Below are 55,717 nucleotides of genomic sequence, written 5' to 3' on the forward strand. Positions count from 1 at the left end.
GCTGCCGCGCGAAACCTGAAGGTAGACCAGGCCCTCTTCTATGCCGTTCAGATCAACCAGCTTGCGGTGGATTTCCAGCAGCTCTTCCTTGGTGCAGGGCTCGGCCATCTCCAGCTCGTCCAGAGACCGCTTCAGGCGCACCGCGTGGCCCTCGAAATCGATCAGCTTGCCATCCAGTACACTGGTCACTTCGTAAACCGCGTCTGCAAACAGGAAGCCACGGTCAAAGATGGATACCTTGGCCTCGGTCTCGGGCAGGTATTCGCCATTCACATAAACGGTTCGGGTCATGTTTGTCTCCTCAGCCCCAGAGCGCCGCTTCGGGCGGGTGAACTCCGGCGTCGTCAAAAATCAGCGGGGTGTCGCGGTCTTCGGCCAACAGAAGCGGTCCGTCAAGGTCCGTCACCATCGCACCCTGCGCCAACAGTGTCGCGGGCGCCATGGCAAGCGAACTGCCGACCATGCAGCCGACCATGATGCCATACCCTTCCGCGATTGCGGCTTTTCGCAGTTCAAGCGCCTCGGTCAGGCCACCGGTCTTGTCGAGTTTGATGTTGATGACATCGTATTTCCCCTTCAGCCCGGGCAGGCTGGCGCGATCATGGCAGGACTCGTCGGCGCAAACGGGCACCGGGCGGTCCATTCCGATCAAAGCGTCGTCGTCACCAGCCGGCAATGGCTGCTCGACCAGTGTTACGCCCAAACGCACCAGATGCGGGGCGAGGTCGGCGTAAACCTCGGCCGACCAGCCTTCGTTCGCATCCACGATGATCCTGGCGTTCGGCGCACCGGCGCGGACGGCCTCGAGCCGGGGCATGTCATCTGGCGTGCCCAGCTTGATCTTCAGAAGCGGGCGGTGCGCGTTCTCGGTCGCCTGAGCCTGCATTGCCTCCGGAGTATCCAGCGACAGAGTATAAGCCGTGATCTCGGGTCCGGGCACCGGCAGGCCCGCCAAATCCCAGGCGCGCTTTCCGGCGCGTTTGCTTTCCAGATCCCACAAAGCACAATCCACGGCGTTTCGGGCGGCACCGGCAGGCAGCAGATCCATCAGCGACCGGCGGCTGAACTCAGCAGGCAGGCCGGCGATCTCGGCCTCGACCGACTCGAGCGTTTCGTCATACCGCGCATAAGGAACGCATTCGCCCCAGCCCTGATGCGTTCCGTCCGACACCCGCACCGTCAGCACCTTTGCTTCGGTCCGTGACCCGCGCGAAATGGTAAACACCTGCGCCAACTGAAACACATCGCGAGAGACCTCTATCTGCACGCACCTGCTCCTTCATCTTTTCCCAAATACTCCCGCCAGAGGCGGAACCGGCCCGCCACCGGCGGGCTGGTTGGATCACATCGCGGCCAGCGCGTCCACCAACTTGCCCGAGCCGAACCGGAACGGATCGGTCGCCGGCAGCCCCATATCTGCTTCGATCTTGGCCAGATATGCTGTCGCGTCCTCTTCGGACATGTGCTGCGTGTTGACCGAAACGCCGACGACCTGACAATCCGGGTTCGCCACTTTGGCCAGCGCCAGCGCAGTGTCGCGCAGGGTTTCGAGCGTCGGCAGCTGATAGGTCGGCAGACCGCGCATGTGCGCGCGGGTCGGTTCATGGCTCAGGATCAGCGCGTCGGGCTGGCCGCCGTGAATCAGCGCCATAGTCACGCCGGAATAGGACACATGGAACAGCGATCCCTGACCTTCGATCAGATCCCAGTGGTCGTCATCGTTGTCCGGTGTCAGCCATTCGATCGAGCCAGCCATGAAATCCGCAACAACGGCGTCCAGCGGCACGCCATCGCCGGTGATCAGAATGCCCGTCTGGCCGGTCGCGCGGAAGGTCGACTTCATACCACGCTTGCGCATTTCGGCATCCATCGCCATTGCAGTGTACATCTTGCCCACAGAGCAGTCGGTGCCGACGGCCAGACAACGTTTGCCCCTGCGCTTGATCCCGTTGGCGATCGGGTAATCAACCTCGGGTACACGCACGTCATGCAGCTTTCGCCCCGTTGCTTCGGCCACCGCCACCAGATCGGGCTCGTCGCGCAACAGGTTGTGCAGCCCAGAGGCCAGGTCAAACCCTTCCTCAAGCGCCATGACCAGAACCTTTTTCCATTCCTGACTGATGACGCCGCCACGGTTGGCGACACCGATAACCAGCGTTTTGGCGCCGGCCGCTTTGGCCTCGGTCAGGGTCATATCCTTCAGGCCCAGATCAGCCTTGCAGCCGTCCATACGATATTGGCCGACGGCGTTTTCCGGGCGCCAATCCTTGATGCCCACAGCCACTTTGGCCGCCAATTGGTCGGGCGCATCGCCCAAAAACAGCAGGTACGGTGTCTCGATCATTGCGGTCACTCCTTTGATTCCGGCCCAAGCTAGAGAAGCGTTTAAACGAGCGTTTCGCGTTTTGATCCGCCCAACACGGCGGGTACGCGAGTTTCTTGCACCATTGACACAAAAGGCGCAAAATTATTCGAAGTTTCCAAAGTGATTAAACTTTAATCACCACTTCCCAGCCGCTGGCACGCAGCATTCTGCAACCGCATTGCCGCAGATGCACAATCTCCCTTGCGCCAGGTTGCGCAATTTAATACCTCATTGGGCGAGAAAATCGCAATTTCATTACCCACACGAGGTCCAGATGAGCTTTCGCATCCAACCCGCCGCGCCTGCACGACCCAATCGCTGCCAACTGTTTGGTCCGGGATCGAATACCAAACTGTTCCCGAAAATGGCAGCTTCTGCTGCGGATGTGATCAACCTTGACCTCGAGGATTCGGTTGCGCCTTCGGACAAGGACATCGCCCGCGCCAATGTCATCGAAGCCCTGAACACTGTTGATTGGGGCAGCAAATACATGTCCGTTCGCATAAACGGATTGGATACCCCCTATTGGTATCGTGACGTTGTCGACGTGTTGGAGCAGGCAGGCGACCGTCTGGACCAGATCATGATTCCCAAAGTCGGCTGCGCATCGGATGTCTATGCCGTGGATGCCCTTGTCACCGCCATTGAACGCGCCAAGGGCCGGACCAAACCTATCAGCTTCGAGGTCATTATCGAATCCGCTGCCGGTATCGCGCATGTGGAAGAGATCGCAGCCTCCTCTCCCCGTTTGCAGGCCATGAGCCTTGGGGCTGCAGATTTTGCGGCCTCGATGGGGATGCAGACTACAGGCATCGGCGGCACACAGGAAAACTACTATATGCTGCGTGACGGCGAAAAACACTGGTCCGACCCGTGGCACTGGGCCCAAGCCGCCATCGTTGCAGCGTGCCGCACCCATGGGGTGCTGCCAGTGGATGGGCCATTCGGGGATTTCAGCGATGATGAAGGGTACATCGCTCAGGCGAAACGCTCGGCCACGCTGGGTATGGTCGGCAAATGGGCGATCCATCCCAAGCAGATTGCACTGGCCAATCAGGTCTTTACCCCGTCGGATGAGGCCGTTTCCGAGGCCCGCGAAATCCTGGCCGCAATGGAACAGGCCAAAGCCAACGGTGAGGGCGCAACCGTCTATAAAGGCCGCCTTGTCGACATCGCCTCAATCAAGCAGGCCGAAGTCATCGTGGCGCAGGCCGAACTGATTGCGGCGGGCAGCTAAGCCCCCAAAAAAGGGCGCTCGATCGAGCGCCCTTTCATGAATTCTTCAACGGCCAAAAACGTCATTGGGCGTCCATGTGAAGCGTTCCCCCTTCTTTCCTGACTTCATCATCAGGCAAGAGGTTCCCAGTTTCTGGAAATAGACGATCTTCAGTGGATACCAACCCGCCTTGGGCACTTCCACTTCGGTGCGTTGATTGGCTTCACAGCCCTGAATGCCATTTACCCGGCCAATCTGCTGACCGCCAACCCAAGCCTCTATCCCGTCATTCGACCACGTTTCCAGCTCGTAAACGCCAGGTGAGTCAAAGCGCATATAGCCTGTGACCTCGGCGGCAACGTTGTAGGCCTGGTCGAAGGTCAAGACATCCTCACCCTTGCTGGTGTCCCTGTAATCCAACCCGCGCAACGGTTTTCCGGGCTTCGCCTTAGACAGCATGCTTTTTGCCTGGCTCAGATCCCGGATCTTCTTGTGTTGATTGCCTGTACCTAAGTATTTGACATTCAAACCCGCCTTCGGAGACGGCTGTGGATTGGCAGGTTGCAGTTTCAGCGGGGCAGACAAAGCGGCCCCGGCAATGACCGACATGGCAACTGCGGTCGCCACTGTTCGAACGAGTTTCATCGTAATCTCCCTGTTTGCGTGCCGTTTTAGCTGGGCGTATCCCCTGGCAGCGTCATTACAAAGACACTAGGCCCTGAAAATTTGCGCTGCAAGAGAGTGTGGCTTCACATTTCCAGTGGCTACGCACGCAGATCCTTGGGTGACCCCATGACCACATAGGATGTGATCGACGTGACATGAGGCAACGTTCCCAGCACCTCGGTATGGAAGGTCTTGTAGGACGGCAGATCGGCGCATTCGACGCGCAGCAGGTATTCGATCGTACCGGTGATGTTGTGGCATTCGACCACTTCGGGGGCTTGTTGCAGGGCACGCTCAAACCCCTCTTGCGCCGCTTTCGTGTGTTCACCAAGACCGACCCCGATATAGGCGACAAAGCCGACACCCATCGCGGCCGGGTTCAGAACCGCACGATAACCGGTGATCACGCCGGCCTTTTCCAACTCTTGAACGCGACGCAGGCAGGCGGACGGAGACAGCCCGACCCGTTCGGCCAATTCCAGATTGCTGATGCGCCCATCACGGGTCAGTTCGTGCAATATCTGGCGATTTATCCGATCATTCTTCACCATAAGTTGCAGAAATAGCGGAAACACGCACGAAAAAGCAATTTCATTTGCTGCCGGTCAGACGATACTTCGCAGCATGACTTACGACATCCTTCTGGCGCTCATCGCTTTTGCCTTCGTGACATCCATTACGCCCGGGCCGAACAATCTGATGCTGATGGCATCGGGTGCGAATTTCGGCTTTCGGCGTTCGATCCCGCATATGCTGGGCATTGGCCTTGGCTTCACGCTCATGGTGCTGCTGGTCGGTGCAGGGCTGGTTCAGGTCTTTGACCGGTACCCGGTCAGCTATTCAGTGCTGAAGGTCGTGTCGGTGATCTATCTGCTCTATCTGGCATGGAAGATCGCGCATGCCGCGCCAGCCACAGGCGATTTGGCAGCGGGGACACCCATGACGTTTCTGCAAGCCGCTGCCTTTCAGTGGGTGAATCCCAAAGCCTGGGCCATGGCCCTGACCGCCACAACCGCTTACACGCCCAGTCAGACCCTGCATGCGATTGCGCTTGTGGCGTTGGTTTTCGGGGCGGTCAATCTGCCATCGGTGAGCACATGGACCTTTCTGGGGCAGCAGATGTCGCGGGTGCTAACGAACCCGCGCAGGCTGGGTGCGTTCAACTGGACAATGGCGGTGCTGCTTGTGGCTTCGCTCTATCCCGTTCTCTGGCCCAGTTGACCCAGACAGGTTTCGGCCAACACATTCTCGGGCGCGGTTTCGGGTGGGTACAGGGTCAGACGCCGCGTTAGATTGTCGTGGGTGCAGGTCAGAACGCGCGGCGCGGGGTCTTTCTTGGCGGCGGCCATCAGTATCCGTTTTTCCATTCGCCCATCTGAAATCGAACATCTTCACCACTCGGATCTTGCCGAGTTGCATCCGGAGCACCGTCAGGCCATATAGCAGGGAACTTTCGCGTTGAGAGGCGTCATGACCCAGTATCTGGATTTCGAAAAACCGCTGGCTGAAATTGAAGGCAAGGCTGAAGAGCTGCGTGCGTTGGCCCGAACCAACGAAGAGATGGACGTAACCGAAGAAGCCGCCGCGTTGGACGCCAAAGCCGCCAAGCTTCTGGATGAGCTTTACGCCGACCTGACCCCATGGCGGAAATGCCAGGTCGCCCGCCACCCGGAACGCCCGCATTGCAGCGATTACGTCGATGCCCTGTTCACCGAATTCACCCCTTTGGCCGGAGATCGCAATTTTGCCGATGATCTGGCCGTGATCGGCGGGCTTGCACGTTTCAACGATCAACCCGTCATGGTGATCGGCCATGAAAAAGGCAGCGACACCAAATCGCGGATCGAACGCAATTTCGGCATGGCCCGCCCCGAAGGCTATCGCAAGGCGGTCCGCCTGATGGAGATGGCCGGTCGGTTTGGCCTGCCGGTGATCACCCTGATCGATACCGCCGGCGCCTATCCCGGCAAAGGCGCCGAGGAACGCGGTCAATCCGAAGCGATTGCCCGCTCGACCCAGATGTGTCTGAAGATCGGCGTGCCCCTGGTGTCGGTCATCATCGGCGAAGGCGGCTCGGGCGGGGCCGTGGCCTTTGCCACCGCCAACCGCGTGGCAATGCTGGAACACTCGGTCTATTCGGTGATCTCGCCGGAAGGTTGCGCATCGATCCTTTGGAAAGATGCAGAAAAGATGCGTGAAGCGGCCGAAGCGCTGCGTCTGACCGCTCAGGATCTTCACAAGCTTGGCGTTTGCGACCGGATCATCTCTGAACCCAAGGGCGGCGCGCATCGCGATCGTCCGGCCGCTGTCGAGGCTGTTCGCGCGGCTCTTACCGATATGCTGGCGGAACTGGACGGCAAAGACGCGGCGACCCTGATACAGGACCGCCGTCAAAAATTCCTCGACATCGGCTCGAAAGGGTTGGCGGCGTAACCGTCAGCCGCCCAACCTGCGCAACAACGCAACCGAGGGTTCTCCGGTGACCGCCAGGCCATTGGCGCTTTGATACGCGCTGATGGCAGACGTCGTGTTTTTGCCGATCACCCCATCCGCGCCTTTCGTATCATACCCTTGGGATGTCAGCCGCCGTTGCAATTCCTTGCGGTCGTCCAATGTCAGACCGTTTGCATCTGGCCCGAACGAGGCCTGAAACGGCGCGCCACCGGCGATTCTGTCCGCCAGATGACCGACCCCGATCGCGTAACTGTCCGAATTGTTATAGCGCTTGATGACCTGAAAATTGCGGAAGACGGCAATGCGCGGCCCGGGTTTCTGTGGTTGCAGCACGGCGACCGGTGTACCGGAAACGGTCCCGACCTCGCCCCCCCAGGGCTGCCCCCGCACCCAGCCTGCGCGTGACAGGTAAGCAGCGGTCGAAGCCAGCGAATCCGTCGGATCGTCCGACCAGATATCGCGCCGCCCGTCGCCGGTGAAATCCACGGCATAGGCAAGGTAGGAGGTTGGAATGAATTGCGTGTGCCCCATCGCACCGGCCCAGCTGCCGGTCATCTTGTCAGGCGTGGTGTCACCATTCTGAAGAATCTTGAGCGCCGCGATCAACTGGCTTTCAAAGAACTGACCACGCCGCCCGTCATAGGCCAGCGTCGACAGAGCTGATACAACGGGCACATCGCCGCGACGCGCGCCATAGCGGCTTTCCAGCCCCCACACTGCAACGACGATTTCCTTGTCCACCCCGTACTGCGCCTCGATCTGCGACAGCGTCCCGTTGTATTGCCGCAGCATCTTCTGGCCGGTGCTGATCCGCTCGTCCGAGGCGGCAATGGCCAGGTAGTCTTCGAGCGAACGCTTGAACTCTACCTGATTGCGGTCACGCTCGATCACATCGGGCAGGTACCCTGCCCCCTGAAAAGCGCGATCAATCGTGGATTGTGAAATACCTTGCGATGCCGCCCTGCCCTTAAACCCGGCAACCCAGGCATCCCAACCCGCGTTGGGAACAGCTCGCATACGCGATGCAGGCGCGCTGGATGGCGCACCGCCACGCGTGCAGGCGGCCAACAATGTTGATCCAAGGCAAATGGAAAAAGTCCGTCGAGTGATCATGGCTGTGGTCTGCTCTTGTTTGTGATTTGCCTCAAGAGTAACCCAGTCGGGTTGAACAGGCCAGAACGGTGAAACCTTGCGCAGTGGGCGCGGGAATGTCGGCGGGATGCCGCTCAGCTCACCAGCAAGCGCAATCCCTGCGTCACGTCCGAACGGACCGCCAGGCGCAAACCCGGTTCGTCCCCGGCCTTGAGGGCCGCAATGATCAGCTTGTGATAATGCGGTGGCTCAGTGCGCCTGAGACGCCCGTAAAGCGCCCTCATCGTCGGCCCGAGTTGCAGCCAGACCGTTTCGGCAATGGCCAGCATCGCGGGCGCCTGAGCCCGCAGGTACAGGGTGCGATGAAATTCCAGATTTGAACGGATGTACCCAACCGCGTCCCGCTTGGTCACCATCTCGGCAACGGTCATGTTGATGGTCTGCAACCGGTCGATCAGCGCAATATGCGCCCGGGGCAAAGCCCGGCTGGCCAGCTCGACTTCCAGCAACGCGCGCAACGCCGCCAATTCCTCAATCCGGTCGTTGGTCAATTCAGGTGTCGAGACCCGGCCGGAATTGGAAAGGAACAATGCCCCCTCGGCGGCCAGACGGCGCACGGCCTCTCGCGCCGGGGTCATCGAGACGCCGAATTCCTTGCCGATGCCACGCAAGGTCAGCGCCTGTCCCGGCGCCATCTCACCATGCATGATTCGAGACCTCAGGGCCCGATAAACCCGGTCATGAGTGGCAGTTTGGGTGTCAGACGGGCGTGTGCTCAACATCCGCTTATGTGATCACAAAACAGCGCAAGGTCAACTCGGCTTTGCGTCAAACCTGTAACGATGCAACTCTGCCCCATTGTCTCGCAACCAGCGGCGGGGTTGCTGACAGGGGCCGAAAATGCGTTCCACCTGTTCCCAGAACGCGGGCGAGTGGTTCATCTCGACAAGATGCGCCACTTCATGCGCGGCCACATAGTGCAGCACCTCGGACGGCGCGAGAATGAGCCGCCACGAGAACATCAATCCACCCTGCGAACTGCATGATCCCCAGCGTGACCGCGTGTCGCGCAGGCTGAGCGTGCTGTACGACCGCCCCAGCATTGCCGCGTAATCATCACACGCTCCAATCAATCGGTCCCGCGCCAATTCCTTCAGAAACCGGGCCAATCTGCGCGCCTCGGCCCCTTCGGGCACTGCGACCTCGTCCGCCATCAACTGAACACGCCGACCCTTGGCCGGCACGATTCGCCGAACAACGCCTTCAATCGGTATCTTCTGTCCGAACTGCACCACGGCCGTTTCCGGCCTGTCCTGCAAATGCTGGCGAATCCACTCTTCCTTGGTACGTGCGAAACTCAGCGCCTCGGATTCAGGCACACCGACCGGATAGGTCAGCGTAACCCGGCCGTCCAGCTGAGAAATTCGCAAACTTATGCGCCGCGCCCGGGCGGATTTGCGCAGCCTCAGCGGCACCGGCGGTGTCCCTGGCAATGCGTGCTCTCCCATATCGCGACCTCTCTTGCGCAAAGACTTTGACAGTGCCCTCTGCCTGTGGCAGGTGAGCTGAATCATTTAGACGACTCACCTGATATCAAGGGGATTTGACATGCCCAAGGAAGAATGGGGCGTAAAGCGCGTTTGCCCGACCACCGGTAAGCGATTCTACGACCTGAACAAGGACCCGATCATCAGCCCCTACACTGGCGAGATCGTGGAGCTTGAAACATCCAAAAGCCGCATGATCGCGGCGGATGCAGAAGATGCCGCCTCGGTCAAAGCGCGTGAAAACGCGTCGGATGGGGAGCTGGTACTGGATGACGACGACTCTGTCGACGTCGAACTGGATGATGATCTGCTGGATGACGATGATGACACCAGTGATGACGTTTCGCTGGATGATATCACCGACATGTCTTCGGAAGACGAAAACTGATCATGTCAAAGGCGACCACAGGGTCGCCTTTTTCGTTCCACGGACAGCTTAGTGCGGAAATTCGCGTTCGATTCCATTTTTGGACTTGCACTCGTCGTCACTGTCTCCTAAACGTCCGTCCACCGCATCAGCGGTACCTAGATGGGGCCTTAGCTCAGTTGGGAGAGCGCTTGCATGGCATGCAAGAGGTCAGGGGTTCGACTCCCCTAGGCTCCACCAAAACCTAACAATACAACTAGATAGCAAGGCATTAGAGCGGTGTGACACACAGGTGTGACACAAAATGAAGCTGCATGCGTATCTCTCACTGTCCAGACACGGCATATATTACTTCCGCTGGCCCTTTCCCGACACAAGACCAAAACCCCACACTAGGCCAAGCACCACACGTAGGACCCTTCGAGTGTCTTTGCGTACAAGATATCCTTGAGAGGATGGTATTCTGGCCCGGCGTCTTGCAGCGTGCGGCAACGCAACAAAAAAGCACAAATAACAGTCGGGCATGAACTATGCACAATGATGCCCGGGGTCTCAAGAGTGCTTTGGCAAGGACAAAGGCGCGCGGAATAAACTCAGCCCTTTCAGTGAGTCTCATAGGGAGCGCATGATTGATACCATCCGATACTGCGAATTGGGCCATGAAGACTATGGTGAGAATGCAGCGCACAAAACCGCATCGCAGTCACGGTTTGCTTTTTTTGCATCGCAGACCACAATTGAGCGACCCTGTTTCGGGGCGATGAATTGTGTGGCGTTGTATCGTGCGCTTGCGTGCAGTAACGTCCGGCACCATGGTCATCCGGCGATATTCACTTGTTCTATTGGTTGGCGTTCTGGTCATCCTGACCGGCATTGGCGGTGTTGCGCACGCGCTGTCGAAGGGCTGCGTGGACCTTCACTGTGAGCACCATACGCAACCTTCCGTACACTCAGCATTGGCAACCAGCGGTGACGTCTCGGCTTCAGGTCATCATCATGACCCGGAGAGTTCCGAAACCGGAAAGTGCAATCGCTTTATCTGCCAAGCCGTTGCATTGCCGTTCCAAGTCAGTGAAGTTGCCAAGGGTCGGCGTGATACTGACCCGGAGTTCCATGTTGGAACCCAAGTCAAGCTGAGTGAACCAGACGTCCTTTACAGGCCCCCTGACCTTTGAAGCAGCACGAATCCCTGCGGATGTAAGCGACCAGCACGTGCGGCTGTTCGCGATGTGCCGCAGCGTTGCCAGCTTCCAAAATGTCAGGACCAATCCATGAAAAAAAGTCACTTGCTAATCGGCGCATGCGCTGTCGCTGCCGTCGCCGCCTTCGTAACTCTTCGCCCCGGCGCAATTGAAGAGACCACACCGCATGAAACACGCAAAGGCGACGCCATGGTCGCAATTCAGATGCCGGCCATCGAAGGCAATGCCGCAATCGGCCAGCGCGTTTTTGAGGTCTCGTGCGCGTCATGCCACGGCGCCAATGCGGTCGGCGTAGAGGGTGCGGGGCCGCCTCTGATCCACAAAATTTACGAACCCAGTCACCACGCTGATGAAGCCTTTCACAGGGCGGTTTCACAAGGTGTAAGAAGCCACCATTGGCAGTTTGGCGACATGCCCCCCGTGGAGGGCCTGACACGAGGTGACGTTGCCATGGTGATCGCCTACATTCGCGAAATCCAGCGCGCCAACGGAATAAACTGAGGGTAACCCAATGAAGAAGATCATGACATTCGCGCTTATGGTTGCGCTTGCCAACGGCGCACTGGCGCATTCCAAAATTGAAGAAACAACCCCTGCCAACGGCGCCACGATAACCACTGTGCCCGCTGAAATTGGTCTCAACTTCTCAAAAAACATCCGGCTGACACGGATAGAGATGGCCCATGAAGAACACTCGGCGGTAAGCTTGGATTTGGGCGACCAGACAAGTTTTGGTCAGGCATTCACGATCCCACTGCCGAGCAATGGAACGGGCACCTATGTCATCGAATGGCGGGGTTTGGGTGAAGACGGCCATGCGATGCAGGGCGAGTTTTCCTTTACCGTGGAATGAGTATGCCAGACATCTGGGCGATTGCTGCGATCCTCGCAAAGCTGGTGCTCTACATCGGCTTTGCGGGCTCTGCCGGGCTTGTGATTGTTGGATGCCTCTATTCCGGCCTTGTCGCGCCGGTGAACCTTGCGATGACGCGCCAGGCCAGGGCCTTGGCATGGCTTGCTCTTGTCGCGACAGCAGTTGGCTTCTTGCTTCGTGGAGCCGCCTTGAAAGGCGGGGTTGACGGCATAGTCGATCCGAAGATGCTTGGCCTGCTGTGGCAGACATCCGTGGGCGACACACTTGTTTATCGCCTTGCAGGCGCAGCGTTGATCCTTGTTGGGCTGTCCGTTCCTCGCTTTGGTCAGTGGATCGCGCTGTTGGGTGGCACGATCGCTTTGTGGTCGTTTGCGCAGATCGGGCACGTTCCGGAACTGGAGAGCTTTGGTATCCAGCTCCTGCTCCTGCTGCACCTGTTATGTGTAGCTTTCTGGGTGGGCATCTTCAGCCCGCTGCGGAATATGGCCCTTGCTCCTGAACACCTGAAGGATGCTGCTGAACTCGGTCATGTCTTTGGGCAAGCTGCCACTTGGCTTGTGCCGGCATTGATCGTGGCGGGCCTTTGGATGGCCTGGTTGCTTGTCGGCAATCTCCAAGGGCTTCTGTTCACAGGCTACGGGCAGGCGTTGTCGCTCAAAGTGTTTTTTGTGGCGCTGCTGTTGTTTCTTGCCGCCGCAAACAAGCTCCGGTTTGTTCCGGCCATGCAAGGTGGAGAGGTCAAGGCGGCGCAACGCCTCGCCCGCTCCATCGAGTTTGAGGCATTGATGGTATTGATGGTGCTGGCGACAACGGCGACACTCACGAGTGTTCTGACGCTTCCGAATTCGGGCCATTAGAGCGGGCCAGACACCGGTGCGCGCGCAATGTGCAGCAATGGCAACGGCGGTGCACGATCCGATGCGAACAAGGAAGACAATCCCACTCAGGGCCCGCCGACCCTTGCCGCGGGGCCTAGCCATTGGGCCTATGGCAAACAGGGTTCAAACAGTGCCACCTGCGCGCCGGTCAACCGTAAGAAATCAAGCTTGTTCACCGCCTGTCTTTCGAACCATCAACACGCGACCTGCCGAATTCACTGGGGTCTGAACCCTGCAGCTTCCCCTCAGAACCTTAATGAAAGACAGGACATGCCACCATCAAGCTTTGCACAATCGGTATTGTCAATTTCAACGACCTCATAGCCTTCGCGGTCCAGCATCTCTGCGGTGCGTGGGAAACCAGCGGCCATCAGCACCAGATTGTTGAACCGGATCGCGTTTGCCGCCGCCTCCTCTCCGTCAGCAACATGCAGCACCCGGTAGCCTTCAAAGCAGCCCGAAGCGTCCAATCGCCGGGTCGCAAGAATTGTCTCGGCATCCATCAGAGAACAATCCGTTTTGAAGTGCAAAACGCCCTCGGGCGTGAACACTTCCCGCAGTTTGTGACCCCATTCCGAGGTGATTTTTGCCAGCTCCTCAACACCTTCCGCGTCAGTGCGGTCTGACCGGCCCACAAGAATTTCGCGGCCGGTTACAAGGATGTCTCCGCCCTCGATATGGCCGGGACCATTGATCTCTGTGACCGTTTCATAGCAGGCCCGCAGTGTCGGGGCGATCTCGGCCACTTCCCCCATTCGCGAAGGCGCGCCCGGCCGCATCAGCACAGCACCCTGCGGCAGGCACAGGGCCGTATCTTCCACAAACTGCGCGTCAGGGAACGCATCCAGGGGATCAAGCTCGATCACCTCGGCCCCGGTGCTTTTCAGTGCTGCCACGTATGCCCCATGCGCGGCCGTCATCCCATCGAAATCCGGGTTTCCGATATCTTCTGCGCGCAATCCGTCAGCGATGGTCGGTGCCGGGCGGCGAGTGATGGCGCGGGAAAACTCAAAAGTTGGGTCTGACATGTTTCAATCTCTCTGAGGTTCGAATTTTCAGGCGGTGACTTCGATCATCGCGGGCCCGCCCATGGACGCCATTTCGCGTAACGCTTGCGCGATGGACTGCGGCTTATCGGGAACCCTGGTATGTGGAATGCCAAAGGATCTGGCCGTTGCTGCAAAATCGGGGGGTGTGGGATCACATCCAATGACCGTCACGCCTGCATCCTGCATCGATGTGGCGATTTCCCGGTACCCGTGATTGTTCCAGATCACGAACGTGACCGGCAGGTTTTCGTCTACCGCGGCCATTGCTTCCGGCATTGAAAACTGCGCCCCGCCATCGCCGGTGATGCATATTACCCGCGCCGTTGGATCGGCAATCGACGCACCGATGGCTGCGGGTATGCCATAGCCAAGCGCACCATACCCCGTTGCCGCATTGAACCAGCCGCCAGCCCGGTCGTGATCATAGTAAAGATTGCCGGCATAAATGGGCTGGGTGGAATCCCCGACCATCAGAGCATTCGGAGACGCCGAGCGCATCGCATTCAGTATCTCCACCTGTTGGCGATAATCCGGACCAATCTCCTGCCAGGCCGCATTGCGCGTTTTTCTGGCACAGTCCGCACCGTCACTTTGCCGTGCCCTCTGCGGCAGGGCCTCATACAGGGCTGGCACAACCAAGCCGACGTCACCTTGAATGGCAATCGCTGCCTCATGCCGTGAAAGCTGATCGCTGCACCGATCAACCCGTATCATGCTTGGCAGTTTCGCAAACTGGCCGGTGGCATACATGTCATAATCGGTTGGCCCCAGCTCGGTTCCCAAGGCCAGAACGCAATCGGCGCTTTCCAACAATGCGCGCACCGCGTTCAGGCTGGGGCTGGCCGGTACGGTCAGAGCATGTCCGTGCATCAGGCCGCGCGCGTTGACGGTTTGCACAACCGGAGCATCCAGAGCTTCGGCCAGTGCCTGCAATCCCGCCTCGGCACGTTTCGCGCCGCCGCCCGCCAAAATGACGACTTTCTTTGCCTCAGCCAGTTGCCCTGAAGCCTGCCTGATCAATGCCGGGCTGACCGGAGGATCAGGGTCAGGCGTCTCGACTGCTGTTTCCTGGTATTCCGCCGCTGCGACATCCAACGGAACCTCGATATGCGCCGGCCCGCGGCGACCATTGCTGAGGCCGTGAAAAACGCGGTCCAAAACCGGGGCCAGAGCACTGGGGCCGGTGACCTGTTCGGATACCAACGCAACCGTTTTCGCCAGCCCGATTTGGTCTGGCAATTCGTGCAGATGCCCCAAACCCTTGCCAAGCGATCCGGTTTTGTTGACGCCGGACACCACCAGCATCGGTATTGAATCGGCCCGCGCCTGCGCCATCGGCGTCAGCGTATTGGTCAATCCGGGGCCGGTGATCACAAAGGCAACACCCGGTTTACCCGACACACGGGCATAGCCATCGGCCATGAAACCCGCCCCCTGTTCGTGTCTGGGCGTCACATGTCGTATGCCCGAAGCGGCAAGCCCTCGATACAGTTCCACCGTGTGAACGCCCGGAATTCCGAAGACGCAGGTCACATCCCGCTGGCGCAGCCCGGCAACCAGAGCTTCGCCAATTGTCATACCGCTCATGCGACCTCGCGTGATTTGCTGTTGGCGTGTTCGATGATACGGGAAACTGCGGTACCAAAATCCGTGTCATTGATCGTCAAAGCAACCCGCACCCAGTCCTTCAGGCTGTCACCAAAGGCAGATCCCGGCATGACGGCCACCCCGGCCTGAAGCAGATCCCAGGCATAGGCTTCGCCATCCAGCCCGGTGGCAGAGACATTGATGAGTGCGAACATTCCCGCCTCGGGCCGGTGAACTTTCAGATCCGTTTCGGCTTCAAGACGATCGGCCAACAGGGTCGCGCGACCAGAGAATCGGGCGGCCATACCGGGGGCAACCTCGGATCCGTCACGGATCGCCTTTTCGGTCATGTCCGCGATGAACGGTTGATTGCCAAAAAGCATGGTCTCGGAATAGGGCAGCAGCGCTTCGCAGAACGCGGCGGGCCCGACGCACCAGCCACTGCGGAATCCCGGAGCGGCATGAGACTTCGAGATGGATGATACGCCAATGACACGATCCGCCAGTTCCGGATCTGCCAATGGTGAAACAAATCGGGCACCGTCAAAGATCAGTTCTTCATAGACCTCGTCCGAGATGATCCACAAATCACGCGCAATCGCCAGCTGCCCGATCTCGGCAATGTCCGCGGCGGTCAGAATCGCGCCCGTCGGGTTATGCGGCGTTGTCAGAAGAATGGCGCGGCTGCGCGGAGTGATGCGGGCCGCGATATCTGCTGCCTGCATGCGAAACCCTTTCTCGGGCCGCAGCGGTACAGGTACCATCTCGGCCCCGGATGCACAAACAACACCTTCATAGGTCGCGTACATCGGATCGCCGACCAGAACTTCGTCGCCCGCCTCGGCGACCCCGGCCATGGCTGCGAACAGGGCGGTTTGCGTGCCGGGAAAGCACAGGAAATTCCCGGGCTCGAAAGCCCGCCCGCGAGAGGCAGAATAGCGCGCAGCCAGTGCGTCAAGCAGCCCTGCTTCACCGCGCCCGTTGGAGTACCCTGTCCGCTGCGCCCGCAATGATGCAACGGTGGCTTCGACCAGCGCGTCCGGCACCGGCACGTCCGGTTCTCCTATCGTCATTTCGACGATGTCCGCCCCGGCCTTGATCAGGTCGCGGGCTTTCAGATGTACGCCCCATTTGGCGCCACCCAAGCCCGCCAACCGTTCTGTCACCGATGTGGTCTTCATGACTGCTCCACCTCTTTGGTCAATGGAATCCCGACGATGGCGCTGACGGAATCCAAACCGATCCGCGCCAGCTGGCCTTCGCAAAACGCATCCGGAAGCGCGCCTCCTTCGAGCCACAGGCCGTCGATCACCGCGTTGCATGCGATGGCCAGTTGCATTGCCTCTGACGCATCAACCGAACGCCCGGCTTCCTGCAATGCCGCGACGATCAGCTTCTCGAGGTGATCCCGGAAATAGTCATAGGTTCGCTGGTGAATGCGCTGCATTTTCGGGTCATGCTGCACTTTGTTCAGGAAACCCGCCCACAACGCCACGGCACTTGGATCGACGATCGGCGGTCGTAGTGACGCGTCGACGAAGTTGGTCAACTTAGAAACCGCGCTTCCGGTTCCTGATGACGCCGCGGTCTGGTCCGTCAGCGTATTCATGTGGTGCTCATACGCCGCCTGAACCAGTTCGTCCTTGGATGAGAAATAGTGCCGGATCAAACCTTGGGTCACATTCGCGCGGGCTGCGATCTCGCGCACCGTGGCACCCCGAACGCCCATCTCGGCGATCAGGTCCAAAGTCGCCAGAATCAGCGCCTCGCGGCGAAACTCGGCAGACTCACGTTTGAATTTGCGGCTGTCGTCCTGCACGTCAGTGTCATCCATGGCACGGAGTTATTATACACTTGCATAATTGCGAGATTCGGGGCTTACTGCAAGCTGAAATCAGAAGATTCTTGGATATGGACACAGCCAAAGCAGTTGCACCCGCACCCGAAACAACCACGCCCGATGAGGCGATCAAGGTTGAAGATCTGCACAAATCCTTTGGCACGCTGGAGGTTTTGAAAGGCGTATCCCTGACCGCAAACAAGGGGGATGTTGTTGCCATTATCGGGGGGTCAGGCTCTGGAAAATCCACCATGCTGCGCTGCATCAACTTTCTGGAAACGCCGAGTTCCGGAAAGATAACCATCGGCGGTGAACTGGTTGAAATGCACACCGATGGCAGCCCTTCCAACCGCCGCCAGATCGAACGTATCCGCACGCGTCTGGCCATGGTTTTCCAGCAGTTCAATCTGTGGACACACCGCACGCTTCTGGAGAACGTGATCGAAGTGCCGGTGCATGTGCTCAAGGTGCCGAAGGCCCAGGCGATCGGGCGGGCGCATGAGCTGCTGACGCGGGTGGGCCTTGGCGACAAGGCTGACACCTATCCGGCCTATCTTTCGGGTGGTCAGCAACAGCGCGCCGCCATTGCCCGGGCGCTTGCAGTCGATCCTTCGGTGATGCTTTTCGATGAACCCACGTCGGCGCTTGATCCCGAGCTTGTTGGCGAAGTTCTGACCGTGATCCGCGATCTTGCCGCCGAAGGGCGCACAATGCTGCTCGTCACCCATGAAATGAAATTCGCACGCGAAGTCGCAGACCACGTTGTCTATCTCTTCGAGGGCCGCATCGAAGAGCAGGGCACACCTGCCGAGGTCTTCGGAAACCCAAAATCAGAGCGCCTGAAGCAGTTCCTCAGCTCGGTCGCCTGAACCTAAAAAACAAAACAAAATGAACCAAAAGGGAGTATCAAAATGAACGTCAAGAAACTGCTCGTGCCCGGCCTTGCCGCCGCTGTCCTTTCGGCTGGTGTCGCCAGTGCAGAAGAGGTCAAGATCGGCATCGCAGCCGAACCTTACCCGCCATTCGCATCACTGGACAGTTCAGGTAATTGGGTCGGCTGGGAAATCGATGTCATCAATGCGGTCTGCGCCGCTGCGGAACTTGACTGTGTCATCACACCGGTCGCCTGGGACGGTATCATCCCGTCGCTGACCGGACAGCAGATCGACGCCATCATGGCATCAATGTCGATCACCGAGGAGCGGCTGAAAACCATTGATTTCAGCGATCCTTACTACAACACACCTGCCGTCATCGTCGCGGACAAATCGATGGATATCGAAGCGACCCCCGAGTCGCTGGCCGGTAAGGTTGTCGGCGTTCAGGCTTCGACCATCCATCAGGCTTATGCACAGGAATACTTCAAGGATTCCGAGCTGAAAGTTTATCAGACTCAGGATGAGGCCAACCAGGACCTGTTCGCAGGCCGTATTGACGCCACACAGGCCGACAGTATTGCCATGGCGGACTTCGTGAAGTCGGATGCCGGGGCATGCTGTGAAATCAAAGGCGCCGTCGCAGATGATCCGGCTATCCTGGGGCGAGGCGTTGGCGCCGGTGTTCGCAAGGGCGCTGATGACCTGCTTGCAGCGCTGAACAAGGGCATCGCGGCAATTCTTGCCGATGGAACGCACGAGAAGATCACCTCGAACTATTTCTCGGCCAGCATCTACTAAGCGGCTGCTGTGACCGGACTGTTGGACTCACTTGGATTGGCGCAGAGCGCAGAGCTACTGTCGCTGTCGCCACCGGGTTGGGGGGGCAATCTGCTGCGCGGATTGTCCCACTCATTGCAGATCGCTTTTGGTGCATATGCGCTCGGCCTCGTGATCGGATTGTTCGGAGCCTATGGCAAACTATACGGTGGGAAGGTAACGCGCGATCTTCTTGCCATTTACACGACCGTGATCCGGGCCGTGCCGGAACTGGTCCTGATCCTGATCCTGTATTACGTGGGATCTGACATCATCAACAAAATCTCCGCTGCAATGGGTGGAGGCCGGGTCGAGGTCAATGGCGTCGCTGCGGGGATTTGGGTTCTGGGCGTTGTTCAGGGCGCATATGCAACCGAGATTCTGCGCGGAGCCATTCAGGCGGTTCCACCCGGACAGATCGAGGCGGCCAAATCCTACGGGATGCCCGCATTCATGACCATGCGGCGTGTCACGATCCCCGCCATGATGGGTTTTGCTGTACCCGGTCTGGCCAACTTGTGGCTGATTGCCACCAAGGACACTGCACTGCTCGCGGTCGTGGGGTTCAACGAACTGACACTGGAAACCCGGCAGGCCGCCAGCAGCACCCGGGCCTATTTTACCTTCTTTCTGGCAGCGGGTTTTCTCTACCTCATGGTCACTCTCTTTTCGGGTGGTATCTTCGCGCGGATCGAGAAATGGGCGCGTCGCGGTCAACCTTCTCTGAAAGGAGGTGGCAGATGATCGATCTCAGGTCTTTGATGCAACCCCATCGCATCGTGATGATGCTGGTCTTTGCCGGGATCGTGGTTTGGTGTGCGATGGCATTGCGGTGGGACTGGTTGCCGAAATACGCTCCGCTTGCATTACAGGGAATCTGGACCACACTCTGGCTGCTTGTTGTCACCGTCGTTCTCGGGTTTCTGCTGGCTGTACCACTTGGGTTGGCCCAGGCCGTTGGGCCCTGGTACCTTGCGGCCCCGGCCAAGGCGTTTTGCACCATCATTCGGGGCACACCTCTGCTTTTGCAGCTTTGGTTGCTGTATTATGGCCTCGGCTCATTGTTCCCTCAATTCCCATGGATACGATCGTCCGAGCTTTGGCCGTATCTGCGTCAGGCCTGGCCTTATGCGGTGCTGGCTTTGACGCTTTCTTATGCCGGCTATGAAGGTGAAGTGATGCGCGGAGCCTTCAAAGGCGTCGCCAAAGGTCAGCTGGAGGCGGCAAAGGCGTTTGGCATGCCAAGGCTGACGATGTTCCGCCGCATCTGGTTGCCGCAGGCAATTCGCAATGTCCTGCCGACCCTGGGCGGTGAAACCATTCTCCAGTTGAAGGCGACGCCCTTGGTTGCCACGATTACGGTGGTTGATATCTATGCCGTGTCATCCCGGGTGCGGTCCGACACGTTCATCATCTACGAGCCGCTCATCCTGCTGGCCGTATTCTACATTCTCGTTGCCGGTATTATTGCCCTGATGTTCCACTGGCTGGAAGTGAAGGTGCTGGGAACCGGAAGCCGAAATGGGCCAGCCGGATAGTACAAGCCGGAAGTAAAGCGAGACACACTGGCCTATTCCGGGCACAGGTTTCGTCGGCGCGTTTTCAGGCCGATTAAAACCATGGGCACACGATCAAGACGGTTGCCCGAAATGATTTAGGGAAGGTTCGGCTTGCAGGCCCCTGCGGCGAAGGCACTGGCAGCCCAGGGCCAGAGCCTGACTTTCTTATCCATTGCACAACGACCTGGAACACCGCGGCGCAATCTTCTGGTCGGCGCAGTTGCGGATGTCACGAAGCATTGCAAACTTGCCCCCCGTCCTTTGGGGCGCGTTCCACGAGGCGCGCATTCAGCGCAGCCCCGACAGAACCTGTTGCCGCAAACCCGTATTTGGATTTGAGCCGACGACCATCATTTTTTGGGGTGAAACACCTTTGATCGCGCGAATGGGCAGTATCTGCCCTGAACGCGGGTCATGGTGAGCCACGAACTGGTCATACCCATCGGGTCTGTTTGCCAATCAGAATAACGCTTAGATCGCCAGATACTCCTCACGAAGACCGGTGTCCTCAAGCACTTCTTTAGCCGTTCCGTCGAACACGATGGTACCGGTGTCAAGAATGATCGCGCGATCCGCCAGTTCCAAAGCGCGCACAGCGTTCTGTTCAACGATGATCGTGGTCATACCCTGCTGCTTGACATGTATGAGGGTTTTTTCGATTTCGTCGACGATAACAGGCGCCAAACCTTCATACGGCTCATCCAAAAGCAGCACCTTGATGTCCCTGGCAAGCGCTCTGGCGATTGACAGCATCTGCTGTTCGCCTCCCGACAATGTAATCCCCTCCTGCTTCCTGCGCTCACCGAGACGCGGAAACAGCTCGTAAAGCCGTTCAAGGGACCATCCGATCGGAGGAGCAATCTGTGCAAGTTGCAGGTTTTCTTCAACTGTCAGGCCGGGAATAATGCGTCTGTCTTCCGGTACAAGACCAAGGCCAGCCGCTGCTGCTTCATAGCTTGTCATGTTGTGCAGCGGTTTGTGGTCCAACCAGATTTCGCCATGTCTTACTTCGGGTTCTCCAACCCTTGCAATCGAGCGCAGTGTCGAGGTTTTGCCCGCACCGTTGCGCCCAAGAAGCGCAAGAATCTCGCCTTCATGCACATTGAAGCTGACACCCTGCACGATATAGCTTTCTCCATAATAGGAGTGCATATCCCAAACGGAAAGAAACGCAGGGGCGGTGCTGGCCATATTGGCGTTTTTCGAAAAGTCAGGTTTCTCGTTCATAGCTTGTCCTTACGCAGCCTCGCCCAGATAGGCTTCGCGAACCTTTGGGTTTCCGCGGATGTTTTCAGGAGTATCTTCAACCAGGGGTGTCCCCTGGGCCAGAACAGTGATGCGTTCGGCAAGGCTGAAGACAACATGCATGTCATGCTCGATGATCGCGATGGTGATGTCGCGTTCTTCCTTGATCTGTTTCAGCAGGTCGATCGTGTTGTTGGTATCCGCCCGCGCCATCCCCGCCGTCGGTTCGTCCAGCAGCAACAGCCTCGGATTCTGGCTGAGGCACATGCCAATCTCGAGCCGGCGCTTGTCGCCGCGCGACAGCGAGGCTGCATGCATCTCGCGCTTGTCGGCCATGTTCATTTCTTCCAGCATGGCTTCGGCCTGTTCAACAACAGCCTTTTCGTTGGCGATGGTCTCGTATGCATGCATCCGGAACGCGCCATCCCGCATGGCAAAGATCGGAATCAACATGTTCTCCATCACCGTCAATTCACCAAAAATCTCTGGTGTTTGAAACACTCGGCTTATGCCCATCTGGTTGATCTGGAAGGGTTCAAGCCCCAAGACCGATGCATTGTCGAACAATACGGACCCGGTATCTGGCATGAGCTTGCCGACCAGACAATTCAGCAAGGTCGACTTGCCCGCACCATTAGGCCCGATGATTGCGTGAACCGAATTCTCCTCGACGCTGAGATTCACATCCGTGAGCGCCTTGAGGCCGCCGAAGCGCTTGCTGACGTCTTTGACTCTTAGAATTGCCATGGCTCGCCCTTTATTCCGCCGGTTCCGTTTTGCCCGACGTCGCGTCGTCGGATTTTGATTTCTTGCGCTTGAGCCGGTTCAGCAAACGCTGACCACCTTCGACAAGACCACCCGGCAAGTAGATAACGACAAGCATGAAAAGAATGCCCAGCGTCAGATGCCAGCCCTTGCCGATGAACGGATGGATCAAGAAAACCACCGCGTCCTCCAGCCCGTCAGGCAGGAATGCAAACCAGCTGTGCAACACGTTGTCGTTGATCTTCGAGAAGATGTTTTCGAAGTACTTGATGAAACCCGCACCCAGCACCGGCCCGATCAGTGTGCCGGTGCCGCCCAGAATCGTCATCAGAACGACCTCGCCCGATGCGGTCCACTGCATACGTTCGGCACCTGCCAGCGGGTCCATTGCGGCCATCAGCCCACCAGCCAGGCCGGCATACATGCCAGAGATGACAAATGCCGCCAGCGTGTACGGTTTCGAGTTCAGGCCGGTGTAGTTCATCCGCTGCTGGTTTGATTTGACGGCCCGCAGCATCATCCCGAAAGGTGAACGGAAAATTCGGATGGACAGATAGAACACCACCATCAAAATCACTGCACACAGATAGTATCCCGCGTTGAAATCAAAACTCCACGCACCCACGTCTAATGTGTAGGTTGCGCGCATCGGCAACCCGAACAAATGCGGCAGGTCCGGCGAATTCGCCCCTTGCAGAATCTGTGGATCATCCGCGTAAACCTGCAATCCCGTTTCCCCGTTCGTCAGGTTGAATTTGGGGTTGGACAACACCGAATAAGCCAACGCAAAGCTCATCTGGGCGAAAGCCAGCGTGAGGATCGAAAAATAGATGCCCGACCGGCGCAGGCTGACGAACCCGATCAGCAATGAGAATACCCCGGCGACCACAACGCTGAGTGCGATGGCCGGGATGATGTTGTAACTCAGCAGCTTGAACATCCATACGGCGGAATAGGATCCAACGCCCAGAAAGGCCGCGTGTCCGAATGACAGGTATCCGGTAAGGCCGAACAGGATGTTGAAGCCGATGGCAAAGATGCCGAAGATCACAAAACGCTGCATCAGATCCGGATAGCCCGCGTTGAACTGCGCCATGGCGCTGCCTTCCGGGAACGGATTCAGGATGAAGGGTGCCAGCATCGTAAGGATGCCGACGATGATCAGCAGGCTGGTATCTTTTTTGTTCAGTCCCAACATCGATTATTCCTCCATCACGCCTTTGCGTCCCATCAAACCGCGCGGGCGTGTGAGCAGCACAATAATGGCAACAAGGTAGATGATGATTTGGTTGATGCCCGGGATCGTCGTTGTGGCCCAGGTCGTAGAGGCGAAGCTTTCGAGAATGCCCAGCAAAAAACCAGCCAGCACCGCGCCGGGGAGAGACCCCATGCCACCAACGACAACCACAACGAAGCTGAGGACCAGAAAATCCATCCCCATGTGATAGTTTGGTGGGTTGAGCGGCCCGTACATGACGCCCGCCAAACCGGCCACCGCGGCAGCGATACCGAACATGATCGTAAAGCGCCGGTCGATGTTGATCCCCAGCAAGCCCACAGTTTCGCGATCCGCCATGCCGGCGCGCACAACCATGCCGAAGGTGGTGAATTGCAGGAATGAGAAGACAGCACCGATAATGGCAACTGCAAAGCCAAAATAGACGAGGCGCCAGATCGGGTAGATGATCGCGTTGGGATCAAACCCGATCATGGTGCCAAGATCGATAGAGCCACTCAGCGCGTCGGGCGGCGGGGTCTGGATGGGGTTGGCACCAAAGAAATACTTTACGATTTCCTGCAACACGATCGCCAGGCCGAACGTGACAAGGATCTGGTCCGCGTGGGGGCGTTTGTAGAAATGCTTGATAAGCCCGCGTTCCATCACATAGCCAACCGCCAGCATGATCGGGATCGCAAACAGGATTGCCAATGGAACGGACCAGTCGATGATCGTCGCCCCGAACTCCGGGCCGAACCATGCCTCGACATAAGGTGTTTCCACCTTCAGCGGGTTGCCAAGAAAGTCGGTTTGGCTCTCGTCGATGGTTACAAAGCTCAGGTTCATGAGCTTTTGCAAAGTGACGGCACAGAACGCACCGATCATGAACAGGGCCCCATGGGCAAAGTTCACAACGCCGAGCGTCCCAAAAATAAGCGTCAGCCCCAGCGCAATCAGCGCATAAGCCGACCCTTTGTCCAGACCGTTCAGAATTTGCAATAGGATGGCGTCCATTGGCCCACCTCAGGGTTGGTCAGTGTGAATTGAGTGGCACAACAGGATCAACCCTGCTGTAGATGTCTGGCCACCATTTTGGCGGCCAGACTTTGATACGCGGTCTTATGCGCCCGGGTTACACTCACCCAGTGCGCCACCGGCAAACATCGGATGCTCCGGATCGTATTCGACCTGCGCGCGTGGGGTGATCTCGACGATCTCCAGCGTGTCATAGGCGTTGGTCGGGTTCATGTTGCCACGCACGACCAGCACGTCCTTGAAGCACTGGTGATCCGCGCCGCGATACCAGGTCGGGCCGTTGCCCAGGCCGTCGAACTCGAAGTCTTCCAGCGCTTCAACAACACCGCATGGGTTGAACGTACCGGCACGCTCGCAAGCATCAGCATATAGCAGAACCTGTGCATAGCAGGTTTGCGCCGAGTTGGACGGCGGCTTGCCGTATTTCTCGCCGAAGGACTTCACGAAGGCCTTGGTGCCTTCATCCTGCAACTGCCAGTTCCAGTTCATCGAACCCAGCACGCCTTTGATGTTCTCGCCAGCACCGGCGGCCATCAGTTCCGAATACAGCGGCACGACGATCTTGAAGTCCTTGCCGTTGGCGACTTTGTCGAGCAGGCCGAACTGAATCGCGTTGGTCAGCGAGTTCACCATGTTGCCGCCATAGTGGTTCAGAACCAGAACGTCCGCGCCCGAGTTCAGAACCGGAGTGATGTAGGACGAGAAGTCTGTTGACGCGAGTGGCGTTTTGACGGTGTTGACCGTTTCCCATCCCAGGGCTTCGGTCGAGGCGACGATGGACTCTTCCTGGGTCCAGCCCCAGTTGTAGTCCGCCGTCAGGTGATAGGCGCGGCGGTCATTGCCCATCTCGGCAGCCAGCACCGGCGCAAGCGCAGCGCCCGACATGTAGGCGTTGAAGAAATGGCGGAATCCATTGGCCTTCTTGTCCTTGCCGGTCGTGTCGTTGGCATGGGTCAGACCCGCCATAAAGATCACACCCGCTTCCTGACACAGGCCCTGAACCGCAACGGCCACGCCCGAGGACGACCCGCCGTTGATCATGATCGCACCGTCTTTTTCGATCATCGACTTTGCGGACGCACGTGCGGCGTCTGACTTGGTCTGGGTGTCACCTGTGACGAACTCGACCTTCTTGCCGAGGATGCCATTGCCCTTCAGCGCCTTGGACGTGAAGGTGTTCAGGCAACCGCCGTCACCCTCTCCGTTCAGGTGTTCCACCGCCAGCTGTTGCGCCAGCAGCTCGTCATTGCCCTCTTCCGCATACGGCCCGGTCTGGGGAACATTGAAGCCCAGGGTCACGGACCCTCCGGTTGGTTCGTTGGTGTAAGCGGCAGCCGACGAAGCCGTGAAGATCGTAGGCAGGGCCAGACCGGTACCTGCAACGGCACCAGACTTCAACACGCCGCGGCGTGTGACAGATTTGTTGGTCATTAATTCCTCCCATTTCCCTTTCTCTCGTCGTCTGGCTCCTCTTCCAGCAGACGAAAGCGCACTTATGTGCATTTCAATAATGGAAAGGCGGTGGAAAATTTCACAACAAATTACTGGATTTGAAACAAAATTTTGTAAACGTCTTGACGAAAATCAAGATCGGTTGAAAAGATTTTTCGTTTGCTTACATTTAAAAATATATTTTTCATATATTTAAATGTAAATATCGGTGACACATTTGTCAGGCATGACACCAATACTCGTTATCTGCGGCACCAAAAGCAGATTTGCAATACAAAGCCAGCATTTTCAGCACGCTGAATGGAAACAAGCTCTTCGCTCATCTGACGGTCCAGTTTGATTGTTGGCGCATGATCGCCCACTGGTTTGCCGGTATGATCGTGCCCGGCACGGGTGGGCGGCATCCCAGTGCGCCGAGCGGTCTTTCGTGCTCCGGTGTTCCGTCCGTTCCTCGATCAGGATCCGTTTGCCTAAGCCACCACCCTAATTTCGGATGCTGACGTCCGCTGTGACTTGTCAAGCCGGTGCGGGGCGCGACAGACCATTGGTCAGGGAACCAAAACCGCTGCCCCTTGCAATCGTCCGGCGCCCAGATCCGCGAGGGCTGTGTTGCCGTCTTTCAGTGAATATCTTTGGGTCCGTGTCTGGATGCCTGCGGCTTGAGCCATTGCAAAAAACTCCTCACCATCCTGACGCGTCAGGTTTGCGACAGACAGGATTTGACGTTCCCCCCAAAGATCGCTGTAGGGAAAGGAAGGAATATCGCTCATGTGAATTCCGCCGGAAACCACGCGGCCGCCCTTGCGAACAGATTGCAGCGCTTTGGGCACAAGGGCTCCGACAGGTGCGAATATGATTGCAGCATCCAGTTCCGCCGGTGGTCGTTCGTCGGACCCACCAGACCATACCGCGCCAAGGTCACGCGCAAAATCCTGCGCCTCGATATCGCCGGGCCGGGTCAGCGCATATACATTCCGGTCCTGCCAGACGGCCAGTTGTGCAAGGATATGCGCGGCAGCTCCGAAGCCATAAAAGCCGATATTCTTGGCATCCTGGGCCATTCGCAGACAGCGAAACCCGATAAGCCCGGCACATAACAACGGCGCCAGTGCAACCGGATCGGCAATCTCTGGCAGGGCAAAGACATACCGTGCATCCGCAAGGCAGGCTTCGGCAAATCCTCCGTTTCGCGTGTATCCCGTGAACACCGGCGCGTCACACAGGTTTTCCTGTGCGCGGCGGCAATACGGACATTTACCACAAGTGGACCCAAGCCAAGGCACGCCCACGCGCTGACCGGCATCCAGCCCTGTTACGGCATCCCCCTTTCGAACGATCCGCCCAACGATTTCGTGGCCCGGAATCAGTGGAAGTTCAGGATGTTCGAGGTCACCATCGACGATGTGCAGATCCGTCCGGCAAACACCACAAGCCTCGATCTGGATTTCGATGTCATGAGGGCCCGGCGCCGGAAGTTCGATGTCTTCCAGTTTCAGCGCGCGGCCGGCCTCGTTCAAAACCATTGCGCGGGTCATGGTCCAACTCTCCAGATACATCCGCCCGAAATCATCTGTTTATTGCCTCTTTTCGTTGCAAATTTCGGGCTCGGCCTTCGACAAAACCGTAAATGTGGCACTGGGTTCCGACGACCTGAACGATAGCACACCTGCGCCGCAGCAAGTCTTGATCCATCGCAAAGTCCCAGATCTGACCGAGCGACCAAAACCTCAACTGCACCTGAAGGGATTGCGCAGGATGTCCAAGGGTGATTGACCGGGCACTGACGGGTCTGACCCTCGCCACCGGTTTCAGGTCTGATGAATGTAGCTGCCCGGCGCTTTGAGCAGGTTTTCAGCCCCCCTTCGTTTTCCGCCCATCGGCGGCGGCGCAGTTTCGCCCGATGAACGGTCTTTGATCCAATCCACCATCGCAGGCCACCAGGAACCTTGCTTTTCTTCGGCCGACTCAAACCACTCATCCGGCGAGGTATACAGCGCGTCCGCCGGCCTGTGGCCCAACCGATAGTGGCGGTGCTTGTGCCCCGGCTCGCTGAGGATACCGCCATTGTGACCACCGTTGGTCAGCACGAAGGTGAGATCTCCGTCGGTAAACAGCCGAATTTTATACACTGATCGCCACGGGGCAATGTGGTCGGATTCCGTTCCGACCACAAACATGGGTACGCGTATGTCCTTGAGCGCAACAACCCGACCTTCGACAGAAAAGCGCCCGGCGCTCAGCCGGTTTTCCAAGAACAGACCGCGCAAATATTCGGAATGCATTCGCGCCGGCATCCGGGTCGTGTCATTGTTCCAGACGGTCAGATCCGTAGGCAGGTCGTCTTCACCCAGAAAATAGCGGCGCACAGCCCGGGCATAGATCAGATCTTCGGCGCGGATTGTCGTGAAAGTTCGCGTCATCTGAGGGCGGTCAAGATAGCCCTGCAACCACATCAGATCTTCGACAAAAGCGACCTGGCTGTCATCGATAAACAGCAAAAGCTCACCGGCTTCGGCAAAATCAACCTGCGCCGCCATCAGCGTAACGCTTGCAAGCCGGTCATCGCCATCGCGTTGCATCACCGCAGCTGCAATCGCCAGAAGTGTGCCGCCGAGGCAATACCCATTGGCGTGAATCTTTTGACCCGGAACGATTTTCTCGATGGCCTCGATCGCGGCCATGACACCGTTCAGGCGATAATCCTCGAGGCTGAGATCCGCCTGATCAGCGGTGGGATTGACCCAGGAGATCATGAAAACGGTAAAGCCCTGCTCGACCAGATAACGCACCATGGAGTTTTCCGGAGAAAGGTCGAGCACATAGTATTTCATGATCCAGGCGGGCACGAAAAGGATCGGTTCCGCCTGTACGCGCTTGGTGCGTGGAGTGTATTGAATCAGCTCGAACAGCGCGTTGCGATAAACGACCCTGCCGGGGGTCGCGGCAATGTCTTTACCGATTTCATACCCCTGAGGGGCAGGTTCGTGCTGTTGCGTTATGGTATGGGCAACATCCTCAAGAAAGTGGGCGGCGCCCTCTATCAAATTGCGACCGCCGGTCTGGAACGTGCGATTGATGATTTCCGGGTTTGACCACGGAAAGTTCGAAGGAGAGACAAGATCAAGTGCTTGGCGAATCTGAAATTGCGCGCGTTCGGCGTCGCGGGGGGCGATGCCGGGCATTTCGTCCGTTGCGGCCTGCCACCAATCCTGTGCGCTCAGAAAAGCCTGCTGCCAAAGGGAAAATGGCGCCTTGTGCCAGCCGGGCGCATTGAAACGGTGATCCTGCTTGCGTGGCTGAAAAGGCGGAGTAGCCTTCGCACCGGGCGCCATCTCGCTGGCATAGACCCAGAGTTTGGCCGCATCGCGTGCCGCGCGCTCTGTCAGTTCAAGCTGGCGTCCGGGGGAACGACCCAGATGCAGGGCCCAATCCATCCAGGTGGCCATTATCGAATGCGGGGAAACACCGGCGGTGGCACGGGCAAGGGCCGCGCGCGTTGCGCGGTCAAGTTTCTCATAGGGGTGTGGCGGGGCTTTCTTGCCGGTATCTGCCGCACAAACCCCGGCCTCGGCAGACAGCTTGTCAGGTGAGAGTTTGGTCATCTGGGTTCTCCGATCCGGGCAGAGTGCGAAAATGCTGCAAACCTTAATCCATCTGTCCACCAAGCCCTGGACCGACCAGTCAACCGCCCATTTTGATTGGACGTACTTGATTGCAACGCCGGACCTGGCGAGGCTTCCTGAAATGGACGCAAGCGCTTGGGAACCCGTGTTGCCGGGCGCCGTTCGCTATTTTGGCAACATAAAGAACTCTTCGAGTACAATCTTGCCATCCTCAACGGAATAAATGGCAATCTCGCTAAGGTTCATTCTTTGTCCGGTGTCTTTCTGCACGACCTCGGCATTGAAACGCACGCCAAAGCGATTGGGCGGATGAACAAAAGGACCATCTGCCGTAAGCGTTTGGATTTCATGCGTTTTCAGCCAATCTTCCCGCTTTGCTTTGATGGCGTCGCGACCCTTTGTAATCCGAAATTGCCGCACCGGAGGCACAACCGCCTCTATGGACTGAGCGTTTTCCGCGTACATCTCGTCAACACTTGCCAAGCCATTGCGATCACGCATCGCCTGAACAAATGTCCGCCCAATTTCGACCAGTCTTTCCATGCAAGACCTCCTGATACACTCGTGACTGTATCTCGTCGGGCCGCATCCAACCTTGACAAAGATCAAAATGAGACGGTCCTGCAAAGATTGGCCACCGGGCTTGCTTCGGAACAGGTAGAACTGCACCTTGTAAATTTGGACGCAGCAAGTAGCCGCCATTCGTTGGGCAAGATGTGATCCTGCGGGTCTTGGCGCATCTCAACTCTGTACCGGACGACACCATACTGCTCGAAACTGGCAACAACCCTCCTGCCGATATGCGCTTGACGCCAGCTCAGGCAGGAAGGTGCTGGCCCCTGCCCCTGATATTTCCGGGTGTTGAAGAGCGCGAATTGGTACGGGAACCTATTTCTGCACGCCCCTTGTTTCAGACGGCAGCTCTCGGAAAAACAGCCTGTAGTCGCGCGCGAACTGGCCCATATGCCAAAATCCGAGCCGGTTTGCAGCATCGGTTATTCTTCCGCTGAAAGACCCTGAAAGAAGGTCCTCGCGAACACGGTTCAACCTGAGACGCATATAATACGACTTGGGGCTTTGTCCGAACTGTTCCTTGAACGCGCGATCCAGAGTTCGCCAAGACGCCCCGCTTTCTTTACAAATCTCTTCAATTGAAATCGGGTCTTCCAGATTGGCAACCATAAGATCGGTTGCGCGATCCAGGGCACGCCGCCTGGTGCCCGCCTGACTCCTGTCAAAATGCGCTTCGTCGTCGGTCAGGATAACCAGGGCTTCAAGCATCAGGGCCTGCTCAGCCGCCTCAGACCACTGCGCATCAACACTGTTAAGAAGCCCGGCTACGCGACCCTCCAGGTTCGCCATGCTGGCCAAACCTGCTTTGGACCTCAGCCTGTGGGCATCCGGGTTGTAGCGCGCCAGGTGAAATCCGCAGGACTCTGCAAAATTCTCCAATCTTTGGGTTTGGAAGGAAATGACATTTCCCGTGAAACCGGCCGTCGAAATACCGTCAAACCCATCACTGTCACCGAAGGACAGGAATGCGTTATCGGTTACGTCCTTTGCCTGCCATTTGTCGACCGCACCATTTGACGGAATCCCGAACGTCATCCAGCCCTTGGGCGAAACACCACGTTGATGAACGCGTTGGTTCATCGCGATGCTGAGAGCGGAGACCGATCGCCCTGAGCGCACCCTTATGGACGTCGACAACCGACCGGGATCGAGCTGTCGGAAGTCTATCTCCCACGGCGTAATTTCCCCGATTTTGTTGGGGTGTTCGAAATTCAGCACGGCTGTGGGCGTAACCCCGTCTGATACGGAAGGGACACCCTTTTGCGAATTTGGCGAATTCTTGATGTGGTCCATTCCCAGAGCCTGACACTTTACCGGTAATGTAGCGAATTCGAACCGCGGGGAGTCAAGTGTCAGCAAAAACTCCAAACCTCGCCACCATGGGCCGACCACGGCTTCCTGAGGCCGATGCCCGATCAGAGCGCGTGGTGACGTTTCTAACGCCACCAGAACACCAGCGGTTATCTGCGCTGGCGCATCAGTCAAACCAATCTCTTTCAGCAAAATGTCGCGACCTGATTGTTCAGGCGATGAACTTCAGGAGCACCAAAGGGGGAACGAAGAATGACTAGTGTTGTCCAAAGGACTGGCATCGCAGCCTGTTTGCTAGCAGCGCTGAGCACCACACAATCGGCCGCACAACAAGACGCGATTGTGCATGACGGTGAATTTGCGTTCCTGCGCGCCCAATTTGGCGAGCAATGGGATGCGCAGGACGTCGAGATTGATGCGAGGCTGGCTGAACTTCGGGAAGCCAACGGCGGCAAACCCCCGAATTTCCTGTACATCCTCATCGATGACATCAGCTTTGGCCAGATGGGCGAACGCAAACTCAACTATGTGATGGGCATTGAAACCCCGAATATCAATGACTTTGCCAGCGAAGGCATGTCGTTGATGCGGATGTACACCGAGCCCTCATGTACACCCACTCGTACGGCCATGCTGACCGGGCGCCACCCGATCCGGGCCGGCGTGGAAGAGGTGAAAGTGGCTTTGGTGGGGGAAGGGCTTCCTGCCAGCGAAGTGACGCTGCCGGAAATCCTGAAACAGGCGGGCTACAACACCTCGCATGTCGGCAAATGGCATCAAGGCGATATCGAAGAGGCCTATCCGCACAATCAGGGCTTTGACTGGGCGGCCTTCCCGCTGCATCAGCAGGTTCAGCTGAGCCTGATGACCCGCGAGGCGATGCAGGCGAACAACATGTTGGGGTACCACGCGTCGGGACAGAACAATGCCCTTCTGCTGGATGAGCGTTTCAAGCCCTATGGTTTGGTGACAGGTGTCGAAGCCGAGGCCGGAGGGCAAGCCCGCGAAGTCGAAATGGCCGCAGGTGAAGAATGGACCCAAGCCAAATACGAAGAGATGAACGAGCGCTACCAGACGCAGGCAATTGAACAGCTCGAGCGTGTCGCAGCCTTGGATGAGCCGTTTTTTCTGCAATACTGGCCGCTTTATCCGCTGAACTTTGTCTATCCCGATCAGGCGCTGTCACGTAACGGCGGCTTCCACGCGGACAAGTTGCAGCTTCTGGACGGTTGGATCGGCGACGTTCTCGACGCGCTGGAGAAGACCGGCGAGGCGGACAACACCATCGTCATGATCATGGCCGACAACGGGTTGATGTACCATTACGAAGGAACATCCGGGCTGAACCAACTGATCTATCGCGGCGGAAAGACCCAACATCTCGAAGGGGGTGTGCGCACTGATGCATTCATTCGCTGGCCCGGTGTGATCGAGGCTGACAGCGCCGCCGGTGACATTTTTCATGTGTCGGATATCTACACGACGATGGCGCGTATCGCTGGCGCCACCGACTATATCCCGCGTGATCGGGTGATCGATGGGATCGATCAGACGGCCCTGCTGCTGGAAGGCGAAGGCAATGGGCGACGCGACTACGTCTATGTGTACGAGGGCCCGGTTCTTCGCTCGGTCGTGAAACAGGAGTTCAAGATGCACCTGCCTGCGCCGGGCGCGCCCGGAGCCGCCGCGCCAACGTACAACATCTATCGCGACCCGCGCGAACTGCATCCGCTGGTCGGGTACTCCCTCTGGGCCGGCGCATCGTTCCAGGACATGATCAAGCGACATCAGAAGATGATCGCCAAGTATCCGAACTCGGAAATCGGTAAAGACGTCCCCTATGGCGGCATCGAGAACCTACGCCCCGAAAGCGAAAAGGCGCGGCAGGTTTTCATGAGCTGGCAAGAGTGAAGCCTTGATGGCGCGCGGAACCTGCCCGCGCGCCAACGACAACCTATGCAGTCAAGACAACACTGGGCCACTCCCCAAGGCTTGGACAAGATTCCGCGTGGCCCAAGCCAATGGAATGCCGAGGAAGGTAATGTTCCAAGGCAGTCTTTGAACGCATCGGCGCCAGTGTTTGCCCTGATATTGTTCAATCTGGTAGCAACTGGCTTTTTAGGCTTTGACCGGATGTGGTTTTTTGCGGATCGTTTGACCGATGTGCCAACCGTATTCCAACCCAGCTGGACAAATCACCGTGCCCAAAAACTCTGCTTTGATTACTGACTACCTTAGCCGCCGCGGCATTTTGAAAGCCTCCATGAGCGTGGCCGCATCGCCTGCTATGCTGGGCGCTGCCTGGAACAACGTCACAACCAAGATTGAGGCCCGACAGTCCGAACCGGGGCTTGAATGACCTTTGATCGGGTACTCCTCACGGTTCTGCTGCCGTCGAGGAGACGGGATCGAAATCAAGGTCAGCGCTTTCAACAAAGATATTGATCCGAACGCGGCCCATATCACGTCGCCCAGCATCGGTGCCACGGTGGCCGAGCAATACATCGTATCGCGCTAGGACACGGTTTCGAAAACTAGTTGGGCGCAGCTGATCGAAGGCACAGATGACGAGGATACGGTCAAGAAATACCGCTACAGCTCGTCCCACATCGTTGTTGCCCCGAAAGGCCAGGGCGAGGCCTTCTGCGCGGGCACCATCTATTGGTTCCTATGTCTCAAGTGGAAGGACCGCACCACTCAGCAAATCACGCATAACGTTCTCAGGCGTTATACAGCCTGAACCTAAGCAATTGCAGATAGGCTGGCTTGGCTGATCCTTCCCTACCGGAAAGATCCCGCCGACGCTGTCTTGGCAAAGCTACAGCCTGTACGACATTCCATTCAACACTCTGACCTGCGCAGAAACACTGCCATGTTTCGAAATCTGCTTTTCCCGCGTTACAGGCCTCTGACAGTTTTGCCGCAGAGCAATCGCACAGGGTATTTGCCACAAAGAGCTGCCCTGCCGCATGCTGGAGGGTGGTTCAACAGCGGTCACGAGAAGACCAACACCTGATTGCAACACCCGTTCCACGCAACTTGCAGTTTGCAAATCTGATCACCCTCTCTGCAATCGGACCGTGATTTCGGACAGCCGGGACCAGGATTGGAACGTGATCGGCAAAGCAAGTGCGGCTTCAGCAAATTCCCATGAGTAGCTGACAATCGAAAAGATCATTCCGGGTGTCGCCTCCAGGTTTTGCGTCGCGAACCACAGGTTGAACAGGATCAGACCAATCAGCAGAACGAAGATCACACCATACAGGTAGGCTTCGGTATCCGAGAGCTTCACTTCGAAACGACGCAGTTTCGTCAGGTGGACAAGCACCGGGCGGACGCGGCGTTGCTCCAGAATGCTGACCTGATGTTCCATCTGCTCATTCAGGGCCCGGTTCCATTGCCAGAACGTCGAATGAAACAGGGCGTAGATGCATATCATTCCCACAAGCACCCCGCAGGCTGACAGAGCCAGCACCGGCGAGAAGTAAAACAGCAATATTGCTGAGACGACGAACTGCATGATTCCTGAAATGGCCGAAGGCAGGATCTCTTCCAGAAAGTCGGCCAGTTCGCGCCCCATTCCGATCCGGGCGTTCAACGAAGAAATCGGCAGGTTTGAAAAACGCGCAGCAAGCGCCTTGCCCAGTTCGACGCGGATCGTTCCGTAGACGCGCGTATCGTATATCCGCCGGATCACGCCGATCAGCGTGAGGGCGACCATAAGAGCGCCCAGATGCACAAAGGGCTGAAACTGTCCGCTCAGCAATCCATCGATGGCAAAGCCGATAAACAGCGGGATTAGCACAGTCAGTGCTGTTTCCGACAGGATCAGAAACCATGTGATCCCCACACGCCACCGAAACACGCTCAGCAACGTGCCTATAGTCAGTTTTCTGTCCCTCAGCATGCGGCATCACTGATCATAGTGGACACGAACGCGGACATAGCCCGGCCAGACCGACGCGGCCTTGAAATCAGGCATGTCCTGAGGGTTCGGGGCGCCGGTTGAACCCAGCCCCTCCAAAAGCTTCGTCTCGGTCATGTTCAGGTCTTCGTCCTTGTTTTCGTCGTGAAACAGCAGCACCGCATAGGGGCCGGCCGTCAGGTCGGGAAACTCATGGCTGACACTGCCTTTGCGGGACGGAACCTGGGCGTAGTCAATCGCGCTCTGGACATCCAAACCGTCAAAGGCGCGCGCGTCGTCGAAAACAAGGATCACAATGTTTCCCTTGGCGTTGCGGATACCCTCCACAATCACGTTCAGACCATCAGAGGCGGCAGGCGTTGCAAGCGCCATCAGGGCGAATGCGGGGGCCAGAATGCTTCGAGTCATGACTGTGTCCTTTCTCTGGAAGGGTGCGGCGGGACTGGCTTGAAGACGACAAGGACATCTTCGGCAATGGCGATCAGCACGGGCACCAGCAGCAGCATGAGGGCGGTGCCGAACAGTTCGCCAAAAGCCAGAGAAATGGCGGCAGGGATCAGATACTGCGCCTGTTCGGAGGTTTCCGTCAGCAAGGGCAGCAGGCCGATCACCGTCGTTGCGGTGGTCAGAAAGATCGCCTTGAAACGTCCGATGCCGGCGCTTTTCAGCGCCAGGTTCACGGGCTGACCTTCCTCGCGCGCCTGATTGTATCGGGTGATCATGACCAGACTGTCGTTCACGATCACGCCGGTCAGCGCCAGCATGCCGAAGAACGAAAACAGCGACAGCGACACATCCATGATCAGGTGCCCGACCGCAGCCGCGATAAAACCAAAGGGCACGATGGCCAGAATGACGAAAGGTTGCCAATAGCTTTTCAACGGCACAGCCATCAGCACATAGATCAGAACAGCTGCCAGCAGCAGCGCACGTTTCAAGCCACCGCTGATATCGGCCATCTCTTCCAGTTCACCTGCAGCCAGAACTGTGACGCTCGGGTACTTTTCGCGGAGTTTCGGGACCAACTCTTCGAACACCGCCTGACCAACCTCTTCGGGGGCAACACGGTCGCGGTCGATGGACGCGGCCACGATGTTCATGCGCTTGCCGTCGCGGCGATCGACGGTGTCAGAGGCGTAGGTGCCTTCGATTTCGGCAACCGTCTCAAGCGGCACCCAGGCACCGGATGCGCTGCGCAACTGGGTCTGCATCAGATCGGCGAGCGTATCGCGGTTTTCCCGCGCGTTCTGCACGACCACGCGAATTTCGGACCCGTCGCGCCGAACCTTGGTCACCTCGGCCCCGCCAAACCCATAGCCAATCTGTCTGGCCAAAGCCTCGGCATTGAAGCCAAGGTGCCGCGCGTCCGGACGCAGGCGGAGTTTCAGTTCGGGCTGGCCGCCCGCCAGCCCATCCCGAACATTCGCCACGCCCTCGATGTTCGACAGGAAGTCTTTCATCTCGGCGCTGGCCTGTTGCAGCAGGTCTTCGTCTTTGGACGCCAACCGGATGCGGAATCCTCCGGCGAGTGTTTCCGAGCCGGTGAACTCCAGTTCGGTTGCACCTTCGACCGCACCAACCCGGTCGCGCCATTCACGGACCAAAGTCAGGATCGGAACGTCCGGGCGCTCTGCCACCGGGATCATCTCGGCGTATATTTGCGCGCTTCCAGCGCCGTTGATGATGCTGAACACGGTCTGAATAGGCAGCGTGGCCATACCTGCGTCTTCGGCAAGCTCGGCGTTCAGACCGTTCAACTCGGCTTCGATCCGATCCACGTTCGCGCGGGTCAGCGCAAAGGGCGCGCGGGCGTCCATTTCCAGATTCATCGTGATGATCTGGCCGGGCACTTCGGGAAAGAACACCGTTCTGACCTTGCCTTTGTACATAAGGCCAAGCCCCAGCGTCGCGGCGGCGACGAACAGGATCAGCACGGCATAGCGCTGCCGCACCGCTGCGACAAGCAAGGGCTGATAGATGCGATCCCGTACCCAGTCCAGGCCGCCCTGCGCAGTATCCTGTACGCGGCCCCAGAGGCGGGACAGCAGGTACCTGCGCTCTTGCCCCATCGAAACCTGCGCCAGATGGGCGGGCAGGATGAACTTGCTTTCGATGAGCGAAAAGATCAGCGTCAGGATCACGATCCCTGCGAACCCGGCCAGCACCTTGCCCAGCGGGTTGTCGATCAACAGCATCGGGAAAAACGCCGCGATTGTCGTCAGCACGCCGAAGACTGTTGCGACCGCCACGCGGTGCACGCCGCGTTCGGTGTCCTGGACCGGGTCCCTGCCCTTTCGACGTTCCTCGAAAACGCTTTCTCCGACCACAACGGCATCGTCGACCAGAATGCCCAGGGCGATGATCAGACCAAAGGTGGTGACATCGTTGAGCGAATAGTCCACCCATTTTGAACCCGAAACGGCTATGGCCCCCATGACCGAAACCGGAATGCCCAGGGCGACCCAGAAGGCCAGGCGCACGTTCAGAAACACCGACAGCATCAAGGTCACAAGGATCAGCCCCTGCACCCCGTTTGACCGCAACAGCGCCAGCCGGTCCGAGATATAGCCGGCGCTGTCGCCCCAGACATCGACCTGAACCTGCGACGGCAACTGGCGGCTGAACTCATCCACCGTGCGGCGCACAACGTCACTGATCGTCAGCAGGTTCTCTTTCTGCCCGACCAGAACCTCCATCCCGACGGTTGGTTTGCCGTTCAGCCGAAACAGGTACTCGCCGTCCTGAAACCCGTCTTCGATCTTGGCGATATCACCCAAGGGCACAAAAGACCCGTCGTCACGTTCAATGATCGGCAGGGCCGCGTATTCAGGAGCGTATTTTGCGCGATCATCGGCCCGCAGATAGATCGTGCCACCCTCAGTCCGCAAACGGCCTGCCTGAAATGTCACCGAGTTTTCCTCGATGGCGCGGGTCACATCCGCCACGGTCAGGCCATAGTGGCGCAGCAGCGCAGGGTCGATTTCGATGCGCAGTTCCCGCGGGATCAGACCCCAGATTTGCAGCCGCGACAATTCCGGTTGCGCCAGCAGCTCTTCTTTCAGGCGCTGCGCCAGGCTCTGCAATGTGGCCGGGTCCGTTTCGCCGTAAAGGTTCAGATACAGCGCCGGAAAATCGAAACCCGACGCTTCGATCACAGGGCGGCGCGCGGTATCGGGCAGATCGGTCAACCCATCGATGCGAATGCGGACACGATCCAGAACGGCTAGCAGTTTCTGGCCACCCGCGCGGCGGACGGTCACAACACTCAGATCGTTTTGGGATCGCGAAGTCACACTGCGCACGCCCTCCAACCCTTCCAGCGCCTGCTCAACTTTGCGGGTCACCAATTCATCGACCTGTTCGGCGGTGGCGTCCGGGAACTCGATCGAAATCGTAACGCTTTCCGCAGGTATGCGAGGGAAGCCCTCGATCCGAATATTCAGCAGCGTCTGCACCCCAAGAAAGAGGATCAGCGCCATCATCAGATTGGCGGCGACAGGGTTGCGGATAAACCAGGATGTCAGCGCGTGCATGGCTCAACCCCCATCCGACAGCGGCGTGACGCGCTGACCCGGCAGAAACGAGGCCAAAGGTGTCTTGACCACGCGCCATGGGCCGTTCCCGTCGGGGGCCTGTATCGTGACAGCACCTTCGCTGCGGAACAGGATGTTCGGGCTGAACCTCTGAAGGTGGTCGTTTTCATCCACAAGCCAAATGTATCCCGCACGCGTCAGGGCGCTTTCCGGCAGGGTCACGGTGTTAGCAATTCGCCGTCCGGGAATGTGCACTTTCAGAAAGTCTCCGGCGAGTATGCCGTCACCGGGGTTTGCGACATCCAAAAAGACACGCACCTGTCGTGTGTCCTGATCCAGAAAACCGCCTCCACGCCGGACGCGTGCCTGCCCAAGGCTTTCGCCCGAGCGGTGAGTCAGGTCAGCAGCAACGCCAGAGATCGGATGATCGAACAGCGCCCAATCCGCTTGGCTGAACGCGGCAACCAGTTCGAATTGCCGGTTGTCCGACAGGTGTATCAGGGGATCGCCCGGGTTGACCGTCTGGCCAAGGCTGGCAAAGCGGCGGGTGACAAAGCCTGAAAACGGGGCAACAACTTCTGCGTCCTTCAGGTCATTTCTCGCCGCATTCAGGCGTGCCTGCGCCGCTGCAACGGTTTTTTCGGCAACGCGCAATTGCGGCAGGTTCACGGCCAGTTCGTTTGGCGGTTCCACACCGTCTCGTTCGAACTGCCGTTTCGCGACGGTTACATTGTTCTGCGCGCGCAACAGTGCAAGCTCTGCTCGCTCAAGCTCCATCTCGGCGGCTGCAACGGCGCTTTGATAAGGGGCATTTTCGATTGAAAACAAAGGGTCGCCCCCTTCCACCTGTGTCCCGGCCAAAGCACCGGCATGGACTGCGGTGATGCGCCCGGACACAGCAGATCGCAGCTCGGCATCCCAACGAGGCCGAACTTCGGCAAATGCAGAAACACGCGCCTGCACGGTTTCCGGAACAACAGTTACGACAGAGACGGTCGGTGGCGGAGGTGAGGTGTTTGCTGGCTGAACATCAACCGTATCTTCCGCGTCAAACAACAGGATGACGACCGCCACAAACAGCATCAGCGACAATCCAATCCAGAGCCATCGTCGGGCTGGTCTTCGCTGAGCTTCTGAGGTTTTGTCTGTCATTGTCCTGTTTTTCCTGAGCCGCCTGAACCATTGCGCCTTGTGGTGCACGATTGGATGTCATATACTATGAACGATCGTTCGTTCAATATGAAAAAGCAAAAATGTCTGAAGACACCAAAAAACCAGGGTCAGCCCGGGAAAAGGCTACAGCCAAGCGCCGCAACCAGATTTTGGAAGCCGCCGTCATGTGTTTTCTCGAGCGCGGCTATCATCAGACCGGCGTCCGCGATATCGCAGCGCGGGCGGGCGTCAGCCTTGGAAACCTCTACAACCATTTTCGCGGCAAGCATGATGTGCTTGTGGAAATCGCAATGCTCGAACGCCGCGAACTGGAGCCGTTTCTGAAAGTCCTGAATTCAAATGCACCCGCACCCAAAGTGTTGAAAAAGTTCATCCGGGCCTACGCCAACTATCTGGCTGCGCCGGAAAACGTCATCCTCACCTTGGAGATTTCGAGCGAAGCCGTTCGTCAACAGGATATCGCGCGACTGTTCGTCGAAAACCGAGCCAGACTGACGGAGGCGCTTGAAGAAGTAGTGAGACGCGGCGTGGAGGCGGGAGATCTGCGCGCTGTTCCGGATCCTCTACAGGCGTCGCAATTGGTGATAGAGGTTCTGGAAGGAAGCGCGTATCGCAGCGTTCTGTCGGAAACGCCCATGAGCAAAATCGCTGGAAGCATGGAGGATTTCATTCTGAGCTCTCTGCTGGCGCGTCGATGAAGCCTGTGTCACTTGTCTATTCGAGGCTGATGAAAGCCTGCGAACGGGAAGACGCACTGTGGCAATCGTGCGGATAGCTGAGTTCAGCTTTCCGCCCATCCTTCAGGAAAACGAAGCCTCCCCAAGTTACCTTTAACCCAATTTGGGAAATCGGCGAGATGCGCATATTTTTTCATCCAAGCCAATGGTTGCTGTCTAAAATTTAATCACATGATGTGAAATTAAGCAGATTCCGACGCTGCAAGTTAGTGTTCCGATACTTCAACAGAGAAACAGGTAGCAGCAAAACGAAGCGCTGTAGGTGCCCTATTACACAAGTTGCAACCATATTACCCGCGCACAGCGCAGTACCACCGCGCGCAGCAGGCACCGTCAGCTTAAGCACCAAGCAATTGGGCAACAGGACCGTGCTGAACAAGTTTCGCCAATCTGGGTCTTTCAAATGCCTATTCCCCAGAACCACGACACCTGAACTTGATGCGGTTCTGCTAAACTCGGCTGGCGGAGTGACAGGAGGAGATTCCTTTCGGTTTTCTTGCAAGGCAGCAAAAGGCACAGCGCTGACCTTGACAACGCAAGCTTGCGAGCGCGCTTACAAGGCCCCGCCCAAAGAATGGGGCCAGGTTACAAATCATTTGACGGTAGAGGCTGGAGCCCGGCTGAACTGGTTGCCACAAGAGACCATTCTGTACAATGGCAGTGCGTTAGACCGGCGCCTCAGGATCGACCTGTCACCAGATGCCGACATGCTGATGGTGGAACCGCTTGTTTTTGGACGCGTCGCCATGGGTGAAACGTTGACTGAAATCCGCTTGCGCGATCAGATCGAGATTTGGCGCGAAGGAACGCCGGTGTTTCTCGATGCGATTAGGTTCGCTGGTGATTGGCACACTCACTTGGCTAAGCGGCATATTGCAAACGGCGCAGGGGCGATGGCGCTAATCGTCTTAGCGTCAAGTTCCGCCGAAGGTCATCTGAAACCTGTCCGGGAAATGCTACCGGACACCGCCGGTGCAACCCTGATCCGGAAAGACCTATTGGTCATTCGCATTCTGGCGGACAACAGCTTTGCTCTGCGGCGAACGCTGATACCAGTTCTACGCCGACTGAACAAAGACACTTTGCCCCGATGCTGGATGCTCTGACATGAACCTGACCCCTCGAGAAAAAGACAAACTGCTGGTCGCCATGGCCGCCGAGGTCGCTCGAAAACGGCTAACCCGCGGCGTTAAGCTGAACCACCCCGAGGCTATCGCCTTGATCACCGATGCCGTGGTCGAAGGCGCGCGCGACGGCCGTTCGGTCGCCGACATGATGCAAGCCGGGGCTGAAGTAATCTCCCGGGACCAATGCATGGAAGGCGTGCCCGAGATGATCCACGAGGTGCAGGTCGAAGCCACTTTCCCGGATGGCACAAAACTTGTGACTGTCCACAACCCCATTCGCTAATTTCCAAAGGAGTCACCCATGATCCGCATGCTGTTTCCCGCTCTCATTCTGGCTGGTCCGGCCACGGCCCATTCGGATACCCATATTCACGCCCATGGCAGCGATTACACCGCGCTTGCAGTTGGGTTGGCTTTGATTGGGGTCATCGCCATAACCGTAATTTTGAAGCTGCCGAAATGATTCCGGGTGAGATTATACCTGCCGAAGGCTCACTGACGCTGAACGCGGGACGCAGTAGCCGTCTTGTTATTGTCGCCAATACCGGCGATCGACCAATACAGGTCGGCAGCCACTACCATTTTTCCGAAGCAAACTCGGCCCTGGATTTTGATCGGTATGCAGCTTTGGGTATGCGGCTGGACATCCCGGCGGGTACCGCGGTGCGATTTGAGCCAGGCCAAACTCGCGAAGTTATACTGGTGCCATTTGAAGGGCGCCGGCACATTTACGGTTTCAATATGCATATCATGGGGGCTCTGAAAGATGCCGGGCAAGATCAGTCGGTGTGACTATGCCTCCATGTTCGGCCCCACGGTCGGCGACAAAGTACGATTGGCAGATACCGATCTGATCATCGAGGTAGAAAAGGACCTTATCGTGGAGCGCGCAACAACTGCGCGTTTTAGTAAAACCGGCCACCGCGAAGATGTGTATGGTGAAGAGGTCAAGTTCGGTGGCGGCAAAGTCATTCGAGATGGGATGGGGCAGTCTCAGGCCACACGTGCCGAAGGTGCCGTGGACACTGTGATCACCAATGCTCTGATCGTGGATCACTCGGGTATCTACAAGGCGGATGTCGGTCTGAAGAACGGGCGCATCGCCAAGATCGGCAAAGCCGGAAATCCAGATACGCAACCCGGAGTAGACATCATCATCGGTCCCGGCACAGAAGCCATCGCGGGCGAAGGTCGCATCCTGACGGCTGGCGGGTTCGACAGCCATATTCACTTCATCTGCCCGCAACAGATCGAGGACGCGCTGCATTCTGGCCTGACGACCATGCTTGGCGGTGGCACCGGCCCGGCACATGGCACTCTGGCGACCACATGTACCCCGGGCCCGTGGCATGTCGGCCGGATGTTGCAGGCGGCGGATGCTTTTCCCATGAATCTTGCTTTTGCAGGCAAGGGAAATGCTTCGCTTCCCGCTGCTTTGGAGGAACAGGTCAAAGCCGGGGCTTGTGCCCTGAAACTGCACGAGGACTGGGGTACGACCCCGGCGGCCATCGATTGCTGCCTTTCGGTCGCTGACGCGATGGACGTTCAGGTGATGATCCACACTGACACGCTCAACGAATCCGGGTTTGTTGAAAATACGGTTGCCGCGATAAAGGGTCGGACTATCCACGCTTTCCACACTGAAGGCGCGGGCGGCGGCCACGCACCAGATATCATCAAAATCTGCGGAGTGGACCATGTCCTGCCCTCCTCTACCAACCCCACGCGGCCTTTTACGGTGAACACGGTCGAGGAACATCTGGACATGCTGATGGTCTGCCATCACCTCGACAAATCCATCCCCGAGGACGTGGCTTTTGCTGAAAGCCGCATCCGGCGTGAGACCATCGCGGCTGAAGATATCCTGCACGACATGGGCGCGTTCAGCATCATTGCGTCCGACAGTCAGGCTATGGGCCGCGTGGGCGAAGTGTTGATCCGGACGTGGCAAACCGCCGACAAAATGAAGAAACAGCGCGGGCGCCTTCCCGAGGAAACAGGCGAAAACGACAACCTGCGCGTCAGACGCTATATCGCCAAATACACGATCAACCCGGCCATTGCTCATGGCCTGAGCCGCGAGATTGGCAGTATCGAAGAAGGCAAACGTGCTGATCTTGTTCTATGGAACCCTGCCTTTTTTGGTGTGAAACCCGAGATGGTTTTGCTGGGCGGTACGATTGCTTGTGCCCAAATGGGTGACCCAAACGCGTCGATCCCCACACCGCAACCAGTCTATAGCCGCCCGATGTTCGGGGCCTATGGCCGCTCGGTCGAGCATTCGGCAATCACATTTGTCTCTGAGGCCGCACAGGCCGACAGGATTGGCGATACACTGGGCTTGGCGAAGCAGACCGTCGCTGTCCAAAACACACGAGAGATTGGCAAACAGGATCTTTTGCTCAACAACGCGACGCCGCATGTTGAAGTTGATCCGGAAACCTATGAGGTCCGGGCAGACGGTGAATTGCTGACCTGCCAACCGGCCGAAGTGCTGCCGATGGCACAGCGATTTTTTATGTTCTGACTAAAAATTATGCTGCATTGCACCGTGCGCAAGGCAGAAATGACCAAACACCCACTTCAACGTGAGGCCGATATGACAGATATTAATGCGCAAGGGAGGACCAACGTTTACGAGGGTCCAAATGGCACACTCAGCAACACAATCACACGCAGGCTTTTCGCTGCCCGGTCTGATCGCGTCCATCGGATCATCAATCTATGGGGCTCTGATCAGTGTGGCCGAAGCTCAATCGCGCGTGCGGCAAGTCGAATTCCTGCAATCGCTCAGCGACGAAGAGTTGCAAAAACGCGGCCTATCACGCGAACGGATCGTGCATCGGGTGTTTTCGGATTCGATCTGGCTCTGACCATTTCTGCTCCAGAGGAGGCGACGGTATGACCGCCCTGCTCTGCACCGCACGCCGTTACTCGGATCACATGCACGACGACACTGCCGATTGCCTGTCGTTGACCTATGACGATCGGTTTTTGCGCCGAAAGGTTTTAACATGCGAAAGCGGCGAACAGATTCTGGTCGACCTGGCTCAGACAACCTCACTGGATCACGGCGGCGCGCTGATCTTGGACGACGGGCGCGCGGTTGAAATCCAGGCCGCGCCCGAAGCCTTGCTGGAGGTCTCGGCTCCTGATCTGGCACGTATCGCATGGCATATCGGCAATCGCCACACGCCCTGCCAGATCGAAAAGGATCGTCTGTTGATCCAGGTCGATCATGTGATCCGAGACATGCTTTTGAAAATCGGGGCCACAGTGCGCGAGGTGCACGAACCGTTCAACCCCGAAGGCGGAGCCTATGGCCATGGCAGGACACATGGCCACGCCCACTGACGCCGATATCCTGACTCTGACCCAGTGGTTGTCTCCGGCATACCCTGTGGGGGGCTTTGCTTATTCTCATGGGTTGGAAGCTGCAATTGACGAAGGAGCGGTCGCCAGCTCCCAAGACGCCGAAGCCTGGATTTCAGATGCGCTGGAACACGGATCTGGATGGAATGATGCTCTGTTCGTGGTGTCCGCATACGACGCGCGGGACAAAGATGAACTTTTCAGCATCGATGCCAAGGCACGGGCTATCTGCGCGTCATCCGAAAGGAAAATGGAAACCGAACTGCTGGGACAGGCGTTCGGGACTGTCACAGGAGATGTCTGGGATTTAGATATCCAACAGCTTTCCTACCCAGTGTCGGTGGGCCACGCCGCGCGTCTGCAAAACCTCCCCCTACTACTGACGACGAAGATGTATTTACAAGCATTCGCAAGCAACTTGGTCGCGTGCGCAACGCGTCTTGCGCCGCTGGGGCAAACCGACGCTCAGAAACTGATCCGTAATTTGACACCGCAATGTGCTCAAATCGCCGAAAAGGCGCAATTGGCAGGTTTAGAAGAACTAAGTTCGACTGCGTTCCTGACGGACATCGCGTCGATGAGACACGAAATACAATATTCAAGGATATTCCGAACATGAGCAGTATGAACGGCCCTCTTCGCGTTGGCATCGGTGGTCCGGTTGGAGCCGGAAAGACCACTTTGACCGCTGCCTTGTCTGAAGCCCTGCGCGATGCTTGTTCAGTGGGCGTCATCACCAATGATATTTACACTCAGGAAGACGCCGAAGCGCTGGTGCGCATGCAGGTCCTTCCCCAAGATCGGATTATCGGCGTCGAAACGGGCGGTTGCCCACATACAGCTATCCGTGAAGATGCATCGATAAACCTTGCAGCGGTCGCTGAAATGCGAAACCGGCATCCCGATCTTGACATCGTTCTGATCGAAAGTGGCGGCGACAACCTGTCGGCTACATTCAGTCCAGAACTCGCAGACCTTACAATCTATGTGATCGACGTCGCAGCAGGAGAGGAAATCCCGCGAAAAGGCGGACCGGCAATAACGAAATCCGACATCCTGGTCATAAACAAGACCGATCTGGCGCCGCATGTTGGCGCTTCACTGGAGGTCATGGATAGAGATGCAGCCAGAATGCGCAATGGACGGCCCTTTTTGTTCACGTCCCTTCGTCACAAAAAAGGGGTCGGCGCAATTGTCGACCTTTTAGTGAAGAAGGGGGGGTTAATGATTCCAGAAAGGAATTAACGCTCAGAACAAAGATGCCAATCTGTCGACACCTGCCATCGGCTCTGCCGTTCAGAGGCACCTAATTCATAGATTTTTCGTCATTCTGTTTTCGATTGGCGCACAGATTTTACCACGCGCGACTCCAAGCTTTTCCATCAATTCCGCACCTTTCGTGGCGGTATCTTTCAGTGCCGCTGAGAAATATTAACGCGAACCCTTCGGGACGTTGGCTGCCACCCGCGACACCGCGTCCTTCGATAATAAATGCGTTTTCCTTCGCCTCACTCAGAAAATGCGGGCTGCTAGCGGACCACCGACACATCTCTTTTTCGTTGCGCATCCCTGACAAGGGCAGCAAGCCGATAGAAACCGTGCGCCATTTTTGTGTAAGGCGTAAGAAGGAAGAACGCGAGGACCGACCCCAGATGGACGGCAAGCAGCGCAGGCATTACTGCGGATGAACCGAAAGCGTAAAGAACAAGCCCGCTCAACGCTACAAACCCAAGCAGTAATATAAATCCGATTTCTCCGCCCCAAGCTGAAACATCGCCGAGATTGCGGTCTGACTTCTGTTTCAGCCGGACCATCATGTAGCAGCCAGCAGTGAGCAAAACGCCCCCTGTGACTCCAAACAGCTTCGGCAATGACCAGAACCCGTAAGGTGCGTGCAGATCGAACCCGTAATGCATGATCGTCGCCACCGAAGTCGAAGCAAAACACAGCAGAAACCCGTACATTATCGCATGATGCACGTGGCGGCGGGCCTGGCTAAAACGGTCTTCGTCCTCGAAATTGCAACCCTCCCCGTGGCCAGCAGCCAGGTCCTGCATTTTGGCCGTTCGACTTAGCGCGGCTTTCAAGTCGCCCAGTTGGATCGGCTGGCCTCCAACTGCGTGCCAATAGCGCCGCAAGCTGATGCCAATGCTGAACAAAGGCAGAAGGAATGCCGGAGCAAAAATCACTACCATCGCGTTGTGAGAGAGGACAGAGTAGAAGCCTTCGCCTCCGGTCGAGCCGATCGCGCGAATGGCCCAAAAAATAAGCGCGAAGCCAACGACCAGAGCCAGAGCGATCGCCCCACCATGGCTATGGAAGCAGCGCGCCAGAGGTTGCGGCCAGGCGAAGCTTTCCCAACTGTCGCGCCGGACCTCGGCCAGAGCCTTCGGCAGGTTGAGGTCGAACTCATGCGGCGCCGTATATTGGCAGGCATAGTAACATCCTCTGCAGTTATGGCAGAGATTGGCCAATTGCGTGATATCGCCGTCCGAGAATGCGCGTTCAGCGTGAAGCGACGGAAAGACCGAGCAGTAGCCTTCGCAATACCGGCAGGCATTGCAGATCTCAGCCTGACGGCGGGCTTCCTGTATCAGTTCAGTTCGCATAAGAAGCGGCCTCTCGTCCTGCAATGCGTCCGAAGACGGTTCCGATGGTCATGCCGAACCCGGCCAGATAACCCTGCCCCAAAATCGACCCAGCCATGGTTTCGCCTGCCGCCCAGAGGTTCTGGATTTTGCCGTTTGCCATTGAACATTGCGCAGATTCATCCACCTTGAGCCCCAGATAGGTGAAGGTCACACCGGTGCGCAGTGAGTAGCCATAGTAAGGAGGTTCGGTGATCGGGCGCGCCCAATTGGTTTTGGGTGGGGTCAGGCCGGTAGTTGAAACTCCGTCCAATTCTGTTGGACGAAAGCCACTTGTGTCACCGCAGGCGGCATTGAATTCTGCGACGGTCGTGGTCAGCTTATCGGCGGGCAGGCCCATCGCTTTGGCCAGTTCCTCGAGCGTGTCCGCCTTTAACGGCGGAAAAACCGACGGCATGAACAGGTTCAGCGATTTGGCATCAATGATCACATAGCCCACCTGATCCGGCTGGGCTGCGACCAGGCGACCCCAGATCGCGTAACGCTTTGGCCAGACGTCCTCGCCCTCGTCATAGAACCGCTCGGCATCTTTGTTGACAACAATTGAGAATGGAACGCAATCCAGACGGGTGACGATGCCGCCATCGAATTTCGGAGCACGCCCGTCGACGGCAACGGCGTGGCATTGGGTCGGGTCTCCAACGCTCTTAACGCCTTGATCCAGAAGATCGGCCAGCACGACACCCCGGTTATAGGGCGTGCCACGGATCAGGAAGTTGCGTGCCGCAGGTCCCCACGCACGCGTCAGCCAATCGGTGTCAGCCTGAAAACCGCCCGAAGCGACGATGACCGCTTTGGGTGTTATGCGATGGGATTGGCCTTCGCAGGTGAAGTCTACCCATTCAATCCGCTCTCCGTTCAATTCAAGATGCGTGACGGCGGCTTCGTACAGGACTTCGACGCCCAGCTTCGCTGCTGTCCGGTAATAGGCATTTACCAGCGATTTACCGCCGCCCATAAAGAACGCATTCGTCCGCGCCAGCGATAGCGTCCCCGACAAAGAGGGCTGGAACCGAACCCCGTGCTCCTCCATCCAGGGAAGACATTCCTCGGACGTGCGAATTGCGAGGCGCGCCAGATCTTTGTCGGTTTTGCCCCCGGTAACCTTGAGCAGATCTGAAAGGTATTCGTCTTCGCTGTATTCCTCGACCAGCGGGCCTAAAGGGCTGGAATGCATGCAGCGAAAGTTTCGGGTGTGGCGCGAGTTTCCGCCACGATAGGGTTTTGGCGCCGTTTCAAGGATCAGAACGCGCGCGCCTGCTTCGGCGGCGGTCATCGCAGCGCACAAGGCGGCGTTACCTCCGCCAATCACAGCGATATCGTAGGCTTCCTTTTGGGTGGCCATGTGGTTTCCGCCTATTGAGTTTGGTCCGTTGTTCGGTCGCGCTCCTGCAAGGCGCGAATGCGCATGCGTTGTGCTGCGTGGATATGAGCGCGCATCTCATTTTCAGCCGCCGCGCCATCCCGGGCTTTCAAGGCGGCCATGATAAGGCGGTGTTCGGCTACTGCGGCCTCGGCTCGGTCGCCGTCCAGCAATTGCGACGGACCAAGGATCAGCAACGCCTTTTGTAAAGACAACATGGATTTAGCCAGAAACCGGTTCTTGGCCGCATCCAGAAGCGTCGCATGGAAAATCCGATTGATCCGCGCGGCCTCCGGACCGGTGCCTGCCTCGGCCAGCCGGTCATTCAGCACATCCAGCTCATCCAGTTCGACATCGGACGCCGCCCTTGCCGCCAGACGGGCCGCAGTGCCCTCGAGCACAGCGCGCATCTCATAGAGCTCCATCACTTCGGCGTAATCCAGGCTGCGTACCGTCGCGCCTTGACGGGGGACATGTGTGACCAACCCATCCGCTTCCAGCTGTCGGATCGCTTCGCGCACAGGCGTGCGGCTAACTCCCAACCTCTCGGACAACTCTATCTCGCGCAGGCGTTCGCCGGGCGGCAGGCTACCTTCGCGAATCTCATCCAGCAGGCGCTGATAGGCGGAATTGCCTTGTGGGCCTGGCTGTAACGGGTCGTCCTGCAGGGTCATCACGCGCTCACTTGTGTTATTGCGTCCACTTGTATACATTTGGATACACACTAAGTCAACCGCACCGGAATCTACATTTTGTCCACCCAGATCAACGCACCCTCCTCAGCGAAAAAACGTGCAGTGACCTTCGCGCTTGCAGTGTTGGGCACCGGAGCATTCTGGTTAATGAATTTGCCCCTGCCCTTCCTGTTCGGCCCAATGAGCGCCTGTCTGATTGCAGCCCTGGCGCATGCGCCGATGGAGGGATTCGGGCAGGTCTCGGTGGCGGCACGCACTATCCTGGGCGTTGCCGTGGGAGCATCGATCACTCCGGCCCTGTTTGCCGAATTGCCGAAAATGGCCGCGTCGATTGCGCTGGTTCCGTTCTTTATCCTGCTGATCGCACTGGTCGGAGTGCCATTCTTCCGCAAGGTTTGGGGCTTCGATACTACAACCGCTTTTTATGCTGCCATGCCCGGCGGGTTGCAGGACATGATCATCTTCGGATCCGAGGCGGGTGCTAATCCGCGCACGTTGTCGCTGATCCACGGCACACGCGTGCTGATCATAGTGACGTTGGCCCCGCTATTTCTGACTGTTTTCTATGGCGCTGAATTGACCAACCCAATCGGTGAACCCGCACACGCCCTGCCGGTTCACGAACTGGCCCTGATGGTGTTGGCCGCCTTTATCGGCTGGAAGGGCGGCGAGCGCATCGGTCTCTTCGGCGCGTCGATCCTGGGACCGATGATCCTGACAGCTGCTTTGTCACTCGGGGACTTCATCCATACCCGCCCCCCGCGCGAGGCCATCCTGGCCGCGCAATTCTTCATCGGTTGCGGAATCGGAGTGAAGTTTGTCGGTGTCACCTGGGTGGAATTGCGCAAGGTCGTGGCAGCGGGTTGCGCCTATGTGGTTGTTCTGGCCGTGTTGGCTGCGGCCTTCACTGCTGTTGTCACCACGTTAGGGCTTGGCAAGCCGGTCGAGGCGTTTCTGGCCTTCGCGCCCGGCGGGCAGGCCGAGATGACAGTTCTGGCCATCGTTTCAGGCGCGGACCTGGGCTTTGTGATCACTCACCATCTGACAAGGATTGTGCTGGTGATCATCGGCGCGCCCATCGCCGCCAATCTTATTCTACGGTGGTCCAAACCTCGGGGTTGATCATGTGGATCGGCGCGCCGTCGGCGTAAGCACTTACTTGATCGAAGATATTGGCAAATTGCAGGTCGAACTCATCCTCGGTCACAAAACCAATATGCGGCGTCGCGAGCAGGTTGGGATGTGCCAGCAATGGATCGGTCGCGTCAGTCAGTGGCTCGGAATCGAATACATCAATCGCGGCTTTGCCGGGGCGACCGGCGTTGAGCGCTTCAAGCAAAGCGCCCGGAGCAATCAGCCCGGCCCGTGAAGTGTTCACGAAGATCGCCCCGGGCTGCATCTCCGCAAAATCCGATGCGGTAATGATCGCACGCGTGTCCGGTTTCAGGCGCACATGGATCGAAACAACGTCACTATCGGCAAAAAACGCCTCGCGGCTCGGCGCGACCCTAGCGCCATCCGCTTGCGCACGCGACCGACCTTCATCGGACGACCACCAAACGACATTCATTCCGAACGCCTCGGCATAACCCGCAACCGCACGCGCGATACGGCCGTAACCATAGAGCCCCAATTGACGACCGCGTAGCGTCTTGCCTACCCCTGCCTGCCAGTGCCCTGCCTTGACCGAGGCCATCTGAGCGGGCAAATCCCGCATCCCAGCCATGATCAGCGCCCATGTGAGTTCCGCCGCAGCATAAGACGGCGTGCCGCTATGCATATTCGAACACAGTAAAACACCCTGATCTGTACAGGCCGGCACATCAACATGGGGATAGACGCTGCGCTGGCTGATCAGCTGCAAATTCGGCAACTTTTCCAGCAAGGCACGCGTGACTTTGGTCCGCTCTCGGAACAGCACCAGCACTTGAGCCTCCTGCAAACGCTTGGCCAAGATGTCAAGATCCTCGACATGATCCGTCCACACCGTCACTTCATGATCGTTGAGCCTCTCGAAACATGGCAGCCCACGCAGCGTGTCGAACCAATCGTCCAGAATGTGTACTTTCATCGGTTTTCTATACTCTGCTCGGTGGTCAGTTTTCTGGGTGTCGGCACAAAATGCTGCACGTCAAGTGCTGCCAGCGCGTTTCGGACGCGTTCGCTTTGGTCCAACAGATGATTGAATTGCTCGTCGCATCCCGCGATTGGCGTGGGGTATTCGGCCATATCCCGCCGCAAGGCAGCTTGCGCCAACCGGAGCTCCTGACGCGCGATATCGAGGCATTCCGAGTAGTCGTCCATCGTAACCTCTCTCGTTTGTATACAAAAGTATACTAATTTGGATATGCCTAATCAACTCCCTTTCCACACGGATTGTGGAACGTACACATGGCCGTCTGCCAACTTGCGCGCGGTACGAACCAAGCCTGCTGCGTTTACAGTGAACCCATTCTCAGTGGTGAAATCCACCAATACGTCGATCGTGCCCGAGGCATGTTCCAATATGACTTCAGCCGGGCTTGTCGTCGGGCGATCCAGCAAACCTTCCGCGACCGTGCCGGGCGTCAAAGCGCAGGACGCCATGCACTGCGCACCAGTAACCGCCATGGTCGGGTGGGTCTTCCACGGCATGAAATACCGCACCGCAAGCGTTCCGCCCGCTTTGGCAGGAGCTACAAGGCCGAATTTGGGGGTCACGGATTTGGATACATCCCCCATCCCCATCCGTTCCCCGGCTTCGATCCGAACGGCTTCCATCCGGTCAAAAAAGGCGCGGTTGGCGTCCAGATCCTCGGCGCTTTCATAACCCGTCAGTCCGAAGTCGGCGGCGCAGGCAATGGCCATTGGCATAGCGACGTCCATGCAAGTCAGTTCGATCCCCTGTACTGTGTCACGCAGGTTGCCGGTGGGCAGGAATGCACCGGTTGCTGACCCAACCACCCCCATGAAACTCAGCTGCACCGGTGCAGATTGGCCGGGCACCCCGGCAATGCCTGTATCACCCTCATAGGTCAGCCTTCCCCCGGGTGTCTGAATCCGAGCCACTACACGGGCCCCGGTGTTGACCGCCCGGATACGGATTTCGGTTTCATCGCCTTGGGGCTCAAACAACCCCATTTCGATTGCAGCGGGGGCGACACCTGACAGGATGTTGCCGCAAGTTGGTTTGAAGTCGACCAACTTATCCTCGACCGCAACCTGCGCGAAGAAATAGTCGATATCGGCCCAGTCATCCTCGCTGACCGACAGCATCGCGACCTTGGTCGTGACCGCCGCGCCACCGCCGATACCATCAATGTTCAGCGACTGCCCGGCCCCGAGGGTAGCGATCAGCACTTTGGCCAAAGTGTCCAGATCCTCGGGCAAATCCGAGCGGCGGAAATACGGGCCCCGAGAGGTTCCGCCCCGCATGAATACATATGGGATTGCTGTTTGGGTCATCGGGTCCCCCCTGGCCAAGACTGAGTGGTGTTTCTTCTGCCCGGCCCGGTACACAGGCCGAGAGATGTCATCGGGCTGCTCATTTCAATGGCCAGGGCAAGCTGACCATGTCCTGCAACAGACCAGGCGGGAAATCGCGGTTCAGAGCACCCGCCATCAGGCACATAAAGCCAATACCGCAGGCGGTCAGGATCAGCGCCATCTGCCAGCTGGCCCCCGCCCGAATGCGGAAAAACGCGATCAGGAAACCCAGCAATGCAAGGATGAACCCCACCACCCATGTCGCCGCGATGAGACCGGCGAACCACGCCAGCGTGGACCACAAACCATGGGGGGCACTGGCGTCCTCACCCGCAATTTCCTTGTCTGCAAAGATCGCGTCGCCCTCGGGCCGCCGCATCATCTGGATCAGCAGGATCACGCAGCAGAACAAAGAGATGCAGCCGATCACCAGGGGGATGATTTTGTCGGTCATGTTGTAGTCAGGGATCATGTTAGCATTGACCAAAGCCACGATCAGATAGGCCATGATCACCAGTAGAAAGACCAATGGCGCACGCTTTGTACCTGCCTGGACCTCACCCTCGGCCATGATCATCTTGGCTTGCCGGATGCCCAGAATAACCGAGGCAACCGTGACGACGATCAAGACAATGACGATGGGGCTGAAGACATATTCCATCCCTTCGCCAAAGCTCTTTCGGAAACGGAACGATGCAATCTGGAAGGCCTGATTGGTGAACTTTTCAACCGGGTTCGACAGAACAAAGCCGATCAGGAAAGCTGGGCGCGACCAGTCGAACCGTCGCAGGAAGATGCCGATCAAACCAATCACAAACAAGGCCAGCAGGTCTTCGAAGTTCTGACCGGATTGGAAGGCTGCAAAGCTGATCAACATGAACAGGAACGGCGCCAGATAGGTAAAGCGGATCGTGGTCAGCTTGGCGATCCCGCCCGAGGCCGCGATGCACAGGATGGTGCCCACCACGTTGGCCAGCGCCAGCAGCCAGACGATCGAATAGGTGATGTCGAGATTGTCCTGAAGCATGCTCGGACCGACTTCGATATCCCCCGACCCCAGCAACGCAACCGCACCAATGAAGATTGCCATCGAGCCCGAGCCTGGAATTCCGAACAGAAGCGTCGGCACCAGACCGCCGCCTTCCTTAGCGTTGTTCGAGCTTTCCGGGCCGATGACCCCGCGCACTTCGCCTTTGCCGAAATTACTTTTGTCCTTGGTGGTTTGAACCGAATGACCATAAGCGATCCAGTCAACGACCGAACCGCCGAGGCCCGGAATGACGCCGACGACGACCCCGATGATCGAACAGCGGACCGACAGCCAGATATTCGCAAACCAGTCTTTGACGCCTTCCAGCCATCCAGCACCTATCGAGGCGCCTTTCGCAATCGACCGATCCTGCCGCAGCAGCGAGACGATTTCGGGCACCGCAAAAATACCCAAACCGACAATGACAAGTTTCAAGCCATCGGTAAGATAGGGAATGTCATAGGTCGCCATCCGAAGCGATCCACCGGCATCGGCCTCGCCAATTGTGCCGACCATCAGGCCTAATCCAGCGGCAGCGACGCCTTTCAGTGGGATGCGTCCTGCCAAAATGGCGACCATCGACAGGCCGAGAATGGTGATCATCAGCATCTCGGGCAGTCCAAAGGCCAGAACGATTGGGCGCGCGATCAGAATGAACATTGTCAGAAAGGTCGCGCCGACCAGCCCTCCGAACAGGGACGAGGAAAAGGCCGCCGACAGCGCCCGCGCGGCCTCGCCCTTTTTGGCCATGGGGAAGCCATCCAGCACTGTGGCCTGCGATGCCGAACTGCCGGGGATGCCCATCAGGACCGATGCGAAAGTGTCAGAGGTCGGAACCACCGCCACCATCCCGATCATCAGGGCCAGACCCAGGATCGGGTCCATGCCGAACATGAAAGGGAGCAAGAGCGACAGGCCAGCAATTCCTCCAAGCCCCGGGAAAACACCCACGGCCAGCCCCATAACGACGCCGAGCACGAGATAGCCCAGAACGATGGGTTGCAGGATCAGACCCCACGCATCACCAAGCGCAGGT

At 57.7% G+C, this 55,717-nt stretch carries 56 protein-coding genes and 1 tRNA gene (2 of these 57 cut by a window edge); 24 read left to right on the forward strand and 33 right to left on the reverse strand.

All coding sequences use genetic code 11. The features are described 5' to 3' along the window. From GS614_RS07330 to dgcN, 3 genes are all read right to left on the reverse strand, one after another. A protein-coding gene (locus GS614_RS07330; protein WP_152459035.1) for a D-amino-acid transaminase crosses the window boundary here: on the reverse strand, positions 1-291 show its beginning. The gene continues 570 nt to the left of window position 1, outside the view; only the first 291 of its 861 coding nucleotides appear in the window; its start codon is at positions 289-291; its stop codon lies beyond the left edge, outside the window. 10 nt (positions 292-301) lie between these two features. After that, the gene (dgcA, locus tag GS614_RS07335) at positions 302-1,267 is read right to left on the reverse strand and encodes an N-acetyl-D-Glu racemase DgcA (RefSeq protein ID WP_171329219.1); all 966 of its coding nucleotides are present in this window, start codon (positions 1,265-1,267) and stop codon (positions 302-304) included. A gap of 75 nt (positions 1,268-1,342) precedes the next feature. Further along, complete coding sequence (gene dgcN / locus GS614_RS07340) at positions 1,343-2,344, reverse strand: N-acetyltransferase DgcN (protein ID WP_171232903.1); 1,002 nt, start codon at positions 2,342-2,344, stop codon at positions 1,343-1,345. Positions 2,345-2,639: 295 nt separating this feature from the next. Between dgcN and GS614_RS07345 the strand changes: the two genes are divergently transcribed. Next, the gene (locus GS614_RS07345; RefSeq protein WP_152459038.1) at positions 2,640-3,602 is read left to right on the forward strand and encodes an L-malyl-CoA/beta-methylmalyl-CoA lyase; all 963 of its coding nucleotides are present in this window, start codon (positions 2,640-2,642) and stop codon (positions 3,600-3,602) included. A gap of 45 nt (positions 3,603-3,647) precedes the next feature. Here GS614_RS07345 and GS614_RS07350 read toward each other — a convergent pair whose 3' ends face one another. Continuing rightward, positions 3,648-4,226 (reverse strand): PA14 domain-containing protein, encoded by a 579-nt coding sequence (locus GS614_RS07350; protein ID WP_152459039.1) that lies wholly within the window; start codon positions 4,224-4,226, stop codon positions 3,648-3,650. Positions 4,227-4,345: 119 nt separating this feature from the next. After that, the gene (locus GS614_RS07355) at positions 4,346-4,798 is read right to left on the reverse strand and encodes an Lrp/AsnC family transcriptional regulator (protein ID WP_171725846.1); all 453 of its coding nucleotides are present in this window, start codon (positions 4,796-4,798) and stop codon (positions 4,346-4,348) included. A 73-nt stretch (positions 4,799-4,871) separates the two neighbouring features. Between GS614_RS07355 and GS614_RS07360 the strand changes: the two genes are divergently transcribed. Beyond that, entirely contained in the window at positions 4,872-5,468 is a 597-nt protein-coding gene (locus GS614_RS07360; RefSeq protein WP_171168988.1) for a LysE family translocator, read from the forward strand. Here GS614_RS07360 and GS614_RS07365 read toward each other — a convergent pair. Then, on the reverse strand, positions 5,444-5,614 hold the full coding sequence (locus GS614_RS07365) for a hypothetical protein (RefSeq protein WP_171725847.1): 171 nt from the start codon (positions 5,612-5,614) through the stop codon (positions 5,444-5,446). The two genes, GS614_RS07360 and GS614_RS07365, sit on opposite strands and share 25 nt — an antisense overlap. 103 nt (positions 5,615-5,717) lie before the next feature. On the opposite strand from GS614_RS07365, the gene GS614_RS07370 reads away from it, so the two are divergent. Beyond that, entirely contained in the window at positions 5,718-6,680 is a 963-nt protein-coding gene (locus GS614_RS07370; RefSeq protein ID WP_171615488.1) for an acetyl-CoA carboxylase carboxyltransferase subunit alpha, read from the forward strand. A 3-nt stretch (positions 6,681-6,683) separates the two neighbouring features. Here the strand turns inward: GS614_RS07370 and GS614_RS07375 are convergent, their stop codons facing one another. The 3 genes from GS614_RS07375 to GS614_RS07385 all read right to left on the reverse strand — a co-directional run bounded on the left by GS614_RS07375 (position 6,684) and on the right by GS614_RS07385 (position 9,301). After that, complete coding sequence (locus GS614_RS07375) at positions 6,684-7,814, reverse strand: lytic murein transglycosylase (RefSeq protein WP_171363948.1); 1,131 nt, start codon at positions 7,812-7,814, stop codon at positions 6,684-6,686. Positions 7,815-7,927: 113 nt separating this feature from the next. Further along, entirely contained in the window at positions 7,928-8,575 is a 648-nt protein-coding gene (locus GS614_RS07380; RefSeq protein WP_170346010.1) for a GntR family transcriptional regulator, read from the reverse strand. 30 nt (positions 8,576-8,605) lie between these two features. Then, entirely contained in the window at positions 8,606-9,301 is a 696-nt protein-coding gene (locus GS614_RS07385) for a M48 family metallopeptidase (RefSeq protein ID WP_253282570.1), read from the reverse strand. Positions 9,302-9,401: 100 nt separating this feature from the next. Here GS614_RS07385 and GS614_RS07390 point away from each other — a divergent pair, with 100 nt between their 5' ends. From GS614_RS07390 to GS614_RS07410, 5 genes are all read left to right on the forward strand, one after another. Continuing rightward, complete coding sequence (locus GS614_RS07390) at positions 9,402-9,728, forward strand: TIGR02300 family protein (protein ID WP_171118864.1); 327 nt, start codon at positions 9,402-9,404, stop codon at positions 9,726-9,728. Positions 9,729-9,871: 143 nt separating this feature from the next. Further along, positions 9,872-9,947, forward strand: a tRNA-Ala gene (locus GS614_RS07395). A gap of 1,031 nt (positions 9,948-10,978) precedes the next feature. After that, positions 10,979-11,410, forward strand: a complete 432-nt coding sequence (locus GS614_RS07400) for a cytochrome c (RefSeq protein WP_171168996.1) — start codon at positions 10,979-10,981, stop codon at positions 11,408-11,410. Between the two features lie 10 nt (positions 11,411-11,420). Further along, positions 11,421-11,762, forward strand: a complete 342-nt coding sequence (locus GS614_RS07405) for a copper resistance CopC family protein (RefSeq protein WP_171118868.1) — start codon at positions 11,421-11,423, stop codon at positions 11,760-11,762. 2 nt (positions 11,763-11,764) lie between these two features. After that, a complete protein-coding gene (locus GS614_RS07410; protein ID WP_171725958.1) occupies positions 11,765-12,640 on the forward strand; it encodes a copper resistance D family protein in 876 nt (291 codons plus the stop codon). 266 nt (positions 12,641-12,906) lie between these two features. Here the strand turns inward: GS614_RS07410 and GS614_RS07415 are convergent, their stop codons facing one another. The 4 genes from GS614_RS07415 to GS614_RS07430 are packed head-to-tail and all read right to left on the reverse strand — an operon-like array spanning position 12,907 to position 17,131. Further along, a complete protein-coding gene (locus tag GS614_RS07415; protein WP_171725848.1) occupies positions 12,907-13,689 on the reverse strand; it encodes a dimethylarginine dimethylaminohydrolase family protein in 783 nt (260 codons plus the stop codon). A 27-nt stretch (positions 13,690-13,716) separates the two neighbouring features. After that, positions 13,717-15,297, reverse strand: a complete 1,581-nt coding sequence (locus tag GS614_RS07420) for a 5-guanidino-2-oxopentanoate decarboxylase (protein ID WP_171725849.1) — start codon at positions 15,295-15,297, stop codon at positions 13,717-13,719. Beyond that, complete coding sequence (locus tag GS614_RS07425; protein ID WP_171169001.1) at positions 15,294-16,478, reverse strand: pyridoxal phosphate-dependent aminotransferase; 1,185 nt, start codon at positions 16,476-16,478, stop codon at positions 15,294-15,296. The genes GS614_RS07420 and GS614_RS07425 overlap by 4 nt, the downstream gene beginning before the upstream one ends. Then, the gene (locus GS614_RS07430; RefSeq protein ID WP_216601096.1) at positions 16,475-17,131 is read right to left on the reverse strand and encodes a TetR/AcrR family transcriptional regulator; all 657 of its coding nucleotides are present in this window, start codon (positions 17,129-17,131) and stop codon (positions 16,475-16,477) included. Before GS614_RS07430 ends, GS614_RS07425 begins: the two co-directional genes overlap by 4 nt. A gap of 77 nt (positions 17,132-17,208) precedes the next feature. Between GS614_RS07430 and GS614_RS07435 the strand changes: the two genes are divergently transcribed. From GS614_RS07435 to GS614_RS07450, 4 genes are read left to right on the forward strand one after another with little or no spacing between them, the layout of a single operon-like run. Next, positions 17,209-18,006 (forward strand): ABC transporter ATP-binding protein, encoded by a 798-nt coding sequence (locus tag GS614_RS07435; RefSeq protein WP_171725850.1) that lies wholly within the window; start codon positions 17,209-17,211, stop codon positions 18,004-18,006. Positions 18,007-18,048: 42 nt separating this feature from the next. After that, complete coding sequence (locus tag GS614_RS07440) at positions 18,049-18,813, forward strand: transporter substrate-binding domain-containing protein (RefSeq protein ID WP_171725851.1); 765 nt, start codon at positions 18,049-18,051, stop codon at positions 18,811-18,813. 9 nt (positions 18,814-18,822) lie between these two features. Further along, positions 18,823-19,575 (forward strand): ABC transporter permease subunit, encoded by a 753-nt coding sequence (locus tag GS614_RS07445; protein WP_171725852.1) that lies wholly within the window; start codon positions 18,823-18,825, stop codon positions 19,573-19,575. Further along, positions 19,572-20,369, forward strand: coding sequence for an ABC transporter permease (locus GS614_RS07450; protein WP_171206779.1), 798 nt, complete (start codon positions 19,572-19,574; stop codon positions 20,367-20,369). The genes GS614_RS07445 and GS614_RS07450 overlap by 4 nt, the downstream gene beginning before the upstream one ends. 492 nt (positions 20,370-20,861) lie before the next feature. Here GS614_RS07450 and GS614_RS07455 read toward each other — a convergent pair whose 3' ends face one another. From GS614_RS07455 to GS614_RS07495, 9 genes are all read right to left on the reverse strand, one after another. Further along, a complete protein-coding gene (locus tag GS614_RS07455; RefSeq protein ID WP_152459073.1) occupies positions 20,862-21,617 on the reverse strand; it encodes an ABC transporter ATP-binding protein in 756 nt (251 codons plus the stop codon). Between the two features lie 9 nt (positions 21,618-21,626). After that, entirely contained in the window at positions 21,627-22,382 is a 756-nt protein-coding gene (locus tag GS614_RS07460; RefSeq protein ID WP_152459074.1) for an ABC transporter ATP-binding protein, read from the reverse strand. A 10-nt stretch (positions 22,383-22,392) separates the two neighbouring features. Further along, entirely contained in the window at positions 22,393-23,598 is a 1,206-nt protein-coding gene (locus tag GS614_RS07465) for a branched-chain amino acid ABC transporter permease (protein WP_171363975.1), read from the reverse strand. A 3-nt stretch (positions 23,599-23,601) separates the two neighbouring features. After that, positions 23,602-24,633 (reverse strand): branched-chain amino acid ABC transporter permease, encoded by a 1,032-nt coding sequence (locus tag GS614_RS07470; protein WP_171118891.1) that lies wholly within the window; start codon positions 24,631-24,633, stop codon positions 23,602-23,604. Between the two features lie 105 nt (positions 24,634-24,738). After that, entirely contained in the window at positions 24,739-26,085 is a 1,347-nt protein-coding gene (locus tag GS614_RS07475) for a substrate-binding protein (RefSeq protein WP_152459077.1), read from the reverse strand. 569 nt (positions 26,086-26,654) lie between these two features. Further along, complete coding sequence (locus tag GS614_RS07480) at positions 26,655-27,641, reverse strand: zinc-binding alcohol dehydrogenase family protein (RefSeq protein WP_171725853.1); 987 nt, start codon at positions 27,639-27,641, stop codon at positions 26,655-26,657. Positions 27,642-27,914: 273 nt separating this feature from the next. After that, on the reverse strand, positions 27,915-29,708 hold the full coding sequence (locus GS614_RS07485; protein ID WP_171329198.1) for an alpha/beta hydrolase: 1,794 nt from the start codon (positions 29,706-29,708) through the stop codon (positions 27,915-27,917). 186 nt (positions 29,709-29,894) lie between these two features. Continuing rightward, positions 29,895-30,272 (reverse strand): nuclear transport factor 2 family protein, encoded by a 378-nt coding sequence (locus GS614_RS07490; protein WP_171118898.1) that lies wholly within the window; start codon positions 30,270-30,272, stop codon positions 29,895-29,897. Positions 30,273-30,617: 345 nt separating this feature from the next. Further along, on the reverse strand, positions 30,618-31,787 hold the full coding sequence (locus GS614_RS07495) for an AraC family transcriptional regulator (RefSeq protein WP_171725854.1): 1,170 nt from the start codon (positions 31,785-31,787) through the stop codon (positions 30,618-30,620). Between the two features lie 78 nt (positions 31,788-31,865). Here GS614_RS07495 and GS614_RS07500 point away from each other — a divergent pair, with 78 nt between their 5' ends. Then, positions 31,866-33,524: a sulfatase-like hydrolase/transferase gene (locus tag GS614_RS07500; RefSeq protein WP_171725855.1), complete on the forward strand. Its 1,659-nt coding sequence runs from the start codon at positions 31,866-31,868 to the stop codon at positions 33,522-33,524. Between the two features lie 1,147 nt (positions 33,525-34,671). On the opposite strand, the gene GS614_RS07515 is transcribed toward GS614_RS07500, so the two are convergent. The 4 genes from GS614_RS07515 to GS614_RS07530 are packed head-to-tail and all read right to left on the reverse strand — an operon-like array spanning position 34,672 to position 40,223. Beyond that, positions 34,672-35,520 (reverse strand): ABC transporter six-transmembrane domain-containing protein, encoded by an 849-nt coding sequence (locus GS614_RS07515; protein WP_171615456.1) that lies wholly within the window; start codon positions 35,518-35,520, stop codon positions 34,672-34,674. A 6-nt stretch (positions 35,521-35,526) separates the two neighbouring features. Continuing rightward, on the reverse strand, positions 35,527-35,946 hold the full coding sequence (locus GS614_RS07520) for a DUF2141 domain-containing protein (RefSeq protein WP_171169022.1): 420 nt from the start codon (positions 35,944-35,946) through the stop codon (positions 35,527-35,529). Continuing rightward, entirely contained in the window at positions 35,943-39,071 is a 3,129-nt protein-coding gene (locus tag GS614_RS07525) for an efflux RND transporter permease subunit (protein WP_171725858.1), read from the reverse strand. Before GS614_RS07525 ends, GS614_RS07520 begins: the two co-directional genes overlap by 4 nt. Positions 39,072-39,074: 3 nt before the next feature. Further along, complete coding sequence (locus tag GS614_RS07530) at positions 39,075-40,223, reverse strand: efflux RND transporter periplasmic adaptor subunit (RefSeq protein WP_171725859.1); 1,149 nt, start codon at positions 40,221-40,223, stop codon at positions 39,075-39,077. Positions 40,224-40,324: 101 nt separating this feature from the next. On the opposite strand from GS614_RS07530, the gene GS614_RS07535 reads away from it, so the two are divergent. The 10 genes from GS614_RS07535 (at position 40,325) to ureG (ending at position 46,725) form a co-directional block, all read left to right on the forward strand. Further along, positions 40,325-40,942, forward strand: coding sequence for a TetR/AcrR family transcriptional regulator (locus tag GS614_RS07535; protein ID WP_171118914.1), 618 nt, complete (start codon positions 40,325-40,327; stop codon positions 40,940-40,942). A gap of 407 nt (positions 40,943-41,349) precedes the next feature. Further along, a complete protein-coding gene (locus GS614_RS07540) occupies positions 41,350-42,087 on the forward strand; it encodes an urease accessory protein UreD (RefSeq protein ID WP_371809383.1) in 738 nt (245 codons plus the stop codon). A gap of 1 nt (position 42,088) precedes the next feature. Next, entirely contained in the window at positions 42,089-42,391 is a 303-nt protein-coding gene (locus GS614_RS07545; RefSeq protein ID WP_058276342.1) for an urease subunit gamma, read from the forward strand. Between the two features lie 18 nt (positions 42,392-42,409). After that, positions 42,410-42,571 carry a hypothetical protein gene (locus GS614_RS07550; protein ID WP_171169025.1) on the forward strand — a complete coding sequence of 54 codons (162 nt, stop codon included), beginning with the start codon at positions 42,410-42,412 and terminating at the stop codon, positions 42,569-42,571. Continuing rightward, positions 42,568-42,900: an urease subunit beta gene (locus GS614_RS07555; RefSeq protein WP_171169026.1), complete on the forward strand. Its 333-nt coding sequence runs from the start codon at positions 42,568-42,570 to the stop codon at positions 42,898-42,900. Before GS614_RS07550 ends, GS614_RS07555 begins: the two co-directional genes overlap by 4 nt. Then, positions 42,875-44,635 (forward strand): urease subunit alpha, encoded by a 1,761-nt coding sequence (gene ureC / locus GS614_RS07560; protein WP_171725860.1) that lies wholly within the window; start codon positions 42,875-42,877, stop codon positions 44,633-44,635. Before GS614_RS07555 ends, ureC begins: the two co-directional genes overlap by 26 nt. 121 nt (positions 44,636-44,756) lie before the next feature. Continuing rightward, entirely contained in the window at positions 44,757-44,981 is a 225-nt protein-coding gene (locus GS614_RS07565; protein ID WP_171725861.1) for a DUF1127 domain-containing protein, read from the forward strand. Positions 44,982-45,009: 28 nt separating this feature from the next. Then, positions 45,010-45,462 (forward strand): urease accessory protein UreE, encoded by a 453-nt coding sequence (gene ureE / locus GS614_RS07570; protein ID WP_171725862.1) that lies wholly within the window; start codon positions 45,010-45,012, stop codon positions 45,460-45,462. After that, positions 45,446-46,099 carry an urease accessory protein UreF gene (locus tag GS614_RS07575; RefSeq protein WP_171725961.1) on the forward strand — a complete coding sequence of 218 codons (654 nt, stop codon included), beginning with the start codon at positions 45,446-45,448 and terminating at the stop codon, positions 46,097-46,099. The genes ureE and GS614_RS07575 overlap by 17 nt, the downstream gene beginning before the upstream one ends. Then, positions 46,096-46,725 (forward strand): urease accessory protein UreG, encoded by a 630-nt coding sequence (ureG, locus tag GS614_RS07580; protein ID WP_171725863.1) that lies wholly within the window; start codon positions 46,096-46,098, stop codon positions 46,723-46,725. Before GS614_RS07575 ends, ureG begins: the two co-directional genes overlap by 4 nt. A gap of 284 nt (positions 46,726-47,009) precedes the next feature. Here the strand turns inward: ureG and tcuB are convergent, their stop codons facing one another. From tcuB to GS614_RS07595, 3 genes are read right to left on the reverse strand one after another with little or no spacing between them, the layout of a single operon-like run. Continuing rightward, on the reverse strand, positions 47,010-48,089 hold the full coding sequence (gene tcuB / locus GS614_RS07585; RefSeq protein ID WP_171725864.1) for a tricarballylate utilization 4Fe-4S protein TcuB: 1,080 nt from the start codon (positions 48,087-48,089) through the stop codon (positions 47,010-47,012). Further along, positions 48,079-49,473, reverse strand: coding sequence for an FAD-dependent tricarballylate dehydrogenase TcuA (gene tcuA / locus GS614_RS07590; protein ID WP_171725865.1), 1,395 nt, complete (start codon positions 49,471-49,473; stop codon positions 48,079-48,081). The genes tcuB and tcuA overlap by 11 nt, the downstream gene beginning before the upstream one ends. 11 nt (positions 49,474-49,484) lie before the next feature. Further along, on the reverse strand, positions 49,485-50,165 hold the full coding sequence (locus tag GS614_RS07595) for a GntR family transcriptional regulator (RefSeq protein WP_171725866.1): 681 nt from the start codon (positions 50,163-50,165) through the stop codon (positions 49,485-49,487). A gap of 168 nt (positions 50,166-50,333) precedes the next feature. On the opposite strand from GS614_RS07595, the gene GS614_RS07600 reads away from it, so the two are divergent. Beyond that, a complete protein-coding gene (locus GS614_RS07600; RefSeq protein ID WP_253284204.1) occupies positions 50,334-51,308 on the forward strand; it encodes an AbrB family transcriptional regulator in 975 nt (324 codons plus the stop codon). On the opposite strand, the gene GS614_RS07605 is transcribed toward GS614_RS07600, so the two are convergent. The 4 genes from GS614_RS07605 to GS614_RS07620 all read right to left on the reverse strand — a co-directional run. Further along, positions 51,277-52,257, reverse strand: a complete 981-nt coding sequence (locus GS614_RS07605) for a D-2-hydroxyacid dehydrogenase family protein (RefSeq protein WP_171725867.1) — start codon at positions 52,255-52,257, stop codon at positions 51,277-51,279. The two genes, GS614_RS07600 and GS614_RS07605, sit on opposite strands and share 32 nt — an antisense overlap. Beyond that, on the reverse strand, positions 52,254-52,490 hold the full coding sequence (locus GS614_RS07610) for a hypothetical protein (protein ID WP_171118938.1): 237 nt from the start codon (positions 52,488-52,490) through the stop codon (positions 52,254-52,256). Before GS614_RS07610 ends, GS614_RS07605 begins: the two co-directional genes overlap by 4 nt. 51 nt (positions 52,491-52,541) lie before the next feature. Continuing rightward, on the reverse strand, positions 52,542-53,630 hold the full coding sequence (locus GS614_RS07615; RefSeq protein WP_171725868.1) for a 4-oxalomesaconate tautomerase: 1,089 nt from the start codon (positions 53,628-53,630) through the stop codon (positions 52,542-52,544). 79 nt (positions 53,631-53,709) lie between these two features. Continuing rightward, on the reverse strand, positions 53,710-55,717 hold the 3' portion of the coding sequence (locus tag GS614_RS07620; protein ID WP_171638858.1) for a tripartite tricarboxylate transporter permease. The gene runs 23 nt beyond the window's last position; 2,008 of the gene's 2,031 nt are visible here — the last part of the coding sequence; the start codon falls outside the window, past its right edge; the stop codon is at positions 53,710-53,712.

Source organism: Ruegeria sp. HKCCD6604, from assembly GCF_013110635.1.
Lineage (GTDB): Bacteria > Pseudomonadota > Alphaproteobacteria > Rhodobacterales > Rhodobacteraceae > Ruegeria.

What these genes read in the sequence shown, in the direction of transcription:
- dgcN (WP_171232903.1), bottom strand. Translation starts at nt 2,344, where the DNA reads ATGATCGAGACACCGTACCTGCTGTTTTTGGGCGATGCGCCCGACCAA.
- GS614_RS07345 (WP_152459038.1), top strand. Translation starts at nt 2,640, where the DNA reads ATGAGCTTTCGCATCCAACCCGCCGCGCCTGCACGACCCAATCGCTGC.
- GS614_RS07350 (WP_152459039.1), bottom strand. Translation starts at nt 4,226, where the DNA reads ATGAAACTCGTTCGAACAGTGGCGACCGCAGTTGCCATGTCGGTCATT.
- GS614_RS07355 (WP_171725846.1), bottom strand. Translation starts at nt 4,798, where the DNA reads ATGGTGAAGAATGATCGGATAAATCGCCAGATATTGCACGAACTGACC.
- GS614_RS07360 (WP_171168988.1), top strand. Translation starts at nt 4,872, where the DNA reads ATGACTTACGACATCCTTCTGGCGCTCATCGCTTTTGCCTTCGTGACA.
- GS614_RS07365 (WP_171725847.1), bottom strand. Translation starts at nt 5,614, where the DNA reads ATGGAAAAACGGATACTGATGGCCGCCGCCAAGAAAGACCCCGCGCCG.
- GS614_RS07370 (WP_171615488.1), top strand. Translation starts at nt 5,718, where the DNA reads ATGACCCAGTATCTGGATTTCGAAAAACCGCTGGCTGAAATTGAAGGC.
- GS614_RS07375 (WP_171363948.1), bottom strand. Translation starts at nt 7,814, where the DNA reads ATGATCACTCGACGGACTTTTTCCATTTGCCTTGGATCAACATTGTTG.
- GS614_RS07380 (WP_170346010.1), bottom strand. Translation starts at nt 8,575, where the DNA reads ATGTTGAGCACACGCCCGTCTGACACCCAAACTGCCACTCATGACCGG.
- GS614_RS07385 (WP_253282570.1), bottom strand. Translation starts at nt 9,301, where the DNA reads ATGGGAGAGCACGCATTGCCAGGGACACCGCCGGTGCCGCTGAGGCTG.
- GS614_RS07390 (WP_171118864.1), top strand. Translation starts at nt 9,402, where the DNA reads ATGCCCAAGGAAGAATGGGGCGTAAAGCGCGTTTGCCCGACCACCGGT.
- GS614_RS07400 (WP_171168996.1), top strand. Translation starts at nt 10,979, where the DNA reads ATGAAAAAAAGTCACTTGCTAATCGGCGCATGCGCTGTCGCTGCCGTC.
- GS614_RS07405 (WP_171118868.1), top strand. Translation starts at nt 11,421, where the DNA reads ATGAAGAAGATCATGACATTCGCGCTTATGGTTGCGCTTGCCAACGGC.
- GS614_RS07410 (WP_171725958.1), top strand. Translation starts at nt 11,765, where the DNA reads ATGCCAGACATCTGGGCGATTGCTGCGATCCTCGCAAAGCTGGTGCTC.
- GS614_RS07415 (WP_171725848.1), bottom strand. Translation starts at nt 13,689, where the DNA reads ATGTCAGACCCAACTTTTGAGTTTTCCCGCGCCATCACTCGCCGCCCG.
- GS614_RS07420 (WP_171725849.1), bottom strand. Translation starts at nt 15,297, where the DNA reads ATGAGCGGTATGACAATTGGCGAAGCTCTGGTTGCCGGGCTGCGCCAG.
- GS614_RS07425 (WP_171169001.1), bottom strand. Translation starts at nt 16,478, where the DNA reads ATGAAGACCACATCGGTGACAGAACGGTTGGCGGGCTTGGGTGGCGCC.
- GS614_RS07430 (WP_216601096.1), bottom strand. Translation starts at nt 17,131, where the DNA reads ATGGATGACACTGACGTGCAGGACGACAGCCGCAAATTCAAACGTGAG.
- GS614_RS07435 (WP_171725850.1), top strand. Translation starts at nt 17,209, where the DNA reads ATGGACACAGCCAAAGCAGTTGCACCCGCACCCGAAACAACCACGCCC.
- GS614_RS07440 (WP_171725851.1), top strand. Translation starts at nt 18,049, where the DNA reads ATGAACGTCAAGAAACTGCTCGTGCCCGGCCTTGCCGCCGCTGTCCTT.
- GS614_RS07450 (WP_171206779.1), top strand. Translation starts at nt 19,572, where the DNA reads ATGATCGATCTCAGGTCTTTGATGCAACCCCATCGCATCGTGATGATG.
- GS614_RS07455 (WP_152459073.1), bottom strand. Translation starts at nt 21,617, where the DNA reads ATGAACGAGAAACCTGACTTTTCGAAAAACGCCAATATGGCCAGCACC.
- GS614_RS07460 (WP_152459074.1), bottom strand. Translation starts at nt 22,382, where the DNA reads ATGGCAATTCTAAGAGTCAAAGACGTCAGCAAGCGCTTCGGCGGCCTC.
- GS614_RS07465 (WP_171363975.1), bottom strand. Translation starts at nt 23,598, where the DNA reads ATGTTGGGACTGAACAAAAAAGATACCAGCCTGCTGATCATCGTCGGC.
- GS614_RS07470 (WP_171118891.1), bottom strand. Translation starts at nt 24,633, where the DNA reads ATGGACGCCATCCTATTGCAAATTCTGAACGGTCTGGACAAAGGGTCG.
- GS614_RS07475 (WP_152459077.1), bottom strand. Translation starts at nt 26,085, where the DNA reads ATGACCAACAAATCTGTCACACGCCGCGGCGTGTTGAAGTCTGGTGCC.
- GS614_RS07480 (WP_171725853.1), bottom strand. Translation starts at nt 27,641, where the DNA reads ATGACCCGCGCAATGGTTTTGAACGAGGCCGGCCGCGCGCTGAAACTG.
- GS614_RS07485 (WP_171329198.1), bottom strand. Translation starts at nt 29,708, where the DNA reads ATGACCAAACTCTCACCTGACAAGCTGTCTGCCGAGGCCGGGGTTTGT.
- GS614_RS07490 (WP_171118898.1), bottom strand. Translation starts at nt 30,272, where the DNA reads ATGGAAAGACTGGTCGAAATTGGGCGGACATTTGTTCAGGCGATGCGT.
- GS614_RS07500 (WP_171725855.1), top strand. Translation starts at nt 31,866, where the DNA reads ATGACTAGTGTTGTCCAAAGGACTGGCATCGCAGCCTGTTTGCTAGCA.
- GS614_RS07515 (WP_171615456.1), bottom strand. Translation starts at nt 35,520, where the DNA reads ATGCTGAGGGACAGAAAACTGACTATAGGCACGTTGCTGAGCGTGTTT.
- GS614_RS07520 (WP_171169022.1), bottom strand. Translation starts at nt 35,946, where the DNA reads ATGACTCGAAGCATTCTGGCCCCCGCATTCGCCCTGATGGCGCTTGCA.
- GS614_RS07525 (WP_171725858.1), bottom strand. Translation starts at nt 39,071, where the DNA reads ATGCACGCGCTGACATCCTGGTTTATCCGCAACCCTGTCGCCGCCAAT.
- GS614_RS07530 (WP_171725859.1), bottom strand. Translation starts at nt 40,223, where the DNA reads ATGACAGACAAAACCTCAGAAGCTCAGCGAAGACCAGCCCGACGATGG.
- GS614_RS07535 (WP_171118914.1), top strand. Translation starts at nt 40,325, where the DNA reads ATGTCTGAAGACACCAAAAAACCAGGGTCAGCCCGGGAAAAGGCTACA.
- GS614_RS07545 (WP_058276342.1), top strand. Translation starts at nt 42,089, where the DNA reads ATGAACCTGACCCCTCGAGAAAAAGACAAACTGCTGGTCGCCATGGCC.
- GS614_RS07550 (WP_171169025.1), top strand. Translation starts at nt 42,410, where the DNA reads ATGATCCGCATGCTGTTTCCCGCTCTCATTCTGGCTGGTCCGGCCACG.
- GS614_RS07555 (WP_171169026.1), top strand. Translation starts at nt 42,568, where the DNA reads ATGATTCCGGGTGAGATTATACCTGCCGAAGGCTCACTGACGCTGAAC.
- ureC (WP_171725860.1), top strand. Translation starts at nt 42,875, where the DNA reads ATGCCGGGCAAGATCAGTCGGTGTGACTATGCCTCCATGTTCGGCCCC.
- GS614_RS07565 (WP_171725861.1), top strand. Translation starts at nt 44,757, where the DNA reads ATGGCACACTCAGCAACACAATCACACGCAGGCTTTTCGCTGCCCGGT.
- ureE (WP_171725862.1), top strand. Translation starts at nt 45,010, where the DNA reads ATGACCGCCCTGCTCTGCACCGCACGCCGTTACTCGGATCACATGCAC.
- GS614_RS07575 (WP_171725961.1), top strand. Translation starts at nt 45,446, where the DNA reads ATGGCCACGCCCACTGACGCCGATATCCTGACTCTGACCCAGTGGTTG.
- ureG (WP_171725863.1), top strand. Translation starts at nt 46,096, where the DNA reads ATGAGCAGTATGAACGGCCCTCTTCGCGTTGGCATCGGTGGTCCGGTT.
- tcuB (WP_171725864.1), bottom strand. Translation starts at nt 48,089, where the DNA reads ATGCGAACTGAACTGATACAGGAAGCCCGCCGTCAGGCTGAGATCTGC.
- tcuA (WP_171725865.1), bottom strand. Translation starts at nt 49,473, where the DNA reads ATGGCCACCCAAAAGGAAGCCTACGATATCGCTGTGATTGGCGGAGGT.
- GS614_RS07595 (WP_171725866.1), bottom strand. Translation starts at nt 50,165, where the DNA reads ATGACCCTGCAGGACGACCCGTTACAGCCAGGCCCACAAGGCAATTCC.
- GS614_RS07600 (WP_253284204.1), top strand. Translation starts at nt 50,334, where the DNA reads ATGAATTTGCCCCTGCCCTTCCTGTTCGGCCCAATGAGCGCCTGTCTG.
- GS614_RS07605 (WP_171725867.1), bottom strand. Translation starts at nt 52,257, where the DNA reads ATGAAAGTACACATTCTGGACGATTGGTTCGACACGCTGCGTGGGCTG.
- GS614_RS07610 (WP_171118938.1), bottom strand. Translation starts at nt 52,490, where the DNA reads ATGGACGACTACTCGGAATGCCTCGATATCGCGCGTCAGGAGCTCCGG.
- GS614_RS07615 (WP_171725868.1), bottom strand. Translation starts at nt 53,630, where the DNA reads ATGACCCAAACAGCAATCCCATATGTATTCATGCGGGGCGGAACCTCT.